Annotated in this window: 42 protein-coding genes and 1 pseudogene; 28 read left to right on the forward strand and 15 right to left on the reverse strand. The window is 39.0% G+C overall.

What is annotated here, in order from left to right:
* The 7 genes and pseudogenes from F3G70_RS11980 to mfnA form a co-directional block, all read left to right on the forward strand.
* Window positions 1-207: pseudogene (locus F3G70_RS11980) on the forward strand (Ig-like domain repeat protein); the annotation flags it as partial.
* A 238-nt stretch (window positions 208-445) separates the two neighbouring features.
* Window positions 446-4282 (forward strand): Ig-like domain repeat protein, encoded by a 3837-nt coding sequence (locus F3G70_RS02255; RefSeq protein WP_149731100.1) that lies wholly within the window; start codon window positions 446-448, stop codon window positions 4280-4282.
* Between the two features lie 226 nt (window positions 4283-4508).
* A complete protein-coding gene (locus F3G70_RS02260) occupies window positions 4509-4715 on the forward strand; it encodes a hypothetical protein (RefSeq protein WP_149731101.1) in 207 nt (68 codons plus the stop codon).
* A 26-nt stretch (window positions 4716-4741) separates the two neighbouring features.
* A complete protein-coding gene (locus tag F3G70_RS02265; protein WP_149731102.1) occupies window positions 4742-5008 on the forward strand; it encodes an ArsR family transcriptional regulator in 267 nt (88 codons plus the stop codon).
* A 24-nt stretch (window positions 5009-5032) separates the two neighbouring features.
* Window positions 5033-5389: a DUF2283 domain-containing protein gene (locus F3G70_RS02270; RefSeq protein WP_149731103.1), complete on the forward strand. Its 357-nt coding sequence runs from the start codon at window positions 5033-5035 to the stop codon at window positions 5387-5389.
* A 261-nt stretch (window positions 5390-5650) separates the two neighbouring features.
* The gene (gene ppsA, locus F3G70_RS02275) at window positions 5651-7927 is read left to right on the forward strand and encodes a phosphoenolpyruvate synthase (protein ID WP_149731104.1); all 2277 of its coding nucleotides are present in this window, start codon (window positions 5651-5653) and stop codon (window positions 7925-7927) included.
* A gap of 52 nt (window positions 7928-7979) precedes the next feature.
* Window positions 7980-9140 carry a tyrosine decarboxylase MfnA gene (gene mfnA / locus F3G70_RS02280; protein WP_149731105.1) on the forward strand — a complete coding sequence of 387 codons (1161 nt, stop codon included), beginning with the start codon at window positions 7980-7982 and terminating at the stop codon, window positions 9138-9140.
* Here the strand turns inward: mfnA and F3G70_RS02285 are convergent.
* From F3G70_RS02285 to F3G70_RS02295, 3 genes are read right to left on the reverse strand one after another with little or no spacing between them, the layout of a single operon-like run.
* A complete protein-coding gene (locus F3G70_RS02285; protein WP_149731106.1) occupies window positions 9137-9490 on the reverse strand; it encodes a dihydroneopterin aldolase family protein in 354 nt (117 codons plus the stop codon). The genes mfnA and F3G70_RS02285 overlap by 4 nt on opposite strands.
* 1 nt (window position 9491) lies before the next feature.
* Entirely contained in the window at window positions 9492-10214 is a 723-nt protein-coding gene (locus F3G70_RS02290) for a class E sortase (protein WP_149731107.1), read from the reverse strand.
* Between the two features lie 33 nt (window positions 10215-10247).
* Entirely contained in the window at window positions 10248-11408 is a 1161-nt protein-coding gene (locus F3G70_RS02295; RefSeq protein WP_149731108.1) for a DUF515 domain-containing protein, read from the reverse strand.
* 424 nt (window positions 11409-11832) lie between these two features.
* Here F3G70_RS02295 and F3G70_RS02300 point away from each other — a divergent pair, with 424 nt between their 5' ends.
* The 11 genes from F3G70_RS02300 (at window position 11833) to atwA (ending at window position 21126) form a co-directional block, all read left to right on the forward strand.
* Window positions 11833-12471: a hypothetical protein gene (locus tag F3G70_RS02300; protein WP_149731109.1), complete on the forward strand. Its 639-nt coding sequence runs from the start codon at window positions 11833-11835 to the stop codon at window positions 12469-12471.
* 2 nt (window positions 12472-12473) lie between these two features.
* Window positions 12474-13547 (forward strand): rod shape-determining protein, encoded by a 1074-nt coding sequence (locus F3G70_RS02305; protein ID WP_149731110.1) that lies wholly within the window; start codon window positions 12474-12476, stop codon window positions 13545-13547.
* Between the two features lie 38 nt (window positions 13548-13585).
* Window positions 13586-14221 (forward strand): ribonuclease HII, encoded by a 636-nt coding sequence (gene rnhB, locus F3G70_RS02310; RefSeq protein WP_149731111.1) that lies wholly within the window; start codon window positions 13586-13588, stop codon window positions 14219-14221.
* A 106-nt stretch (window positions 14222-14327) separates the two neighbouring features.
* Window positions 14328-15167 carry a MotA/TolQ/ExbB proton channel family protein gene (locus F3G70_RS02315; protein WP_149731112.1) on the forward strand — a complete coding sequence of 280 codons (840 nt, stop codon included), beginning with the start codon at window positions 14328-14330 and terminating at the stop codon, window positions 15165-15167.
* A gap of 9 nt (window positions 15168-15176) precedes the next feature.
* Window positions 15177-15587 carry an ExbD/TolR family protein gene (locus tag F3G70_RS02320; protein ID WP_149731113.1) on the forward strand — a complete coding sequence of 137 codons (411 nt, stop codon included), beginning with the start codon at window positions 15177-15179 and terminating at the stop codon, window positions 15585-15587.
* A gap of 17 nt (window positions 15588-15604) precedes the next feature.
* Window positions 15605-16231: an IMP cyclohydrolase gene (locus tag F3G70_RS02325; protein ID WP_149731114.1), complete on the forward strand. Its 627-nt coding sequence runs from the start codon at window positions 15605-15607 to the stop codon at window positions 16229-16231.
* A 16-nt stretch (window positions 16232-16247) separates the two neighbouring features.
* Entirely contained in the window at window positions 16248-17021 is a 774-nt protein-coding gene (locus F3G70_RS02330) for a coenzyme F420-0:L-glutamate ligase (RefSeq protein WP_149731115.1), read from the forward strand.
* 10 nt (window positions 17022-17031) lie between these two features.
* Complete coding sequence (cofD, locus tag F3G70_RS02335; RefSeq protein ID WP_149731116.1) at window positions 17032-17937, forward strand: 2-phospho-L-lactate transferase; 906 nt, start codon at window positions 17032-17034, stop codon at window positions 17935-17937.
* 16 nt (window positions 17938-17953) lie between these two features.
* Window positions 17954-18718, forward strand: a complete 765-nt coding sequence (locus F3G70_RS02340; RefSeq protein WP_149731117.1) for a GTP cyclohydrolase III — start codon at window positions 17954-17956, stop codon at window positions 18716-18718.
* Window positions 18719-18749: 31 nt separating this feature from the next.
* A complete protein-coding gene (locus F3G70_RS02345; protein ID WP_149731118.1) occupies window positions 18750-19451 on the forward strand; it encodes an MJ0144 family RNA dihydrouridine synthase-like protein in 702 nt (233 codons plus the stop codon).
* A 70-nt stretch (window positions 19452-19521) separates the two neighbouring features.
* The gene (gene atwA / locus F3G70_RS02350) at window positions 19522-21126 is read left to right on the forward strand and encodes a methyl coenzyme M reductase system, component A2 (protein ID WP_149731119.1); all 1605 of its coding nucleotides are present in this window, start codon (window positions 19522-19524) and stop codon (window positions 21124-21126) included.
* 7 nt (window positions 21127-21133) lie between these two features.
* Here the strand turns inward: atwA and F3G70_RS02355 are convergent, their stop codons facing one another.
* The 3 genes from F3G70_RS02355 to F3G70_RS02365 all read right to left on the reverse strand — a co-directional run bounded on the left by F3G70_RS02355 (window position 21134) and on the right by F3G70_RS02365 (window position 22970).
* Window positions 21134-21799, reverse strand: a complete 666-nt coding sequence (locus F3G70_RS02355; protein ID WP_149731120.1) for a M48 family metallopeptidase — start codon at window positions 21797-21799, stop codon at window positions 21134-21136.
* A gap of 41 nt (window positions 21800-21840) precedes the next feature.
* Window positions 21841-22038, reverse strand: coding sequence for a hypothetical protein (locus tag F3G70_RS02360; RefSeq protein WP_149731121.1), 198 nt, complete (start codon window positions 22036-22038; stop codon window positions 21841-21843).
* Between the two features lie 80 nt (window positions 22039-22118).
* Window positions 22119-22970, reverse strand: a complete 852-nt coding sequence (locus tag F3G70_RS02365; RefSeq protein WP_149731122.1) for a hypothetical protein — start codon at window positions 22968-22970, stop codon at window positions 22119-22121.
* 325 nt (window positions 22971-23295) lie between these two features.
* On the opposite strand from F3G70_RS02365, the gene F3G70_RS02370 reads away from it, so the two are divergent.
* The 6 genes from F3G70_RS02370 (at window position 23296) to hemA (ending at window position 46802) form a co-directional block, all read left to right on the forward strand.
* Window positions 23296-28965: a right-handed parallel beta-helix repeat-containing protein gene (locus F3G70_RS02370; protein ID WP_149731123.1), complete on the forward strand. Its 5670-nt coding sequence runs from the start codon at window positions 23296-23298 to the stop codon at window positions 28963-28965.
* Window positions 28966-29022: 57 nt separating this feature from the next.
* The gene (locus F3G70_RS02375) at window positions 29023-35964 is read left to right on the forward strand and encodes an Ig-like domain-containing protein (protein WP_149731124.1); all 6942 of its coding nucleotides are present in this window, start codon (window positions 29023-29025) and stop codon (window positions 35962-35964) included.
* 158 nt (window positions 35965-36122) lie between these two features.
* On the forward strand, window positions 36123-44306 hold the full coding sequence (locus F3G70_RS02380; RefSeq protein WP_149731125.1) for a beta strand repeat-containing protein: 8184 nt from the start codon (window positions 36123-36125) through the stop codon (window positions 44304-44306).
* A gap of 193 nt (window positions 44307-44499) precedes the next feature.
* Entirely contained in the window at window positions 44500-44982 is a 483-nt protein-coding gene (locus F3G70_RS02385) for a methanogenesis marker 9 domain-containing protein (protein WP_149731126.1), read from the forward strand.
* A 1-nt stretch (window position 44983) separates the two neighbouring features.
* Window positions 44984-45613, forward strand: coding sequence for a precorrin-2 dehydrogenase/sirohydrochlorin ferrochelatase family protein (locus tag F3G70_RS02390; protein WP_149731127.1), 630 nt, complete (start codon window positions 44984-44986; stop codon window positions 45611-45613).
* Window positions 45603-46802, forward strand: coding sequence for a glutamyl-tRNA reductase (gene hemA, locus F3G70_RS02395; protein WP_149731128.1), 1200 nt, complete (start codon window positions 45603-45605; stop codon window positions 46800-46802). The genes F3G70_RS02390 and hemA overlap by 11 nt, the downstream gene beginning before the upstream one ends.
* Window position 46803: 1 nt before the next feature.
* Here hemA and F3G70_RS02400 read toward each other — a convergent pair whose 3' ends face one another.
* Complete coding sequence (locus F3G70_RS02400; protein WP_223165985.1) at window positions 46804-47928, reverse strand: AAA family ATPase; 1125 nt, start codon at window positions 47926-47928, stop codon at window positions 46804-46806.
* Window positions 47929-48002: 74 nt separating this feature from the next.
* On the opposite strand from F3G70_RS02400, the gene F3G70_RS02405 reads away from it, so the two are divergent.
* Window positions 48003-49082 (forward strand): metallophosphoesterase, encoded by a 1080-nt coding sequence (locus tag F3G70_RS02405; protein ID WP_149731129.1) that lies wholly within the window; start codon window positions 48003-48005, stop codon window positions 49080-49082.
* Here F3G70_RS02405 and F3G70_RS02410 read toward each other — a convergent pair.
* The 4 genes from F3G70_RS02410 to F3G70_RS02430 all read right to left on the reverse strand — a co-directional run bounded on the left by F3G70_RS02410 (window position 49062) and on the right by F3G70_RS02430 (window position 52131).
* Complete coding sequence (locus F3G70_RS02410) at window positions 49062-49898, reverse strand: TIM barrel protein (RefSeq protein ID WP_149731130.1); 837 nt, start codon at window positions 49896-49898, stop codon at window positions 49062-49064. The genes F3G70_RS02405 and F3G70_RS02410 overlap by 21 nt on opposite strands.
* Before the next feature lie 346 nt (window positions 49899-50244).
* The gene (locus F3G70_RS02420) at window positions 50245-50493 is read right to left on the reverse strand and encodes a hypothetical protein (protein WP_149731131.1); all 249 of its coding nucleotides are present in this window, start codon (window positions 50491-50493) and stop codon (window positions 50245-50247) included.
* Between the two features lie 9 nt (window positions 50494-50502).
* Window positions 50503-50961 carry a hypothetical protein gene (locus F3G70_RS02425; protein ID WP_149731132.1) on the reverse strand — a complete coding sequence of 153 codons (459 nt, stop codon included), beginning with the start codon at window positions 50959-50961 and terminating at the stop codon, window positions 50503-50505.
* A 153-nt stretch (window positions 50962-51114) separates the two neighbouring features.
* Entirely contained in the window at window positions 51115-52131 is a 1017-nt protein-coding gene (locus F3G70_RS02430; RefSeq protein WP_149731133.1) for a phosphorylating glyceraldehyde-3-phosphate dehydrogenase, read from the reverse strand.
* Between the two features lie 175 nt (window positions 52132-52306).
* Here F3G70_RS02430 and F3G70_RS02435 point away from each other — a divergent pair, with 175 nt between their 5' ends.
* The 3 genes from F3G70_RS02435 to F3G70_RS02445 all read left to right on the forward strand — a co-directional run bounded on the left by F3G70_RS02435 (window position 52307) and on the right by F3G70_RS02445 (window position 54745).
* Window positions 52307-53020 (forward strand): DUF4013 domain-containing protein, encoded by a 714-nt coding sequence (locus tag F3G70_RS02435; RefSeq protein ID WP_149731134.1) that lies wholly within the window; start codon window positions 52307-52309, stop codon window positions 53018-53020.
* 155 nt (window positions 53021-53175) lie between these two features.
* Complete coding sequence (locus tag F3G70_RS02440) at window positions 53176-54387, forward strand: ammonium transporter (RefSeq protein WP_149731135.1); 1212 nt, start codon at window positions 53176-53178, stop codon at window positions 54385-54387.
* A gap of 19 nt (window positions 54388-54406) precedes the next feature.
* Window positions 54407-54745, forward strand: a complete 339-nt coding sequence (locus tag F3G70_RS02445; RefSeq protein WP_149731136.1) for a P-II family nitrogen regulator — start codon at window positions 54407-54409, stop codon at window positions 54743-54745.
* Between the two features lie 32 nt (window positions 54746-54777).
* Here F3G70_RS02445 and F3G70_RS02450 read toward each other — a convergent pair whose 3' ends face one another.
* The 4 genes from F3G70_RS02450 to F3G70_RS02460 are packed head-to-tail and all read right to left on the reverse strand — an operon-like array spanning window position 54778 to window position 57188.
* Entirely contained in the window at window positions 54778-54990 is a 213-nt protein-coding gene (locus F3G70_RS02450; protein WP_149731137.1) for a heavy-metal-associated domain-containing protein, read from the reverse strand.
* Window positions 54981-55607: an HAD-IC family P-type ATPase gene (locus tag F3G70_RS12380; protein WP_262492206.1), complete on the reverse strand. Its 627-nt coding sequence runs from the start codon at window positions 55605-55607 to the stop codon at window positions 54981-54983. Before F3G70_RS12380 ends, F3G70_RS02450 begins: the two co-directional genes overlap by 10 nt.
* Before the next feature lie 13 nt (window positions 55608-55620).
* Window positions 55621-56856, reverse strand: coding sequence for a heavy metal translocating P-type ATPase (locus F3G70_RS12385; protein WP_262492207.1), 1236 nt, complete (start codon window positions 56854-56856; stop codon window positions 55621-55623).
* Window positions 56857-56915: 59 nt separating this feature from the next.
* Complete coding sequence (locus F3G70_RS02460; protein WP_149731138.1) at window positions 56916-57188, reverse strand: metal-sensing transcriptional repressor; 273 nt, start codon at window positions 57186-57188, stop codon at window positions 56916-56918.
* Window positions 57189-57671 lie beyond the last annotated feature (483 nt).

The following is a 57671-nucleotide window of genomic DNA, read 5'->3' on the forward strand; positions in this document are numbered from 1 at the left end:
AAGTTCGAAGCCAAGATTCTTGACGGTCAGGGTAAAGCATATCCTGGTCAGAAAGTAACCTTCAACATCAACGGAGTCTTCTATGAAAGAATTACTGGTGATGACGGTATTGCCAGGTTGAACATTAACCTGATGGCTGGCGAATACATTATTACTTCCAGCTACAACGGAATGAACGCCGCAAACAAAGTTACCATTTCAAGTTAGGGAAATCAACTTTCCTTAACCTTTTTTTTATTTTTTTGAATAATATTCAGTGTTTTTTTTATTTGTAGTGTTAAATAGCTTATTTTTACTCTAATTTTTCGAAAACGCTTTTATTTTCTTTAAAATCGATATATATTTATATATCTTTTGATAAAACTTTAAGTATCATTTAAGCATTTATTCTATAAAGGAAGTTAAATGCTTTATTTGGTAATTCAAATATTTTGGAGTAAAAATTATGAAAAAGAAATTTTTAATTTTTATTTGTCTGATTTTATTCATTGTCTCAATAGCTGGCGTATCGGCGGCAGATGATGTAAATCAGGTAGTTGATGATACCTTAAGCGTATCTCAAGAAAACAATGAAGTTTTAAACGATAATCCTGGTACTTATTCACAACTGATTGGTGAAGCGGGTTCTGGGGGAAATATTACATTAACCAAGAGTATTTATACCTATGATTCCGGCGGCACCATTAATATTACTCAACCTGGAGTTATAGATGGTAAGGGCGCTATAATTGACATGACGGGTTCATATCTTGATAGGGTTTTCAGCATCGAATCCGATGGCGTGACTCTTAAAAACATGGTTTTCAAAAATCTTGATTATGCTGATTCCTATGATTCAGGTGATGATTATAATCCTGATGATGACGGTTCAGGCGATGGACATGAATTGGGCTATAATGATGATGGCGGCGTAATTTATATCGGTTCATTTAAAAATCTGGAAATTATTAACTGTACTTTCTCTGACAATGGTTTAAGCTCTGAATCTCTAGGAGGTTCTGCCATTTTCATTGATGAGCAAAGCCGTGATATTAAAATCACCGACTGTTCCTTTGAAAATAATGAAGGCCCTTCCATGGAGGGCGGCGGCGCAATTCGTATTGAAAGCGCTGAAAATATAGAAATCGATAATTGCCGATTCAATGAAAATTCAGCATATAACAATGGTGGTGCCGTTTATATCCGTTCCTCCAATTATGTTTCCATCAGCAATAGTGATTTTAAAAACAACCGTGCAATAAAAGGCGGTGCGGTTTTAAGCGCCTATTCAAGCAATATTACTATGGATAATAATGATTTTACAGATAACCATGCCGTATTTGAAGGAGGTGCTGTCAGTATTTCTTATGGACATGATGTCTATATAAGCAATTCTTCATTTAAAAATAATGCTTTATCATCAGAAGAAGCAAATTATGGTGGTGCAATTTCCATTTCAGTACGTTCTGACGTTTTTATCTATGATTCATCCTTTGAAAACAACAAGGCATCTTCAGATGAGGTAAGTTATGGTGGCGCTATTGCAACCGTAAGCAATATGGCACCAGAATATAATTTCAGAGCTTTTCTTTTAGTAGATAACTGTAATTTCACATCTAATGTTGTAGATAGTGAATTTGAACATGGTGGAGGAGCCATATACAACGGTCATGGTGATAACAGTATTTTAAGCAATTGTAACTTTATTAATAATGTTGCTAAAGGTTATGGTGATGAATATATTAGTGGGGGTGCCGTTTACTGGGAAGGTGAAAACGGTACTGTAAGCAACTGTAATTTTGTTGAAAATTCTGCAAGCACAGGCGGAGCCCTTTATTGGGATGCAGAGGAGGGTCTTTTGAAGGATTCCAATTTCAACAATAACAGCGCCATTTTGAATGGAGGTGCAGTCTCTGCAAATAAATTAAACGTAAACAATTGTAATTTCACGGATTGTTCCTCACTTTATCAAGGAGGTGCTCTTAATGTTTTTGGCACAGTTAACGTGACTAAGAGTAATTTTGACAATAACTCAGCCACTTATTATGGAGGAGCATTGTTCTTTACTTCAGGAAATATTGAAAATTCCAATTTCACCAATAACTGGGCTTTCGGCATCTTTGAAGACGGATATGAATTCGGCAGCGGCGGAGCTGTATGGCTTCAGGGATCTGCTAATCTAACTAATTGTAACTTCATCAACAACACTGCAACTTCAGGTGGAGCATTGGAAGTTTATGACATCGGAGGCTATGACTATAGTAGGATCTCATCCCTCGTGAGTGTTTCAAATTGCCAATTTGTAAATAACAATGCAACTCTGGGAGGCAGTGCTATCGGGTCATGTTCCAATATAACCATTGAAAAGTCCTCATTTATTGAAAATAAAGGTGATAACGGGGCACTCTATTTTAACAATGAACTCAGTTATAAACATCCTAATATGACAATCTCCTTGACGGATATAGAGTTTAAGGACAACACTCCCGGTGATTATGGTGGAGGAATAACATTCTATGATAATATATTGTCATTATCTGTTTATTCCGATGGATTTGATATGGCTCGTGAATACGCATCCGGTGAAGTGTCAGTTGACATTGCAGGCGAATCATTTAAAAAGGCTTTTGATTCTGAAGGTAAAGTTGATTTTGATTTAAGCAGCGTTTCTTCAGGTACCTGGGATACAATGATTTCATATTCAGAAAATGGCAAATTCTCTTCTTTTAAAGCCAATATTCCATTAACTATTGAATCCGGCGAACCATCAATTAATTTAACCGCATCAGATGTGACTAAGTATTATGGTGGTCCTGAATCTCTAGAAATTACTTTAACCAAAAATGCTCTGCCTGTAAGTGGTGCAAACATTACTGTTAATCTGAATGGTAAAAATGAAAGTGTAACTACTGATAATAAAGGTAAAGCCTACTGTGAACTTGATTTAGATGTTGGCGTTTATGATGCAGTTGCATATTACAAGGATATCACTGCTGATGCAAAGGTTACTGTTAATCAGGCCAGCACCAACACAACCCTCTCATTTTCGGTTAATGGTAAAAACGTTACTTTAACTGCAACCGTCAACTCCACCAATCCGACAGGTGAAGTTGTATTCACTGTAAACGGTGAAAATTATACTGCATCTTTAGCTGATTCTAAAGCGACATATGCCTTGTCTAACTTGACTGCAGGCAATTACACTGCAAAAGCAGCCTATACTGGGGATGTTAATCACAAATCTTCCATATCAAATGATGTTTCATTCAATATCAGCGATTACTATATTGTAATTAATGCTCCAGACTTGATTAAATATTATCATGGTCCTGAACGCTTTACAGCTAATTTGACCGATAATGAAGGAAATCCTGTTACTAATGTTTCAGTTAATTTTACAATTAACGGAAATACGTACGCCAGAGTCACTGATAGCAACGGTATCGCTTCAATGGCAATAAACCTTAACAGTGGTGTTTATCCGATTACGACTCGTTATGATGTTTATGAATTTTCATCAACCGTAACAATCAAGGAAACGGTTTCCGGAGAAAACATTACTAAGATGTTTAGAAACGGAACCCAGTACTATGCAACCTTCTATGATACTGCAGGTAATACATTAGCTAACAACACTGCTGTCGAGTTCAACATCAACGGTGTTTTCTATACTCGTTACACCAACGAGAAAGGTGTTGCACGTATGAACATCAACCTGAACCCTGGCGAGTACGTAATTACGGCTAAAAACCCTAATTCAACCGAACAGTACACGAATATCATTACTGTATTGCCTACAATCGTTGAAAACTACGATCTGACCAAGTATTACAAGAACGCTTCACAGTATTCACTTAGAATACTTGACGAAAAAGGCAATCCTGTAAAGGCAGGTGTAGCTGTAAGGTTAAATATTAATGGAGTCTTTTATACGAGAACATCCAACGATGACGGTTACGTTAAAATGAACATCAACCTTGAACCTGGCGAATATACTATTACGGCCGAGTACAATGGTTTAATGGCATCAAACAAAATCAAGGTCTTATCCGTTATTGAAACCCATGACCTGGTCATGAAATACAAGGACGGATCCAAGTTCGAAGCCAAGATTCTTGACGGTCAGGGTAAAGCATATCCTGGTCAGAAAGTAACCTTCAACATCAACGGAGTCTTCTATGAAAGAATTACCGGTGATGACGGTATTGCAAGGTTGAACATTAACCTGATGGCCGGCGAATACATTATTACTTCCAGCTATAACGGAATGAACGCCGCAAACAAAGTTACCATTTCAAGTTAGGGAAATTAATTTTCCTTAACACTTTTTTTATTTTTTAATTCACCAAAACAGGAAATTTTTAAATCTCTGAAAATTCCAACGCTCCGGATTTTATTCATTTTTTCAAAGAGTATATAAGTAACGTCCCACATAATAATCTTTAAAGATGTTTTTTTCTTAAGACATAATCTTGTCTTAGCTTAAAACACCACATACTTGATATTAACCATCTAAAGGAGGAAAAATAATGTCTATTAATCATATTTCACCAAATGTTAAACAGAATAATCCAATCCCAAACAAGGTTTTAAACCCAAAAAAGATTCTGGATTCACTTAATCATGATAAACCCGAAGGAAATAATGTCCTTGAAAACATTACGGGAATTATTGATGTTGAATCTGAATTAAATGCTGTTGAATTAAAAAAATTATCTCAGATAAGAGGATTTTAATATTATCAGAATTTCAGGTGATTTTTATGATATTGGATGAATTTTTGGGCGAAAATGATAGAATTAAAATACTCGAAGAACTATTAGGCTACACAGATTATTTTTTGACTGTTGAAGAAATATCTCGAATGGCTGATGTTTCACAGAAAAGAGTTCAAAATCATTTGAAGCAATTAAAAGACATTGGCATTTTGGAAGTTGAAAACAAAAGGTTTAAACTAAACAAAAACGATAAAAGGGTTTTGGCATTGGGATTAATCGAAACCCATGAATTTCAAAGAAGATTAGATTAATGAGATTCTTATTGGTGAAGTAAAATGTCAAACAATCAAGCAGAATATGATTATGACGACAATGGAGATTCCCTGTTCATCTGTCTGATTAATCATTATAAATATAAGCATTCCGTTGAACTGGATAATGACGTAATTTTGGATTTGGATATTAACGATAAGCCCATGGCGGTTGAATTCCTGAATGCTTCAAAACTCTTTAACGCAAACAAATCTTATTTAAATGATTTAAATAAAATAACTCTTAAAATAAAGGTAACAAAAGATTCAATCACTTTAAACTGCATTATCCGAAATAACAACAATTCATTTAAGCTAAACGCCATCACAGACAATTGCGATAACATCCCTAAAGTTGAAACTCAATTACTTTACTCATAGTATGTGTATCAAGCCAAACATTTTTTCTTTTTTCCACATCACAATCAATTAAATTAACTTCACAAACAATTAAACACAAACATTAAACCTAAAGCATTAATTTAATCATACCAAAATCCAATATTTCAATAGCTTTTCCAAGTACAACTCACCAATAAAAAATCCAAAGAAAAACTATTTTAATCATAGAAATTAAAAATAATAGTATTATTGACTAAGTTATTTTTACTTTTTCAATTGTAAAACCAAGAGGTTATTTTCATGTACGTACAGAAATTTGAGGATTTAAATAAATCTGATATTGGGATTGCAGGTGGAAAAGGAGCTAATTTGGGAGAACTGACCCAAGCTGGCATTCCTGTACCGCCTGGCTTTGTAGTAACTGCAGGAACTTATGAAAAATTCATGGAAGACTCTGGAATCAACGATAAAGTTTTAGACATTCTTGATAAAATCGACATCAATGATACCAAGGCTCTTCAGGCTGCAGCCGAAGAAATCAAGTCAATCATCATTGAAACTCCTATTCCGGAAGACATGATAATGTTCATTAAGGAAGCCTACAACCAGCTTTGTCAAAAAGTTGGCGAGGAAGACACTGACGTTGCTATCAGGTCATCCGCAACCGCTGAAGACCTTCCTGAAGCTTCATTTGCAGGCCAGCAGGACACTTTCCTTCATGTAAGCGGAGACGATGAGGTAATCGAATATATCAGAAAATGTTGGGCATCCCTCTTTGAGGCAAGGGCAATTTTCTACAGAGAAGAAAACAACTTTGAACACTCAAAAGTTTTAATAGCTGTTGTAGTTCAAAAGATGGCTGTTGCAGACAAGGCCGGTGTAATGTTTACCGTAAACCCATCCACCGGTGAAGACATCGCATTAATCGAAGGATCATGGGGTCTCGGTGAGGCTGTAGTGTCCGGTGACGTAACTCCAGACAACTATCAGGTTGCCAAGGCCAACAATGAAATTTTAAACGTAACGATATCCGATAAGAAGGTAATGTATACCAACGACGAAAGCGGAACAAGTGTAAAGGTTGACGTTCCGGAAGAATTAAGAAAAGAAAGAGTATTATCCGACGAAGAGCTCATAGAATTAACCGAAATGGGTAAAAGGGTACAGGCACACTACGGCGAGCCAATGGATACCGAATGGGCATTCGAAAGGGACAATTTATTCTTATTACAGGCAAGGCCTATCACAACCTTAGGCGACGTTGAAGAAACGACAGTTGAAGACGCAGGCGTTGAAGGAGACGTTCTCGTAAGAGGTTTAGGCGCAAGCCCTGGTATTGCAACAGGTATGGTTAAAATCGTTTTAGACATCGACGAACTTGACAAAATCGAAGAAGGCGACGTCATGGTTACCACAATGACCACTCCTGACATGGTGCCTGCAATGAGAAGGGCAAGCGGTATCGTAACCGACGAAGGAGGAGTAACCTGTCACGCTTCAATCATTTCACGTGAACTCGGTATTCCTTGTGTTGTAGGAACCGGAGACGCCACTCAAACCTTAAAGGAAAATACAGGCGTTACCTTAGACGGTAAGAAAGGTCTCGTATTTGAAGGAATCACTGAAGTCAAGGAAGAAGCAGCTGCTCAGACTGTTGTAGCCGCTGAAGCTCCAATTCTAACAGTAACTGAAGTCAAGGCAAACGTAAGTATGCCCGAAGCTGCCGAAAGGGCTGCCGCTACCGGTGCAGACGGTGTAGGACTTTTAAGAACCGAACACCTTATGTTAACCGCCGGAGTCCACCCTGGAAAATTCATCGCAGACGGAAGGGAAGACGAGCTAATCGACACAATTGCAGACAACGTTCAGATTGTTGCAGACGCATTCTATCCAAAACCTGTATGGTACAGGACCCTGGACGCTCCTACAGATGAATTCATCACCCTTGAAGGCGGTGAAAACGAACCTCGCGAACATAACCCAATGCTCGGTTGGAGAGGTATCAGAAGGGAGCTTGACCAGCCTGAAATCCTTAAATGCGAATTCAAGGCCATTAAGAAACTGCACGAAAAGGGATACACAAACATAGGCATCATGATTCCATTATCACAGTCTCCTGCTGAATTGGTTAAGGCTAAGGAACTGTGTGCTGAAGTCGGATTCATTCCTCACAAGGACGTAGACTTCGGTATGATGGTTGAAATCCCTGCAGCCGCAATTATAATCGACGAATACTTAAAAATCGGCGTTGACTTTGTAAGTCTTGGAACCAACGACTTAACCCAGTACACTCTTGCGGTTGACAGAAACAACGAGTTCGTTGCAAAGCACTATACTGAAGAGCACCCTGCAGTAATGAAACTGATTGAAAGGACAATCAGGAAATGCGCTGAAGCCGGTGTAACATGCAGTATCTGTGGTCAGGCAGGAAGCGTACCTCATATCGTTGAAAAACTCGTTAAATTTGGAATTACGTCCGTAAGTTCAAATGCAGACGCTATAGCTGAAGTCAGAAAGACCGTAGCTAGAGCCGAACAAAAAATTATTCTGGAAGCTGCCCGTAAGCGTCTCGAATAATTTTTAAACTTTTTTCTTTTTTTTAATATTTTTAGCAAAAACAGATGATTGTATGAACGATTTACCAATAACTAAGGATGAAATACTGAAAGAACTGGATTCAATCCAGGCTGAAGACTTAAAGTACAGTGACGGAAGGATTTTAGGCTCAATGTGCACCGAAGCCCACCCATTTGCCAAGGAAGTCTACATGAGATTTCTTGACAGCAACCTGGGAGATCCTGGATTGTTTAAGGGAACGAAATCCATTGAGGATGAAACCGTCAAAATCATTGGTAGATTGCTTCATCTGGATAACGCCTACGGAAATATCGTAACCGGAGGAACCGAAGCAAACATCATGGCCATGCGCGCCGCAAGAAACCATGCAAGAAAATACAAGGGAATTAAAAACGGAGAAATAATAATTCCCAAATCAGCTCACTTTTCATTTAAAAAGGCCGCTGACATGATGAACCTTAAAATCGTCGAGGTCGACATCGACAAGAACTATAAAATAGACATTGCTTCATTAAGAGAAAAAATTACCGACAATACGGTTGCAATCGTTGCAATTGCCGGAACCACGGAACTGGGCTTAATCGACCCGATAGAAGAAATATCCGAAATCGCCTGTGAAAACAACATCTATTTCCATGTTGATGCAGCTTTCGGAGGATTTTCAATACCATTCTTAAGAAACGCCGGATATGAGTTTCCAGAATTCGATTTCACTTTAAAGGGAGTCTCATCAATAACTGTCGACCCGCATAAGATGGGTTTGGCTCCGATACCTGCCGGAGGAATAATCTTTCGCAAAAAAGAGTATCTTGAAGTGATGGCTGTCGACTCACCATACTTGACAGTTAAAACCCAGTCAACTGTTGTTGGAACGCGCGGAGGAGCATCAAGCGCTGCAACCTACGCGTTATTGAAATATTTTGGTAAAAAGGGATACTCTGAATTAGCCTTAAATTTAATGGATAACACTCACTTTTTAAAGGAATCTCTAGAAGAAATAGGTTATGAACTGGTTGTTGAACCTGAACTCAACATTATAGCTTTCAATCATCCAACTAAGTCAGCGGATGAATTGTCTAAAGAACTTGAAGAAATAAATGGGTGGAAAGTTTCAGTTGCACAATGTCCGAAGGCAATAAGGATTGTCCTCATGAACCATGTAACCAAAACCCACTTAAAGGAATTAATGAAAGATTTAAAAGAGCTGTTTTAAATCTCCTCAACGTACATCAGAGGATAGTTCAGCTCTTCAATGTATTCTATTCTTATCACTGCTTTTACGTCATCAACGACGGTGTGTATTCTAACGTCAAGCATGTCGCCGGAAAGGGAAATGTAGTCAAAGCCGGTATTGTCATTCAAATTGATTTTAACCTCAACGTCCTCGATTGCAGGCTGCAATTTAAATGACTCCTCGATTGTGCGCTCAAGATTTTCTTTGGTAGCTTCGCTTACGGGAGTTCCGACGAACTGGTGAAACAGGGCGCCCATGCTGATTCCACCTTCGAAAATCGCACGCTCTCTTTTAGTAATATTTGAGAAATACTTTTCATTAACATCCATTTTAAAGGCCTCCGTTTAAGAATATAATCTTATCGTAAATCACCTGTGACGAAATCGGATTGAAGCAGAAATAGAACAGAATGGCGGAAATGATAAGAACCGTAGCGAGAATGTAAATCCTAGTATCTTTCGGATAGATAAATGCCACTATCAGTCCGATAACCAAAAAGAGTCCGCTTATTATATATGCATAGGACTCATGAGGATTGCTTTCGATAATCTTTTCATCGATTCCGCTGACGTTGGTCATCTGACCGTCAATAATCAGCCTGTTTTCCGTTGAGCCAATCGGATCACACGTTATCAAAAGAACATGGTCTTTCGTTTCGCTTTCGTGCAGCTGGTATGTTGCAGGCACTATAGTCTGATTTACAACCTTGTATGTGACTTCGCCGATATCAGGCCATTCAAGGATAATCGTATCTCCGGGCACGACCTCATTGAGCCTTAGGAAAGGTGAGCCCTGAAGCGTCCTGTGGCCGAATAGGTAAACGTCCCCCTTGGTCGGAATGGATGAGCCCATATCGGTCATTACCCCCAAATCAAGGGATTCGTTGTTGATTTTCTCTTCGATTCCAACCTTGTCGACAATGACAACCGGAGATGTGATGTTTTTCTCGATAACGTTTTTGTGAGCAAAATAATTGACTTCTCCGGCAGCATAAAGCCCCAGTATCAGAATACAAACAATCACGATAATCGTTGTAATATTCGGTTTATTCATAATAATCATTTTAGGCCCTATAATTAATATAGCTTATCCATTCTGGTATGTTGAAGTGAGCTGGCCCTCCATCCATGAAGGTGCGTTTGCAGTTGGTATGGTCAATACGATGCTGTCCATGTTGTTTATTATGAAATTCACCTTCTCGTGTGGCACTTCCAAAAGAACCATGTACTCGGCGTCCAGATCGCCCAGATTGATTTGCCTTTCATAGCTTGAAAGCTTGACGCCGTAATCGCGAAGCATTTCAAGTGTGGTTTCCTCATCATAGCCCTTAGCGATTGCACCTTTAAGCATCTCAAGGACGTTTGATGAAAAGGCCTGGGTGTCCTCCGTCGGATTTGTAGTGTTTCCGGATACTTTAGTGTCTGATTTGGAGTATTGGGCGTCAATTTCGCCGCTGTCGTCATATCTCATTATTGACAGGACCGTGCAGCCGCTCACGTCAGCATCGGTATTGTTCAATGAAGTCTCGTTGAAGTCACTGCTTTCGTTTTTATAGATGTCGACGATGCTTCCCACACTAATGAGTCCAGCTCCCGCCTGCAGTCTACTGATTAATATAGGAACGGATACCGTATCCGGCTTTTTGAATATCATTTCGGATAATTTTAAAGCATCGTTGCTGTTTACGATATTTACGGCCTCATCGGCGCTCATGACAACGCTTTTTGAGGAATTCTCCCAGACGGCCATCGTGCGATTGAACTTGTCAGTATTGGTTCTGATTGACTGCAGGTGAAACTTCTTCCAGTCCGAAGTTGCAAGCTTTAAAACGTCAATGGATTCGACCTCATGGGCATTATTCGCTTCATTAATTTTATCTTCAATCGCAAATACGTTTCCTGCGCTTGCCAAAGGACCTTTGTAAAGCTCATGAAGCTCATTGAGCTTGGAAGTTCTTGCAGCATCAAGCTCCTCCTGTGCCGGCTCGTAAATGAGAAAGTAATATGCGGACAGTATCAGCGTCAAAATGATTAGCGTCGTTATTATTATCCCGATTTTTCTTTTCTTTTCGTCACCGACATCAAAGGCCTTATTGAAGTTAAATATTTTGCCTAATTTCTCGTTGAAGGCCTCAATGGCTGTCGGCTTTTCCACTTTTTTATGTCTTGGTCTTGGAATTTCTTTCTTTTTTAAATCTTCCATTTCATTTAATCCATTTGGAAACAGTGGATTATCTTTCTTTTCCATAAGAAAACCTCACCTTATTTTTTTAAACTAAATATTTGAAATCCTTCAAATGATTTAGAAGTTTTTAAAAAAATTTTTTTATCAAAAATTCATAAAAACCTTAATATTAGTTTAAAACTCGTTATTATTAAGTTTAACTTATGAATAAGCTTTTAAATACTGTTTAATGTTATTTTAAAAGTGATGGAGTAATATTTCTTGAATCAGAAGAATTATAATCAGAGCTAAGAATTGTCCTCACCCATAAAAAATAAATTCAAAGATAAAATATATATAAGAATTTAAAGTAATTTAATATTGTTAGACCTTAATTAAAAATGCCTTAATTCAGCGATTTTTATCAAGCTAAAATAAGGTTTTTAATTGATTTAACGATTGATTAAATGTATTTAGAACTTAATTTAATATAATTGTGAGTAGTTAGATGATAGAAGATAATATACGCATTCTTAGACAGGCGGCGAGAGTAAAATCAGATGATGAAGTCGTAGATGACAAAATCTGGTGCATTATTGCAGGAAACGTCGATTTAATCGATGATGTTGCATACAGAGCCATTGCATCTAAAAACAGCGTAAAGATTCTATTTCGCGAACACGTTGTATTGAAGGAAGGAAATCTGGACAAGAAATATGATTTCATCATGCTTTACGGAAACTCCCGTAAAATCGATGAGTTCAACAGGGTTTCCATTTCAAGGCGGGGAGCGGCCATCAAAATCTCCCATTACTACATCAATGAGGAGTCAAACCTGATGGTTCTGGTCGCACCTGACGATACGATACGTGACGCCGTGTCAATCATCGAAAAGTCAAGGATTCCATTTGCAATCCTGCAGGAATCACAGACCACGGGATTCATTGACGTGGGCATAAGCGATGACGTCAAGCTACCTGGATTTGTTAAATCTGCTTTAAAACCATTCTACAAAGCAAATGAGGTTGTTTTATCTACAATACTTATTTCAGTCGAAAAAGATAAGGACGTTGAAAGGGTTCAAAGTATTGCTACATCTAAAAAGATATTTGTTATCGATTTTAAAGATATTATAACGGAGGATTAGTCATGAATATTTTCGGAAACGATGAGGAAGAAGTCGAAGTTACTGATACAAGAGTTATCAGCAACAGCTTAGGGATAGATTTGGGAACTTTAAACACTGTAATCGCCAAACCGTCTGGCGACAAATTCGATTTGTACCAGATTCCGTCTGTGGTTGCAGTCAAAAAGGATGATCCTAGTGAAGTTTTAGCTGTCGGAGAAGAAGCTAAAAAAATGCTTGGAAGAACTCCTGAAGATATTCTTGCAGTAAGGCCGCTTAAAAAAGGCGTAATTGAAAATGTCGTACAGGCACAGGCTTTGTTAATTAAAGCTATGCAGATAGGCATTAATGAAGGAGAAAGCGTTGGAAGAATAGTTATCGGTATCCCTGGTGACGCATCCGAAGTGGAAAAGAACGCAGCCGAAGAAATCGGAAGAAAGGCAGGCGCTCAAAATATCTTAGTAATCAGCGAAGGTCTCGCAGCAGCAATTGGTGCAGGACTTCCTATCGCAGAGCCAAACGGTACAATGGTCGTGGATATCGGAGCAGGTTCCACTGATATTGTAATCATCTCCTTAGGTGGTATCAACGATATCGAAACCGTAAGATGCGGTGGAGACGATATCGACAACAAAATAGTCGAGCTTGTAGCCGAAAGATACGATGTAGCAATAGGTATTCATGATGCAGAATCCGCAAAAATCGAAGTTGGTATGGTCCACTGTTCCGAACAGCTCGAAAACTTGAGCGTTGAAATCATCGGAAAATCCCTCGAAACCAACAGACCTAAGAAAGTCGTAATCGATTCAATGCTCGTAGCTGACGCAGTCGAACCGTTCATGAAACAGATCGTTGACGGTTTAAACGTCATTCTTGAAAGGCTCTCCCCTGAACTGATGATGGGCGTTTACAACAACTCCGTTGCTGTCGGAGGAAGTTCCAGGCTCAGAGGAATCAAGGAAAGAATCTTCGATGAAATAGCTATTCCAATCGAAATCTCAGACGATCCTATGACCGTCGTTGCAAAAGGTACTGCAATTGTCGCAGCAGAACCTCTCGCACTGGAACCAGAAGTTCGTTTAAGAGCAATGAAATAATTTTAACAATTATTTCACTTTACTTTTTTTTTGATAAAATGGATATTTTAGGCATTGATGAGGCCGGACGAGGTTCCGTTTTAGGCCCTCTAGTCATAGCCGGCGTTGTAATTCCCGACAAAAAAGAAAATATTCTAGATAACATGGGCGTTAAGGACTCTAAAAAATTAACTCCCGAACGCCGTGAAATTCTCTCCCGCAAACTTAAAAAGATGTTTGAATGGGACACAGTAATTTATTCCGCCTCAGACATTGACAGTTTAAGGGCAAAAGGCGTTAACCTAAATGAAATCGAGCGCAAGGGAATGCAGGAACTCATTTTGAAGTTAAAATCAGACATGGTAATCGTCGATGCCGTTGACGTAAAGCCCGAAAGGTTTCAGGACAAACTGGAAAGGGCAACGAAGGCCAACGTAAAGGCCGAACACAAGGCAGATGACACCTATATCGAAGTTGGGGCGGCATCAATCATTGCAAAGCATACAAGGGATGTGGCAATAGCTGAAATCAACAGGGATTTTGCCGATATGGGGGGCATTGGATCAGGATACCCTTCAGATCCCACAACTAAGAAATTCCTTTCAAACTACACATATAATGAAATGCCTGATTTTGTCAGAAAGTCATGGTCTACCGTGGCAAAGCTAAAGGATGTGCAGACTACACTGATTTGATTTTTTTTCAAGTATGAATCTTTCTTTTTTCATTCAAAAAATAGCTATTTTTAAGTATATGAACAAATATATTATTGTTATAAAATGTATTTTTTAGAGGATAATTATGATTATGGAATATATTACACCTATCTTTGAGGGAATAATGGACATTTTCACCCAAGGGGGAATTATCACATACATAATTCTTTTCATTGGAATTTACGGTCTCATTATTGCTCTTAGAAAAATCGCATATCTTCGCAAAATTAGTAAGGTGGATACCACAGAGATTTTCGGTGTTGTAACCGCTTCAATGGAAAGGGGAGGAGCTGTTGAGGCATTAAAGCAAATCAACAGGTTCAAAAATCCCGTAAGCCGTATCATTTCCGAAACCCTTAAAATCGGTTATAAGAACAAGACTGAGGTTGAGGAAAGTATGGAGCAGATTTTCATTGTGGAAGTTGCAAAGATGACCAAAGGGATGAGCACAATCAAGACGATTACGGAGCTTGCTCCATTTATCGGACTGATCGGTACCGTTATCGGTATCTGGATGACCTTCAAATCTTTAGGAGTCAATCCGAACACAGCGGCAATGGCTGAAGGTATCTACGTGGCACTCACAACCACTATCATGGGTCTTCTTGTTGTTATCATTCTATTGCCGATTTATTCATACATCCAGGGCCTTATCGAAGTGGAAATGGATAAGATTGAGCTTGCCACAAAGATGACTAATTGGGGATTTGCAGTTGTTAAGGTTAGAGTTGAAGCCAATGTGGAATGTGCCGTTAAGGCATTGCAGGAAGCTGAGGGTGTTGTCAATACGAGACTGATCTCAGACCCTTACGCTAACATCAAGGTTTCATTCAAGCCGAGTATGTTGGATAAAAGTATTTCTAATATTATTTTAGAAAAGTGTAATGTTAATGCAGAGATTACTGAAAGTAAACTGAGACAATAAGTGGTTAATATGGCTATTGACATCAAATCATACAAGAAGAGGTTTTTGGACGATCAAAAGCCTAACATCAATCTGGTTCCATTTATTGATATTTTATTTACAATTATGATTTTTCTGGTTGTTACCAGTAACTTTTCAGCCGTGGACGTCTCAACAACGGACGTTACCGATGGCGGAACGGGCAAGCCTAACGTGACCGACGTTTCTGGTGACGCAGATTATTATATTGTGCCTGTTGCCAACCTTCAGAAGGTTACCGTCAACGGCGTTGACAGGTCAGATGCCATTTCAGGAAGCGCCGTAGGGGTTATGGCTCGGGTAATGGATGAAGGACAGATATCGATCAAGCCCGGAGAGATTGTCATTACTACTCCTGGTGGCGTTTCCCCTCAGGAAGCTGTTCAACGTCCAAACGTTTAAATTTAGAGGAGATTTCTATGTATACTGGGAGGATATTATCAATTGGGATGAATAGTGAAGGAAAGCCTTTTGCTGCCTACAGGGTATCAAGCAGGTCATTTCCGAACAGGCAATGCCTCAAGTTCGACGAAAGGGCATCAGTCGTTCCTGTGGAAGGATTTGAAAAGGATGTCTTTAAAAGCATCTACATTGCCTACAATTGCCTTCATATTGTCGGTGATATGGCAATAATTTCAAACGGATCCCAAACGGATGTAATTGCAGACAAGATTGCTTTAGGAATGAACATTAAGGACGCACTTGCATATTCCTTGCTTACTATGGATTATGAAAAGGACGACTACAACACTCCAAGAATTGCGGGTGTTGTAAATTCCGCTGAAAGCGAGGATGAATATGAGTGCTATATCGGAATCGTAAACGACAGCAAGATTTTAGTTGAAAAGGTGCCTTACGGCAAGGCCGCTTTCATATCAACCTATGGAAGCCAGGTTCCCGACCCTGTGGATTTCACGGCCAAAACAGCCACAGAATCCGCCAAGTTTATTTTTGATGAGGGCACTTTTGCTGAATATGAAAAGCCGGTAACCTCATGTGCGGCTGTTTTTGATGGAGAATGGACTATAGACGTCTATAATCCATAATTTTTTATTTTTTTAGATGATTACTATGGAAATTAAGTTAATAGGCTTAGAAGGTATTCCCTTAGTTAAATCAGGAGATGACATTTCTCAAATAATCGGGGATGCCGTTAAGGCTCAGGATTATGATTTAAAAGACGGTGACATCATATTAATCGCCGAAACGTTAATATCAAAGGCCGAAGGAAACATCATTGATTTAAATGATATAACTCCAAGCGAAAGGGCAATTGAGGTTGCAGAAATCTGCAAAAAAGACCCTAAATTGGTCGAGGCGATTCTTCAAAACTCAAATGAGGTAGTTGAAATAGGTCCTAATTTTATTATAACAGAAACCAGACACGGATTTGTCTGCGCCAACTCAGCTATTGATGAGTCAAACGTTGATGACGGCCTTGCAACTCCAGTTCCCGAAAACCCGGATAAATCCGCAAGGGAAATCAGGGAATTTCTTGAAGCCCAATTCGGCAAAAAACTGGCTGTAATAATTACCGACACTCAGGGAAGGGCATTCAGGGTAGGAGCCATAGGAACCGCAATAGGATGTAGCGGAATCAATCCTTTATGGGTTAGAATCGGCGAAAAGGATTTATATGGTCGTGAGCTTGAAACCACAGAAATCGCAACTGCAGACGAGCTTGCAAGTGCAGCTTCACTCATTATGGGACAGGCTAATGAAGGCCTTCCGGCAGTTATTGTTTCAGGATTTCCGGCATTCGATCATCTGAGAGATGAAAATTCAGATATCAAACCTTTGCTTCGGCCAAAGGAATTTGACGTATTTAGAAAATAAGTGATGAGTTATGATTACTGTTTTATCCGGAGGCACAGGCACTCCAAAATTATTGCAGGGAATTAAGGAATTAATTCCTCATGAAGACATCTCAATCATCGTAAATACTTTAGAAAACGATTACTTTGCAGGCGTTTACGTATCCGCCGATATCGACACGGTACTCTATACGATGGCTGACATGATAAACGATGAGACATGGTACGGTGTTAAAGGCGATACCTTCACAACCCACGAAAGGCTGGAAGAGCTTAACTGCCCGGAACTTCTAAGGATAGGCGACATCGACAGAGCAACGAAAATCCAGAAGACCCTTTTGATGAAAACCCATACTTTGGAAGAGGCTGTTGAAATCCAGGCCAAAAACATGGGAATCAAATCAAAAGTAATACCGATGAGTAATGAAAACTCAGAAATCAAAATCGTAACCGACATCGGCGAGCTTGAATTCCATGATTTCCTGATTAAGCACCAGTCAGAGCCTGAAGTATTGGACGTGGTTTTCTCTGAAGTGAAACCTGCTGAAAAGGTAATAGAAACTATCGAAAACTCCGATGCAGTAATAATCGGGCCTTCAAATCCGATAACATCAATCCTTCCAATATTGTCTTTGGATGGGGTAAAGGATGCATTAAAGGATAAATACGTTGTTGCAGTCTCTCCAATCATCGGAAATGACTCAGTTTCAGGTCCTGCATCCAAATTCATGAAGGCCTTGGACATTGAAGTCTCATCCGTTGGAGTTGCTGAGTTATACAGCGATTTTCTGGATGCAATAGTAATCGACAATAAGGATGAAAATTTAAAATTTAGTTTAGGCAAAATTATTAATAAAGTAATAATTACAAATACTATTATGAATAGTTCAGATGCCAAAATCAATTTAGCCAAAAATGTTTTGGACGGCATCGTATAATAAAGGCGGTAATGCAATGATACAAATGACTTTGATACAAATTGACAATTATGGGCCATGGACAGTAACTCCAAGGCCACGTACTGAATCTGATTTACAAATGCTACAGGCAAGCTTATTTGCAGATTTAAACAACCATTTTGGAAACAAAAAGGGTTTGGTTTTCTTTACAAGATTCGACAATCTGCTTGCAATCTCAAACGGTTTAAACGAAGAGGACCATTTGAGGATACAAAGATCAATCAGAAACAGATATCCAATTACAATAAGTATGGGCGTAGGAGCGGCTGAAACTCCTCACGAAGCTCAAAGACTGGCTACAATAGCTCTTCAAAAGGAAGGCGGAGCACAGTCATCACAAAGAAAAGAGATTTTAGCTATCGACAGCCTTGTCTCAGAGGAAGACAGCTTCGTTCAGGCAGCCCACATTGACATCAACAGCGTAACCGAAACATTAACCGACATAGAATCAGCATTTGACACAAGCTTCATGGTCAATAAGGCTCAGCATTATTTAATGACCAAATTAATTAAAAAAGGAGCGTTATTGTTTTTCATAGGCGGAGACAACTTCATGTCACCGTGCAACGGATTAAGCGAAGAGGAAATCAAAGATATTTTAGTTGAAATCGATGACGAAATCGGAATCGGCCTCAAGGCAGGAATCGGAAGAGGCAAGAACGCAGAAGACGCAGCCTACATGGCAGACATTGGTCTTGAGGAAATCCGTGACCGCAACAACGAGCCTTGGACATGGGTAGTGGAAAAGGAATACGAATAAGGGGGATTTTAAAATAAAGGTAGTTGCACCAATGGCGGGAATAACTGATTCACAGTTTTTAATCAGGGTTATTCCATGCGGATTTGATGTGGTTACTTTAGGCGGATACAGCCTTGACGAAAAGACTGTTGAAGCTTCCTTAAAGATTTTAAAAAGGGGAAGAAAGGAATTCCACTATGAACTTGACGAAATAATTCCCCACATTGAAAATGAAGCCAAAGCAATAAAGAAAGCTTATCCCGATGTTCGCGTAAGCGCAAACGTGCGTTCAGTAAGTCCCGAACCGATAATAGAAGCTTCCAAAATTAAAGAACTTGATATAATAGAAATAAACTGTCATTGCCGTCAGGAAGAAATAACAGCTATCGGTTGCGGCCAGGAGATGCTTAAAAGACCTGACCTATTCGATTACATCTCACAAATCACTGAAAACGCAGAAAGTGAAGTCTCAGTAAAGATACGCGCTAACGTTGAGGGAATAGACACCTTAAAAACCGTCAAATTAATAGAAAGAGCCGGAGCAGACTATCTACACATTGATGCGATGGATCCGACCTGCATGGACGCCGACTGGGACTGTCTTAAAAGCATTTGCGCAAATACGGGCATTAAGGTTATCGGCAACAATTCCATCAATTCAGAAGAAAAGGTAAGGAAAATGTATGAATGCGGTGTTTTCGGCTTTTCAATAGCCCGTGCAGTCATTTCCGGAACTCTGGATTTCAATATTTAACAGTGTTAATACAAACTTATATTAACATTCAAGATTAAACTTATAAATAATTATATTAATGGGTGATTTCATGAATTTTATAACTCTTAAAAACATTTCAAAATCCTTCAATGGAGTTGATGTTTTAAAGGATATTAACTTGGAGATAGGCGAAGGGGAAACATTAGGTATTTTGGGACGCAGTGGAAGCGGAAAATCAGTTTTAATCAACATGCTTAGAGGAACGCTTGACTACAAGCCGGATTCAGGAAGCATATTGCTTAACATTGCCGTATGTCCTGACTGTCTCACCGTTGAGCCTCCATCATTTGAAGGCAAAAAATGCGCTTGCGGCCATGAACTGCAGGTTCAGGAAGTTGATTTCTTTAACTGCGACAGAAAGTTATTCGCAGCTATTAAAAGAAGAATTTCAATTATGCTCCAGCGTAACTTCGCATTATACGACGAAGAAACCGTAATCGAAAACGTAATGAGAGCAATCGGGGACAGACTTCCATATGAAGAAGGACTTTACAGGTCTCTCGAATTGCTGGAAATGGTTCAGATGAACCACCGTATCACTCACATTGCACGTGACTTGAGTGGGGGAGAAAAGCAGAGGGTAGTTCTTGCAAGACAGCTTGCTAAGGGGCCAATGACATTTTTAGCAGACGAACCGACTGGTACTCTTGACCCTCAGACCGCCGTAAAGCTTCACAATACCTTGAAAGAAGGTGTTAAGGACGAAGGAATCACCATGTTAATCACTTCCCACTGGCCTGAAGTAATGACAGAATTGGCAGATAAGGTAATCTGGCTTGAAGACGGCCAAATCAAAGAGGAAGGCGAACCTCAAACCGTAGTTGACAATTTCATGGCTACCGTACCTGTTCCTAAAAAGCCGGAAATCCCTGAATTCGGTGAACCTGAAATTGTTCTCGAAGACGTTAAAAAGCACTATTATTCAATCGAAAGGGGAGTCATCAAGGCCGTTGACGGTGTTACATTAACTATTAATAATGAAGAAATCTTCGGTATTGTCGGTTTAAGCGGATCCGGTAAAACCACAACTTCAAGAATGATTTTCGGTCTCACCGAGCCAAGCAGCGGTAAAATCGAAATAAGGCTTGGTGAAGATGAATGGATTGACATGACCAAGGTCGGTCCTCTTAATCGTGGTCGTATCATGCCGTATTTAGGCTTGCTGCACCAGGAATATTCACTTTATCCTCACAGAACCATTTTAGGTAACCTGACCGATGCAATCAGTCTGGACTTGCCTGCAGAATTCGGTAAAATCAAGGCAATTCACGCACTGACCACTGTAGGATTCAGTGAGGAACTTGCAGCATCAATTCTTGAAAAACATCCTGACGAACTGAGTGTAGGTGAAAAGCATAGGGTTGCACTTGCGCAGGTATTAATCAAGGAACCTAAAATTATTCTTTTAGACGAGCCAACGGGAACTATGGATCCTATTACCCGTGTAGTCGTAACCGATTCAATCCTTAAGGCACGTGCCGAACTGGAACAGACTTTCATTATCATTTCACACGATATGGACTTCGTACTGGACGTTTGTGACAGGGCAGCATTAATGAGAGGAGGAAAACTGCTGGATATCGGTACTCCTGAAGATATCGTTAATCAGCTGACTCCGGACGAAAAAGAAGACATGCTTAAAAGGGATGAATAATTCTCTTTTAACCATTTAATATTTTTTTTATTTCCGCCCAGTTAGGGCAATTCTTATCCATTAATTTTTTAAAGTTTTTAGAGTGATTGAACTCGATTAAATGGCACAGTTCATGAATGAATACGTATTCCAGACATATTTTTGGCTTTTTGGCTAAATTCAGGTTAAGGGTAATCACCCCGTTTTTCCTGCAGTTGCCCCAGTTTTTCATCTTTCTTATTTTCACTTCGTTTGGCGATTTTCCCACTTTTTTTATGCATTTATTGTAGATTTGTGGAATCTCTTTTTTAAGTTCATTTCGGTAAAAGTCTTCCAAGGTTTTTTGGCGGCTTTTGATTTTGCTTCTTTTTGAAACCGGCAGATAAATGGTTTTGTCTTTAGCGAAGGCATTTTTAACATTGTTTTCAATCAGCTGCAGGGTGTACTCTTCGCCCCAGAGATAATGCTTTTCGCCGTTGACGTACTTTAACTTGGGGACATAATCAGTATTGGCTATTTCTTCACGCTTTTTTAATATCCAGTCCATTTTAGATTCGATGAAATTAATGATTTCCTCATCGCTTACATATTCTGGAGCGGAAACCTTAACCTCACCGTCTGGAGCGGTGACTCTGAGATAAAGGTTTTTGATGTTTTTTCTTTTTACATTGATTTCAATGCCGTTAACTATCATTAATCATGCCTCTTATTCATGACAAATTATAATAAATGAAATTAATCATTTATAGAGTTTCTATAATCTTTTGCAACATCTTCGGGAGCATATTTGAGCAGAATTTCATTTACTTGGCGCATATGATCCAATTCTTCTTTCAGATTGGCTATTTTTTCATCTTTGCTTTTGATGATTTTTCTATATCTTTCTTGCTCTATATATTCCCACATTTCTTTAAAGCCGATTTTTCCGGTCATTTCTAATCTTTCCTAAATTTCATTAATTTTTCACATTATTTAATGAATATTCGAAAATAGGAAAAACTAAATGAAGATAATCATTTAGAGTTCCTATAATCTTTTTTAACATCATCTGGAGCATATTGAAGCAAGTCTTCAATAATTTGACTCATTTCAGATATTTCTTCATCTTTGCTTTTGATGATTTTTCTAAATCTTTCTTGCTCTATATATTCCCACATTTCTTTAAAACCAACTTTTCCCATCATTTTTAATTCCCTCACAATTTCATTAATTTTTTCACCATCATCTAATAAATATGTTGTCCAGACAGCTACGCAAGTCGTTAAAATATTTAATAATGATGGTTTTGTTTTGCATTTTCGAGTAATGTCTAAAATAATGTCTACTACTTCTTCATTGCTTTTCCCGTGATTTATCACTGGAAATGAACAGACATCTAAAACATCATACGCATTTAAATGAGTATTATTTCCTATTTTGAAGTAAATATTATTTAATATTTTTGTTGATTCGATTCTTCTTGATTGAATTATATGGGTTTTCACGAAGATATCCTGATTTGAGTAGTATCCTGTAATATCGTTCTTTCCTGTGTATACTACCCATTGTTCAACGTTATAACCTTTTTCAATTAATTCAAGAAGGTATCGGGTATTTCTCAGTATTTTGAAATTGTTGTATTGTGATTGATGTTCCAGATTAATCATAATTCCATTTTCTCTGGAGTATAGTGAATCCAGTTCTGACCTTTTCAACAAATCATCAATTAAATCATTCGGTTCTCTTTTTCCAATATCATCGTAACCGGTTATATATCTTGGAAACTCTTCAACGTTATTGGAAAGAAAATGGAATACCCAATCTTGAGTGTTTCGTCTATCGTAGACATTTATTGCTTCGTCACTATTAGTATTATTGTTTTTCATAGTAATCACTCAAAAAATTCCTGTATTTTACTATTATTTTAATCATATTTAAATATTTTTAAAAATAAAGTACTATATAAGCTTTATTGTAAAAAATACATTCATTCTGAAATATTCTAATGAAAAGGTAAAATTATAATCACTTATAAGAATTATAATCACTTGTAAGAATTCTAATCAGAAATACATGATATTTAAACTTTCCCAAATTAATTCAATTTGTAAATTTATAAATATCACTTTATATCATATATATTACATTAACATCTAATGATTGTGAAGGGGTGAAAGGATTAAAAAAAGATATCTGCTCGTTGCACTGCTTATGGTTTACCTGTCATTAAGCGCGGTTTCAGCCGTTGATGATACTGATGTTTCAGTTTTGGCAAATCCGATAATTGATGATTCGGGAATAGTTTTCGATGATTCCTTAAGCATCAGAGATTCCAGAACCATTGAAATCACTCAGGACAACTATAATGACTATTTCAACCAGTATACTGGGGAAATCAAAGCCGGTGCAGACATAAAAAGCGGAGACACGCTGAAGATAGGTAACGTTTCCAATCATGCCTTTGTCATTGACCGCCAGCTTACGATAATGCCGATATCTCCAAATGATGAGATATCAAATGGTGTCATTCATTTGGCTAAAGGCAGTGACTATTCTACAGTGGCTAATCTCACAATCAACAACACCAAAGGAATCCTAAGCATTAATTCTCAGGAAGTCGCATTATTGCACGGTATCTGGCTATCTGATACGAATTACAATAACATTACAGGAAACATTATAAGAATAGCCAACAGCGGAGGCGTTTACGCAATGCCGATGCACAACTCCAATTATAACAATATCATCGCAAATGACATGAAAACGTGGGTTACCTGCGATATCATCATGGCAGACTCCAATTACAATCTTATTTCTAAAAATACAATTGAAGTCTTGAGCTATTCCGATATGTCGGTTACAAATTTGATTTATTTTTCACCATTCGCCTTTGCAGGCCGTCTGGGCTCCTCATTGTGTCTTGGAAACACGATTACCTACAACAATTTAATAGGCTTTTCAACGCTGCCGATGTCAATTGTCATACAGGCAATCTATGAAAACAACGTAAATACGACCATTGCGCATAATAGGATTTACAAGGGTTCATACGGCATTAACCTGTATGCGGATAACGCCTTTGTATATAACAATACCGTAAATAACAGCGCCGTTGGAATAATGACTCGAGGCTCAAACATTTCAGTCATTAACAACAGCGTATCAGGACTGAGACAAAAAACGGGAATAATGATTTTCGGCGAAAAGGGTTCAAATGACGTGGCCTATGGTAACAACATAACATTTAAAGACGTTTCACAGGCATTGGTTGTCGGGGATTATGCCGAAGCCCATGACAACATAATTAACGTGGCGGATTACGGTGTGGGAATCAGCGTCACGGGAGATGAACCTTATGTTCATGACAACAAGGTTAAAGTCTCATATGACGATGCGATTCAGTTCCTGTCAAATAATGCCGTTATTGCAGATAATATATTGATAACCAATGCCCGAGGAATCTCAATTACGACAGCAAATCTCGACAGGTATTACAACAACACCATTTCCGGAAATAAGATTACAAGCGACAGCTACGGAATCTATCTTAAAGGTCTGGTGTATAACACGACCATTTCAGCCAATGTTATCGAAACGAACGCCACTGAAGGAATATACAAGGACATTACCGATGAGCTGTCAGATTCAAACTACGACAACATGATTAATGGAGTCATATACGACGCTACTGCATTAATTATTGACGACAGCAATTTCTATGAGTATTTCGATGAAAACGGCTATCTAAACTACACTTTCGCTAAGGGCAGATCCAATTCAATCATATTGACTTTCCTTTCAAACAAAAACATTTTCATCGACAGAAAAATCAACGTAATAAGCAACAAAATGGATAATCTTTTATTCAACGTCTCAGTAACGTTTTTAAGTGATTCAAGCGGATCATTAATAAGGGATTTGAACTTCATGAATTACAATAAAAATGCTGTAATTTTAAATGATGCGGATAACGTTAATGTAATGTCCAATAACATCACATTAATGCTTTCTAAAGGCTCCAAGGACAGTGCTGCCATTTTTATCATTGGCGTTGGCGACAATAACATCATTTCAGGAAATAACATCTACGTTAACTCAAAAATCGATTATGCTTATGCAATAAGCGCTTCAGCATTCAATCCATACACATTAACCTATAACAGGGAGTTTTCAAAGGGCTTTAAGATTTCAAACAACAATATCATAATGATTTCAAAGGGGATGGCCGAAGCGATATTTTCAGACGCAATCGTTGAAGCTGAGATTACCGGAAACAATATAAATATAATAGCTGATGAAAACGGCTACGGAATAGCGGGCGTCAACATTATAGGAAGGCTTCATGACTGGAACGTTTCAGGAAACGAAATAATAATTCACTCAAAGAAAATGGCATACCTCATTGAAGTTCACATGTTTGACAACATGACAATTGAAGATAATTACCTCTACAGCCAAAGCAGCGGCGCTTACGCAGTCGCCACATACATGTCAGACATGATAAACGTTACAAAAAACGAAATCATAATTAATGCGGGGGATTTATCCAACATAAAAGATAACATGGACGTTATTCAGCCGGGAAACGCTGCAGTTTACATTTGCGGATTAAACAATAACGTAAGCGTAACTGCTAACGTCATCGATACCAACGCTTCAAATCCTATAATCGTCGATGATATTGACTCAACCGTTGAAATAACAGATAACGGCCATGTATTAAGCGACTATAACTATGACGTTTACTTTGATGAAAATCATGTCATTAATGATGTCATTTATGAAGGAAACGCATTATTATTGGGCAATCTGACCAATCATCAGACATTAATCATTAACAAGACGATTTCAATATTGCCTTTCAGGAACTTCATCCCTTCCGTTAATTTAATCATTAATGCTGCTTTAAGCGTTGCAAACATGTCCTTTTACAATTCAACGATTTATTTAAATAATGTCTCAGAGGTTAACGTTATCAATAACACCTTCAACGATTCAATAATATTTATAAATGGAGGATTTGACAATCACATAGTTAACAACAGCTTCATTAATGCCTCCGCAATTAACTTAAGCAATACTTATGGGGATGTCATTAATTCAAATGATTTCTCCTTTAACGGCTCTCAAATGATTTCTATTTTAGATTCTGGCGAAATTCAAATATTAAACAATGCAGTCAATGCCAAAGGCGATGATTTAAGGGTAATATCCCTTTACAACTCAAACGATAACATTATTGAGTCAAACAGTATCAGTGCGGAATTTTTAAGAGGCGCTGGTATTTATTTAGTTAATTCAGACTATAATGCCCTCAAATCAAATGACATTCTCATTAATGGAAAATCAGATATCACCAACCAGACGGGAATTCTGCTTAAGGACTCTTCAAACAACGTGATTTTAACCAATTTCATAATCTCCACATCAGTTAACGGCGGGGATTATGCCATAATGCTTATTGAAGATAAGGATCTCTCAAATACTGTTAATTTAAATTACTTAATCAGTGACAACGGCAACAGGCGTGCAAACGAGGCTGTCTACAGCATTTATGAAGTCATTGAAGGAAACACTCCTTATCTGATTTATGTAAGCGATGAGGGAAGCGACATTGCAGGTGACGGAAGCGAATCCAATCCGTACTCCACGATAACTTTCGCATTAAGCAAATCATTCAATCACGCAGTCATTAACGTGATTAAGGGAACGTTCATTGAATCCAATTTAATCATTGACAAAAACATCACGATTTCAGCCGTCAATCCGGGAAACGTCGTAATTAACGCCAATAACAAGCAGCTATTTACGATAGCTTCAAACGGAACTCTCACAGTTAACGGAATTACTTTCAAAAACGGCTTTGACGTGGATGGCGGATCATTATTTAAAAACAACGGAAGCTTATTCATTAACAATTCTGTCATTTCAAACTCATCTTCATATTATGACAATTCAAATCCTGTATTTGACCATATCGTCGATGAAACATCATCAACAACAATCAACTGCACCAGAATGGGAATGGGAGGAGCCATCTTAAACTATGGTACTTTACTTATCAACGCTACGTTAATCAATAACAATTTCGCCCATATAGGAGGCGCAATAGCTGATTTCGGCAAAACCAGAATCAATTCATCAAGATTTATCTTCAACAAGGCGGTTCACGGCGGTGCCATCTATACGGATTCTCCGGATACCTTGGAAATTGACAATTCATTATTCGAGGATAATCAGGCAATAATCTCTTTGGATTATTGTATGATTCGCAAAGCCCAGTCATCATGGTCAATTGATACGGGATACGGTTATACTTACTCTTCACTGTGCGATAATCCGCTGGCCTCAGGAGGCGCAATATTTACCCGCACAACCGATTTGGATATTTCAAATACTGAATTCAGTAAAAACAACGCATGGAAAGGAGGAGCAATTGCCACCAATTTCGTTTCATCAAGCTCCAAAACCAAACTGCCGGTATCAATAACGTTAAACGACTGTTTATTCGAAGACAACAGGGCAACCAACGCCGTGCACGTCAATGAAAATCTTGCAGGCAATTATCCATACAACAGCGATTATAACGGCGGTGCAATTTACGGAGCGTTCGAAAGCTTCCACGCATACGGCACCGACTTTTTGTCAAATCAGGCAGGCATTGATGACGGTTTCAGCGGTGACGGCGGTGCATTAAAGGTTCAGTCACGTGATGGAGTCATTGACCTGTGCAAATTCATTAATAACAGGGCAGGACTGACCGGCGGAGCCCTGGACCTCTCAAACAACTTCATTATCACAAGAACGATCATTTCCAACAATTCCGCAATGTACGGCGGTGCCATCAATTATCAGTCCTACTCATATTACGGACACGTTCAGGACAATTTGAACATTTATAATTCCACAATAACCAATAACATGGCCTTGAACTCAGGAGGAGCCTTCAGGGTAGGCCAGTCCAACGTAACGGTTCATTACTCAAACATTTATGACAATTTCGCTCCTGAGGGAACTACCATGTCCGCTTCATATATCGGAGCGGGTCCGGACAAGGTTTCAGCCGACATGAGGTACAATTATTGGGGAACTAACGAATTCGGCAAGGTAATGGCTGCAGACAACTCTGTATACAACTTCCCGAACGTTATCACCGGAAGAAAATCAAATACAATAATCAACTGGGTTGTAGTTGACGAAAAATCAGATGACGATAATCCTTCACCTCCAATCGATTCAGGTGATTCAGACGATAATCCTGGAAGAATTGTTGTAAATCCGGGCTCCACAAAGCCGGGTACGGGTACGAATACGGAAATAGGTAATAAAGGAAATGGAAACGGGGGAAGCGGAGATGTTTCATCCAAAGGAAACAGGCCAGGTTCCGGAAGCAATATGGGCAATGGCGACGGCGGAAAATGGGGTGACGGCGAATCACAGTCATCATCAAACAGGAACGGTTCAAATACAATATCAAACGTTGATTCATCAGACGTATTCTCCTCTTCCTCAAACAGGTCTACTTCAAGTTCCGAATCCAGTAAACAATCTTCTTCTGAACCAACAAGTGAATCAGGAGATTCCTCAATTCCGGATACATTCAAAGGAAATGACGAAATGGTTAACGTGAACAATACTGATATGGGTGAATCATCATCCTCAGCATCAAGCGACTCATCTCCTGCAGGAGAAACGTCAAGTTCTGGGGGAAGTTCAGCTTCACAGGCTTCTTCATCATCCAAATCATATGAACTCAATGAAAAGACCGTTAAGGAACTGGATAACAATGTGGACATATTTATTGTCTTTGGGGTTTTGATTCTGATTTTCATTTTATTCATTATCGGCTATAAACGAAAGGAAAACGATGAGGACTATTAACTGGGGGTTTTTAACATTAAAAGATTATCATTAATCATATTAATCATGCTGATATTCATGTCAATTTCGGCTGTAAGCGCTGAAGTTAATCTCACATCCGAAAACACAGACATTTACGTATCTAATAACGACAATCCTCTGCCGGATAACGCCACCATAGTCTTTTCAAGCATCAAAGATGCTGTTGAAAGCGCAAGCGACAATTCAACAATCATTATCTGTGACGGCACTTACGGGGGTGTTTACAACACCGGGCTGACGATTAACAAGAACCTGACAATCTGCTCATATTCAAACAATACGGTAATTGACGGCGAGGGCAAATACCAGTTTTTCAACGTCAAGTCATCCTCCTCATTGGTTTTAAAGGATTTGAAATTCATTAACGGTTTTTCCAATTTGAATTCAAATCAGGCAGGAATTCTTGAAAATTATGGTCATCTGACAATTGACAATGTTGATTTTTCTAAAATGAATGCATTTATGGGAGTCATTTTCAATAATGGAGAATTATATGTTTCAGACTCCAAATTTTCCTCATGCAAGGCATCAACCCTGGGTCAGGCAATTGTCAATATGGGAAAGTGTTCCATTTTTGATTCAATTATATCAAAGGAAGCTGACAGTAAAATAGATGTTTCCGTTTACAATGGTGGAATCCTTATAGTTAACTCTTCAAATATTAATTCAATCAATTCCAATTATGATTATGGTGACGATACATATACGTTGTCCGTTGAAATTTATGATTCTCGTATTCAAACTTGTGAATTTGAAAACACAACATCAGTTTTTGAAAACATTTATGTTTCAAGCAATTTCGTTTTAAAAAATTCTGTGGCTTACATTAACAATGTAACGACAGCGATTCCTCGATATTCATATACCTATTCATTTTCAGCTTTCAATTCAAACGTCACGGTAATATCTTCAGTTTTTACCAACGGCATTAATGCTCCAAATACTATTCTAAACATTACCTACTCAGTGATTCTTGGAGGAATCACCGGAACCGGAATGGGAAGCAAAATCTATGCTCCTTACAACTGGTGGGGAGACAACAGGGGACCGAACACTGAACATGTCAAGCCTGATGCTGAAAATTGGGTTGTAATGCTATTTGAAGCTTCCCAGGAACCGATTGAAGTCGCTACGAATGCAACATTCACGGTTTCAATGAATAAAATCTCTTCAAACGGGCGCATTTACGACCTGCCGAATTCGGAACTGCTTCCTAAAAGATACGTTCATATGGAATCGGAAAGTGGATACTTCTTCCCGAGTGAAGGCTACGTTGACGGTGAGTTCAGGACTAGATTAATTAACAACACCGAAGATTCGCTTGTTTATGCAAACGTCGATTCACAGAAATCCAGACTCATAATCGGAAACGGTTCAACAGATTACGCATTATACGTTTCAGATAGTCTTGGAAACAACGCCTATGGGGACGGAAGTTATGAAAACCCGTACAAGACTCTTGACTTTGCAATTTCAAAAGCGTTGAACGGCAATACGATATACCTTCTTGACGGCATCTACACATACGCTTACAACTCCGAACTGAGCATTACAAAGAATCTTACAATCATAGGCTTGGGTGATGTCGTTTTAAAAAGGGATGACAACAGAAACATCTTTTCCATTAGTAAAACCGGAAATCTCCTAATCAGAAACGTTAATTTCACAGTCTTATCAGATTCCTATGACAATTCACTATTCATAGTTAACGGAGGCAATTTAACTATTGAAAACTCCCGATTTTATGACATTGACTCAACGTCAGTCATTGACTGCGAATCCAATTCATTAATCAGAATCGACAACTCAAGCTTTAAAAATAGCAGGGGTTCAGTCTGCGACGGTTACGCATCAGTGTTAATTAACAATTCACTTTTCGAAAACATAATCGCTCATTACTGGAACTCCATTTATCACGATTACAATTATCTCTTTACCGCATCACGATATATTGAAGTGTACAACTCAGAATTTAGAAAAAACACCATGGGCATCATTAACATGCATCCGATTATCCAGTATTCATCAGGCCTTCTCCAGCTCAGCATGGAGGAGTATTCCTACAACAGCTATGCTCTGTTTAAAAATTCCACTTTTGAAGGCAACGAATTCAAGGATCTTGTTTACCCTTATGTCGCATTCAAGATGTATGAATCCTACGGAAGCTTTTCCGGATTCGTTGACAGCTGCACATTCATTAAAAACAAAGGCCTTAAAATGGATTTAAACGTTATCGACTCATCAGTATTCACGGACAATTCCCAGATGCTTATAAATGCCCTTACGGTTAACAGTTCAATTTTTGAAAGGAATTCCAATCTTGTCCAGTCAGGTTCCGCCTATTCGGGAAACGGAATTGTCAACGCTCCAACGGTCATTAATTCAACATTCGTTTCAAACAGCGCAGCCTACGGCGGTGCTTTGTACAATCCTAAAAGCGTTCATTACTCAGTATTCATTAACAACACGGCCAGATATGAGGGAAATGACATTTTCTCATATTCCGGTGACGTCGACTATTCCGGGAACTGGTGGGGCGACAACCAAAAGCCGGATTCATCCAAGGTCTATCTCTTTTTGGGAACTTTGAAAATGGACAGCTGGATAATAATGACTCTTGAAAGCACAAATAAAACGGTTAAAGCCAGCTTAAACACATTAACCGATGAAAGCGGCAAATTAACTCCTCTAAATTATATAATCAATCAGAGGATGGCATATTTCTCAACAGAGGAAGGCACAATCACTCCAAACTCAACAAGGCTTCACGATAACGAGGCAACGGCAGTTATGTCATATGATGGTCCGGGAAACTTTAAAATCTATGCAAAAATCGACAATCAGCTATTGGACATATTTGTAAAAAACAATTCCACAAGGATATTGATGGATGACGCCTCATTCTACGGCAAATACAACATGTACGATATCACTTTAGTCAACATTAATGGCCAGAAGATTTCAAACCAGACATTAACTGCTGAAATAATCGATGAAAACGGCAAAAAGGAAATCATTTCACTTTTAACTGATGAAAATGGTTTGGCCTACATTAATTTCCATTATCCGGTCGGAAACTATACCATTAACGCATTCTATGAAGGAAACGGATATTTTGAAAAGTCAAACGCCACCGCAAAAGTCAGTGTATTAATGGCCGATACCATATTGACATCATATAATCACACTTATTACGGCAAAAACAACGTATTCTATGCATTCTTAACCGACGGAAATAAAAAAGCCCTTGAAAACAGGACAATTTCATTTAAAATCATCAATTCAAAAGGCCAGTCAAAAGTCTTCAACTCCACAACCGACGGTTACGGCCGTGCGGAAATCCACTTAACCCTGGATGAGGGAAGATACACCATCGAATCAAGCTTTGAATCCGACGGATGGTATTCCGGATCCAATTCAACAGCATATATTCATATATACTCTGTCAATTCAACGATTTACGTACCGAACGTCACATTATACGGTATCGGAAACCTCTACAACATCACTTTGAAAAACCAGTACGGCAGTTTAATAAGCGGTGAAAACGTCTATGTGGTAATATCACAGGGTGATTTATCCGATGAATTCGTACTGACCACTAACGAGAACGGAGTGGCCCAGCTGGCTATCAATTACCTTCCGGGAAGCTATAACGTCACTGCAGAATACAGGGGAGATTACATTTACGGCCCTTCAAGTGGCAGAGGCGTCATTAATGTCGAGAAGGTACTGACAAGAGTTTCAGGATTCTATCACGTTGAAATACCATTGAACGGAGTTTACGCAGTTGTATTAACCGATATGTATGGACGTTACCTTTCAAACGAAACGATAACCCTTAACATGTATAAGGGCTCATTAATCAGGACTTATGAGGCTAAAACGACCGGTACTGGTGAAGCCATATTCAGAATAGACCTTAATGAAGGCAAATACCTCGCCACTTTTGATTATGGCGGAAGCATCTGGTATGAAGCGTCAACAGGCGCCGCAACGATTATCGTAAACAATCAGACTGTTTTTCAGGACGTCGAATTAAACGCAAGCGACCTGATACAGTATTTCGGCGAGGACAAGTACTTCGTCATTTCATTCAAGGATCCGAACGCTTTCAGCCAATACGGAAAGACAATTGACGTCACGATATCTTCAGATACCATATCACAGTCATATAAGCTGCTGACGGATGCATTCGGCCAGGCAAGAATGCAAATCAGGCTGAATCCTGGAATATACAACATCAGCTATTCATATTCAAACAGCTATTACAACATCTACGGAGAGTCCTCCAATATGATTTATGTCTACAAGATGCCTTCAACAATCAGGGCTTCAGACGTTATCCTCAAGAAAGGCGAAGACAAGGCCTTGGAAATATCATTAAGGGATGTCAACAACAATCCTATCAGAAACATGCAGGTAAACGTTGAATTGGCAGGAAAGAAATACACTCTCACAACCAACGATGAGGGCATTGCGCGACTGTTAATCGATTTGGATTTGGGAGAATATGGTGCCGAATTCTCCTTTGCCAATGAAAACTATTTATCCTCATCCGGAAGCGCAAGGATACTCGTTACCGATTCCGATAAGACTTCAACCTATCTGAAAGGAAGCGACATTAATGCCAAAGAAAATGAGCCGCTAAACTATTCTCTCACTTTATCCGATGAGCTGGCAAACCCAATCAGCGGCTTTAATGTTAATTTAAACATTTTTGACACTGACGGCAATTTCATGGCCAATTATTCAAACGATACTGATTTTAACGGTATCGCCCAATTCAATTTTGCTTTGCCTTATGGAAATTACCTTTTATCCGCTGTTTTCTCAGGTTCAAGCAGATATCTTGAAAGCAGCACGCTCAATTATCTCAATGTATATGTGGGCGATAATCTGACTAAAACGATTCTTTCAGGTAAACTGGGCTATAAAAACTCATACAATATCATTCTAATCGATGAACATGCAGAAAAGCTTCAAAACCGTGAACTTAAAGTAAGCGTTAATAACAATACATTCTATTTATTGACCGATGACAACGGTGAAGCCTCCTTTGATTTGGGATTTGAAGCAGGACATTATGACATTTCCGTTAACTTTAATGGAGATGAAACCCATCTTAAATCATCTTTCAGCGACCATATAGTACTATCAGGCAATTCAAGCTATCTTTTTGCAGATGATTTAGTCAAGTATTACAGAAACGGAACCCAGTTCTACGTTCAGCTTCTGGATTCTGTTGGAATGGTGTTAATGGGAAAAGACATTCTCTTCAGCGTTAACGGAACTAATTTAACCAACATAACCGATGAAAACGGATGGGCTACGTTAGTCATCGATTATCTTCCAGGAGAATATGACGTTACCTGTTCATATGAAAACACCTCCGCAAAGGCTAAAATAACCGTATTGTCAACGATTATTGCAAGTGATTTGATTAAAGAGTTCAAAAACGCAACGGGTTTTGATGCAAGGGTCATTGACGGTAGCGGAGCTGCAATAGTAGATACCAACGTTACAATGCTTTTTGACGGAAAATTCTACGTTCGTTCAACTGACTCTGAAGGTTTTGTTCATCTGGATATTGATTCAAATCCGGGAAACTACACGATTACCGTTCAAAATCCTTACGATGGCCTTAAGAACGCCTATAATATTATCGTGCTTCCTTCAGCCAAATTAATAAGCACTGAGATAATCGGAAATCTTACATCTGAAGGCTATGTATTGATGTTAATTGATGCAAATAACAAGTCATTGGCCAATGCAAGGCTCTCAATTAAAATTAACAACAACGATTATTCAGTAATAACTGACAATCACGGCCAGATATTAATTGAAATCACAAAAAACGGAATCTATAACATCAAGGCCTATTTTGCCGGAGACGGATTATACGAAGCTTCCTCATTTGAATATGCATTAATCGTTTCAGCAAACAGGACGCAATTGATTGCATCTGACGTAATCAAGTACTATAAGAATGGAACCCAGTTCTACGCACAGCTATTGGACGAATCAGGTTCTCCAATGGCAAATGAAAATATTACCTTGGCCATTAACGGAATGAACTATACTCGCCAGACCAACGCTTCAGGATGGATCAGATTTAATATCAACCTGAATCCTGGTGTTTACGATTTATACTGCGCCTATTGGGGTTCAAATCCTGATGAGGACGCATTCGCTTTAGCAAATATTACAGTTTTATCAACGATAATGGCTGAAAACCTTGTCAAGTACTATAAGAACGCTTCACAGTTCTACGTTAAAGTCCTTGACGGTGAAGGTAATCCGTTAATTAACACAAACGTCACCATGAACATCAATGGCGTTTTCTACACGAGACTTACCAACGGTGAGGGCGTTGCAAGGTTAAACATAAATCTAAACCCTGGCGAATACATTCTATCCGTGACAAATCCCAACGACGGCTTGATGAGGTCATTTAATGTCACCGTTCTCTCAACAATAATCTCAGAGGATTTGGTAAAGTACTATAGGAACGCTTCACAGTTCTGCGTTAAAATCCTTGACTGTGAAGGAAATCCGTTAGTTAACTCAAATGTCACCATGAACATCAACGGCGTTTTCTACACAAGAACCACCGATGAATGGGGAATTGCACGCTTAAACATCAATTTAAATCCTGGTGAATACACGATAACGACAACGGACGAATCCGGCCTTTCGGTTTCAAACAAAATTACTGTCCTTTCAACCTTAATCGCAAAGGATCTTCACATGAAATACCTGGACGGCTCCAAATTCGAAGTCAATGTCCTCAACGGAAAGGGAAATCCATATCCTAACCAGGAAGTCACTTTCAACATCAACGGTGTATTCTACACCAGAACAAGTGATGAAAACGGCATCGCAAGGCTGAACATTAATCTGATGCCGGGCAAATACATAATATCCTCCACTTATGATACCTTGACAATCTCTAATTATGTTGTGGTCTATCAATGATTTTTGAATTTCTGTAATGTATTTCGGATAATTTTATATACTTTCACTATATAATATTATATTATGTCTATTAGATAGACATTACTTTTTATCAATTACAATTGATTTATTTTTTCTTCATGTTTTTGATAATTATATAAAATATTTTTGGTGAAAATTTGAAAATCAATAAAATACTAATGGTTAGCATAATACTGCTGGCCATATTATCAATAGGTGCTGTAAGTGCTGTGGATGACGAATCTTCAGTTCTTGCGGCAGATGACACTGCAGATGTTATTTCTGCAGATTCTTATGATAAAAGTATATATGTTGATACTGCTGGTAGCGATTCAAATACCGGTAGTTCATCAAGTCCCTTCGCCACATTAAATAAGGCCATATCAGAAGTCAACGCTTCTCAAAATACGGCAATTTATTTAAAGGCAGGCGAATATGCGGGCGAGAACAACACCAATTTAGTTATTAATTTAGCCCATTTAAACTATAACGGGACCTTAACCATAATTGGTGATGAAAATGGTGGAACTATTCTTGATGGGGGTGATGAAGCTTCCATTATTAACTCAATAAGTGCGGACTCTATTGTAACCCTTAAAAACATCGCTTTTATGAACGGTAAAAGGGATATGGGTTCTGCAATAAGATCTTCTGGTGACCTGACTATTGATTCATGTATTTTCGAATCAAACGAGGCAACAAACCTTGCAGCTGTCTATCAGGATAAGGCAAATAACTTAACCATTATTAATTCCAAGTTCTTAGACAACAAGGCAAGCCAGTACGCTGACTTGTACTTCTCCCAAAACGCTTTAATAACTCTTATTAATAATGTGTTTGACGGAGCTGTATCAACCAGTTCCTACGCCTACGCTCCTGGAGTTTCAATTCAAACAGGTAAATCCATAATCAAAGGAAATACCTTTAAGAACATGAAAAATTCATATTATGCGATTTTACACGTTACATATAACAATGGAGAAAACACTGCAAACATAACAGACAACGTATTCATGAACTGTACATACACAGGCTCAAACGGTGCATTATTATTTGCTCAAAACGCATATCTCAAAAACAACACTTTCATTAACTGCAGCTCAAGCACTGCAGCCGTATATGCAAACACTGACATTAATGCAAAAGTTGTATTTGATGACGTTAACGTAACCGGCACCAAGTTTGACTTAACCGCAACAGTCACTGACGTTGACGGAAACCTTGTTAAAAACGCAAATGTTATCTTTACTATTGACGGCAAACAGGTAGGTCAGGCCAAATCCGGAAATGATGGTGTTGCAAAATTGACCGTTAGCAAATTACTTGAAAACGGCAAATACACCATTTCAGGTACTCAGTCCTATTCCACAAGCTCTACAAATCCTTTTGAAGTAAGTGTTACGGACGCTACTGCTACTGTCAATTTCGACCATTCCCCAGTTGAATACTGGGTATCCACAACCGGTAACGACACTTCCGGTGACGGTAGCAAAAACAATCCTTTCTTAACTTTAAAACATGCTTTGGACGTTGGAACTGCAGCTACTGTTGATTTGACTGTTCATGTGATGGACGGCATATACAACGGTACAGGCAACTACGCTTTATCCTACTCAAACGTTGGTAAAATCACAATCGCCGGTGAATCATACGCAAATGTAATAATCGACGCTGAACATGCTAAATCAGGATGGAGCGGAGCTCAAATTTTCCAATTCGGACAATATATTGAAGCTAAATTCGTTAACTTGACATTCGTCAACTGTGACTCAAATTCAGTTAACGCATACACATATACCATGAAGGACTGTGTCGTTGTCAATTCATCCGGAATTCGTGCTCAAAGCGGAAATGACGGCGTAGTAATCGAAGGTTCAACTTTCTTCAACGTTAAAGGTCAAGTCAATTTATATAATGCTGAAATTTACAATTCCTATTTCATTAACTGTGATGCAGGTACAAGCACAGGCTTGTTATGGCTTGCTACAAACAATGATCACGTAATACGCTTGGAAAACAACACTTTCTTTAACAACACTGTCGCAGGTTTTTCCGGCGGTGCTGCTTACTATGTCCAGGGAAACCTTGTAAGTATCAACAATACATTCGATTCAAATACTGTAACCGGAACCAGTGCCAATTACATTGCTTATGCAAGTGCAAACAAGATTACCTCAATTGATGACAAGTTCGTTAACAACAACGTAACCAGTTATGTCATCCAATTCAGAAGTACTGGCGTTGATCCGGAAATTCTTGTAGATAACATTACTGTCGTAAACAACTATGCTTCCGGAAACGGTGCAGGCTTATCAACCACCGGAGCTAAAATCAAAAACGGCAGATTCATCAACAACACCGCTTCAGGAAACGGTGGTGCAATATATCTCTTGAACCATGGAAAGACTGCAGAAGTTTGCAACATGAGCATTGAAGATACTGTCTTTGAAGACAACACTGCTAAAATGGGTAATGACATATTCATCGCTCCAGGTGAAGGTAATAACGTATTTACAGAATTGGGCGATTTAACAATCACTGCAAACGACTTGAACGTAACTGAATTGTCAGGAACCTTAGTCGTAAGCGTAACCCATCCGTCCGGTGCTATCATCGGCGGAGGTCAGGTACAATTCTACCTTGACGGCAATCTTGTCGGAAAAGCAGACTTAATCAATCAGAACGCAACATTCGAATACATCGGATTTGAAAACAACACTGTCTACAATTTCACAGCAGTTTATGAATACGCATCCGAAAACGACACTTACGTAGCAGGTACCGTATCCACAAACATTTCAAGCGCACTGGACAGCGTTGAACTCTACGTATCAGACTTAAAAGGTGACGACAACAACAACGGTAGCAAGGACTCTCCATTCAAGACCATTTCCAAAGCATTAAGTGCAGGTTACAAGCTATCCACAAACGTAACCGTCCACGTACTTGAAGGAAACTACTCCGGAGAGCTCAACACCAAACTTAACGTCCCTACAACAATTTACTTAACCATTGTCGGTGAAGGAAGAGACAAGACTGTCATCACAGACAGTGAAGCAGATTACTTCCTGACCGTCCAGGCAGGTACCAAACTATTCACATTGGCTGACATGACCTTAAAGAGAGCAGCCCGTGACACCCAATCCGCAATTTACGTTGAAGAAGGCGCTAATGCTGAAATCAACAACGTTGCATTCCTTGAAGGACAGGGTAATTACGGTGGTGCAATCAACACAGCAGGTATTTTATTCATCGGCAATTCCTATTTCTTCGATAACGGATACTTTGACATTGCCAAAAGGGCTAACGCATACAGCGGCGGTGCAATTTACAACGACGGTGTTTTAACCATTGATAACACTACTTTCGAAGGAAACCACGCAGGAAGATTGTCAACCATATCAACTCAGGGCGAACTGTACATGTACAACTCACTTGTAATCGATAACATCAACGCTTATTCAATGAATATGGATTTAGTAGCTATCGGTGCATATGGGGGTCAAAAAGGTAACATGACTATCGAAAATACAATATTTAAAGTAACAAACAGAACCATTGATGAAATCAATGACGGTCACGTTTACGATAAGGCAAGATCATTAACCTGTTTGGCTATAGGTTCCTGTGAAAGCGTATACATTTACGATTCAACTTTCGTTAATGAAGGTGCAGTATTTGCTCCTTACGTATTCAGCGGAATCAACTCCTGGAACTTAGCCGGCGGAGGTTACACCTTAGTTACCGGTGACGTTCACGCATACAACACAACCTTCAGCAACGTTCAGGCCGTAAGCCTATTCTATTCAAGAATCGATGGTGCATCCTATCACTCATACAGGTTCTTTGAAGGATGTTTATTTGACAACGTCGAATATCTGATTGCAGCCATGAATAATGGTAACTTCTCAGTTTCCATAACCGATTCAGTTATTATCGGAGACAACCTTGCTAAAGTAGGTATTGCAAGCGGCAAAAACCTTGACATGTACATTTCAGACAACTGGTGGGGAACAAACAACGCAACATATGCAAACGTTACTGTCGGAACCACCAATTACATCAGTAATTCAGTCATGAAACTCAGAGAAATCAGTTCCGAAATTGTTGCTCCTGAAAGCTATCTGATTTTAACTTTAGACGCTACAAACAATACTGGTTTGATTCAGGATGTAACTTTAGCATTCAAATCATTCGACGGTGAAAACGCAACAGATTACGAAGGAACATTATATCCTAGCGAATTCACAATCTCAGCAACAAACGGTACTTTGGCTCAGGAAAATGGAACCATTGACTCAGCAGTCATCATTCCATTTGAAGGAACCGAAAACGAAGGATACTATGTTGAAGCTACCGTGGACAACCAGACCGTCAACTTAACTGTTGAAGACAAACTGTTCCTCGGAAACGCAACCATATTGGCTGAAGACGTTATTTTATACTTCAATGAAACCCAATTCAACGTAACCGTTTTAGACGGAGATAAAAAAGCAAACGTCGGAAAACTCACCTTAAGATTAGTCAACGGAATCTATGAAGCAGACATCATTGACGGTATCGCTACATTCAGCATTGATGCATTGGCTCAAGGAACCTATGATCTTGATTATTCAATCGGCGGAGACAAGATTTTCAACCCTGCAACCAACTCATCAACATTATATGTCGTTTACGTCGTAACCAATGAAACATTCTATGACTTCTTTACTGAAAACGGAACTTTAAAAGATGAAATTGCTGCTGAAGAATTAATATTTGCTGGTGAATTCTCTGATCTGGTTGATACAATAATCATTGAAAAAGCAATCTCATTAGTCGGTAATAATGCAACTTTAAATAACATTGCCATGGCTATTGCTGGTGATAACGTTACTGTTAACGGATTCAACTTTGTAAGTGATAATCTAACTAATGCACTCGCTATTATTGAATCAGATGATGTTGTAGTTTTAAACAGCAAGTTCAACATGTCTGGTGTGGAAAATGCTGATAATGCTGTTATAGCTGTTATCGGATCAAATGATGCATGCATCTTCAATAACGAAATCACTTTCGTCGCTTCAACAAACGGCACTTATGAAAACGCAGCTATCTCTGCTAGTGATGCTAACGGTTTAGTTGTTTCAAAGAATACTATAGATGCTACTATTCCTTCCCGTTCTATTGACTGGGGTACAGGAACAGTTTATTCCGAAGGTGTAGCTATAAGCGGTGACAATGCAGTATTCTCAGATAATACAGTCATTGTCAAATCAAACGATAAGATGAGTACTTACGACACCATTTATGCAGTTTCAATTACCGGTGCCAACGCATCAGTAATCGACAACGAAATTAGTGTTTCAGACGCTCCATATGGATACGCTCTTGTAGTTACCGGTCAAGACTTCGTTATCGATGGTAATACTCTCGAAGCGGGTGAAAATGAATCATACGCATGTGGTATTGACATTGAAAGTAACTCAAAAGGTACTATTGAAAACAATAATATTAATGTTAAAGGCGACTCCGTTTACGGTATTTACACCGCTAACTGGGCCGGTGACGTAAAAGCAAACATTACAAACAACACAATTGTAGCAAAAGGTATTACAGCATTCGCAATGTCTCTAAGCGGTAGCGAAGCAAACGTTGAAAATAACGGTATTTTGATGTACGGTAACTTCACAACAGGTATCGCTTCAAAATTCGACATGATTTTCATTACAAACAACAATATTGCGGCTTTAGGAACAAATGAAGGCACTCCTGCAGGTTACGACTCAATGGGTCCTGAAACAACTGGTGTACACATCGTAACTGGTGACGCACTGGTAAAAGATAACACCATTACATCCAACAGCAAATATGCAGTTGATATGGACTCAACAGGTGCCGTAACCGACAACGAACTGGTCACTCCATTATTGACCGGTGATTTTGCAGTCGATTACACTCAAGGCTCTGGAGTTCTTGTTGCAAACAACACTCCTGCAATGGAACTGAACAATACGTTAACTAACGATACATTCTACGTCTACTTCGATGAAGAAGGAAAAATCAGGGAACAAATCGATGCTGACAACTTAACGTTCATCGGCAACTTCTCCGATTTAGTAGGCTGCATTATCATTGACAGGCCAGTTGTTTTATTAAGCGATAACGCAACATTAAATGACATTGCAATGTTTATCGAAGCTGACAACGTAACTGTAGATGGATTCACATTCGAAGCAGAAAACCTGATTAATGTAATCGCAGTATGTGAAGCAGACAACGTTGCAATCGCAAACAGTGAATTCTACGTAACTGGTGTCGCTGATGTGGACAACATCGTAATCGGCATCGTAGATTCTGTAAACGCATCAGTTCTTAACAACGAAATCTATTTCGATGCAGATACCAACGGAACTCACTTGAATACAGTCATTCGTGCTGTTGATTCAGATGATGTAGCTATTTCATTCAACGAAATCTACGCTACCCTGCCTTCACGTTCCATTAACTGGACCAGCGGAGAAGTCTATTCAGTAGGTGTCGACGTTGATGGCTGTGACGACGCTGTTATTCAAAACAACATCATCGGCATCAAATCCAGTGACAAGATTGCCACTTACGATACTATCTATGCAGTATCCGTTAAAGGTGACAACGCTTCAGTTATCGACAACGAAATCGGTGTCTTTGAATCCCCATACGGATATGCTGTTGTTCTTTCAGGTGAAGAATTCGTCATCGACGGAAACGAACTCACTGTAGGCGAAAACGAAACCTATGCATGCGGCATTGAAGTTGACGGCAAATCTAACGGTTTAATTAACGACAATGAAATTAATGTTAAAGGCGAATCCGTTTACGGTATCTACACCGCTAACTGGGCCGGTGACGTAAAAGCAAACATTACAAACAACTACATTGAAACCGACGGTGTAACTTCATTCGGTATGTCATTAAGCGCAAGCGAAGCATTGGTTGAAAACAACACAATCTCTTCAAACGGTAACTTCACAACCGGAATCGCTTCAAAAGTTGCTAATATTACTATCAACAACAACACAATCACTGACAACGCATCAGATGAAGGAACTCCTGCAGGTTACGACTCAATGGGTATTGAAACTACCGGTATCCACATTGTAAGCGGAAACGCAACCGTAACCAACAACGACGTTAAAACCAACGGTGAATTTGCAGTTGACGCCAAAGGAACAGGCTCCGTTACCGATAATTCATTATTCTCAAAAGAATACACCGGTGACGCAGCTGTAGACTGCGATCCTGAAAACACAGTTGTTGCAAACAACACTCCTGAAATGACCAGAGTTGTCATTAACGCTGAAGACGTTGTAATGTATTACAAGAACGGTACCAGATACGTTATCATCTTATCCGACCAGTTCGGAAACCCAATAGCTAACAAGACAGTTACATTAACAATCAACGGCGCATCATACAACAGAACCACCGATGCAAACGGTACTGCTTCCTTAGCCATTAACTTAGGCAGCGGAAACTACACTGCATTCGCATTGTTCATTGGCGTTGACGGTTTATCCGATGCAAGAGTTGAAAACAACATAACTGTCCTGTCTACAGTTTACGGTGATGACATCGTTAAGGTATTCAAGAACGCAACTCAGTACTACGCCACATTCCTTGACGGTCAAGGAAACCCATTGGCAAACGGCACTGAAGTGACCTTCAACATCAACGGTGTAATGTACAAACGTTACGTTAACGGAACTGAAGGTAAAGCAAGACTCAACATCAACCTCCCACAAGGAGAATACGTCATTACTGCAATCAACCCTGAAAACGGTGAAATGCACGCAAATAACATTACTGTCTTGCCTTCAATCGTCAACAACAACGATCTTGTAAAATACTACAAAAACGATTCACAGTACTACGTAACCATTATCGGCGATGACGGAAACCCTGTCGGTGAAAACGTAACCGTTAAATTCAACATTAACGGTGTATTCTACGAAAGGAAAACCAACGCATCAGGCGTAGCAAGGTTAAACATTAACTTAGAACCTGGCAACTACATTATCACCGCCGAATACAACGACTGCAGAGTATCAAACAACATTACCGTATTGCCTGTGTTAAACGCAACTGATTTAACCAAGAAATACGGCACTCCAAATCCTTTCGTTGCAACATTGGTTGACGGTACCGGCGCTCCATACGCAGGTCAAAACGTAACCTTCAACATCAACGGTGTCTTCTATCAGAGAACCACTGATGCTTCAGGTAACGCCAAGTTAAACATTAACTTGATGGCCGGCGAATACATTATAACCTCAAGTTATAACGGAGCAAACATCGCAAACAAGGTTACCGTAACGGCTTAAAAAACAGATATTCAATAAATATGGTAATTATTAATTAATTATCATATTTTCTCTTATTTTTTTTAGTGTTTAAACGCTTCAATCATTTTTCACGCTCTTTTTTATAGATTCTTTTCTTGAGCCATGACATTTTACAAAAGTATTATATATTTTGTTTTAGAAAAATTAAAACATTATATTATGGTGAATTATTATGAGTTGGGAAGATGCACCATCCCATATATGTAGGGGTGGAGATGTAAGGGGCCTTGCTTTTTGTTGCCCTCCAATTAAACCATGTCCGGTTTTAAACGCTTTGGAGGAAGTTAATCTAACTCCTCAGGAGTATATTGAAATCAAAGTGCAGTTCGGCAGAGAAACAAGACTGGGAGAAGGAGCTGGTACATGTTTCGGTTCATTAATCTGGTGCTGCAAGCCGTCAAAGCCATGTCCGTTAAGGGACATGACCTTAAGGAATATGGGCATGAGCTATGAAGAGTATGAGGATTTAAAAAAGGAACTCTCAGAGAGATTGGTCGGCGTTCAAAAGCCTGCACCTGATGCAAAGGCAGAAGCGCTAGCCGAAACCTTCAACATTTCAAAGCTTGAAGCAATGAACGTTTTAACCGATTGCAACAACGACCTGAGAAAAGCCGTAAGCGTTTTAAAGGCAAGATCACTGGAAGATTCTGATTAAAATGGACTGGACTGCTCTTTATTTGAAAACTTCTGGACTTAAAGTCTTCATTTTAGGCACCGGCGAAGTTGCAACGAGAAGAGCAAATAGATTTTTAGACCATGGGGCTATCGTAAGGATGGCCGGTTCATCAATGGATGATGATTTAAAAGGAAAAGGGGCTTTTTTGCATTCGACTGATGAAGCGGATGAACTGGTCAAATGGGCGGATTTGGTTGTGGTGGCAAGCGGCGATAAGGAGCTGTGCGATCACGTTTCAAGGATATCTGAAGATAAACTGGTTAACAGGGCAGACCTGCCATACGATGGTGACATTATCGTTCCCACAAGCTTTTCAATAGGAGACGTTGAAATTTCTATTTTTACGGGCGGAAAAAGCCCATTAATGGCAAGGCAACTGAGAAAGAAAATCCAGGCCATAATAACTGAAGAAGACATTGCAGAAATCGAGCTTCAGGACTATTCACGCTCACTTTTAAAGGAAAAACTGCCTGATCAAAAGGACAGGCGGGATTATTTATATAAGATTTTTGAGGATGAAGACATTAAGGAATTGATTAAATCCGGAGAAATCGACAGGGCAAAGGCTGTTATTTACGAATCAATTGAGAGGGATTTTGATGATACTTAACTTAAGGGTAGACCATAAGATTGCAGACATTCAATCAATGGAGAACATTTCAAAGGATATCGACGACATTTTCTGGAAACTGCAGGAAAAGTATTCAATAAACGAATACATCGAAATATCCACCTGTAACCGTAAGGAATACTATATCCACAACGACAGCATCGCTTTTGAAGACGAGCTTTTATCCCATGAAAATCAAAGCATAATCATCGAATACGGCGAGGCATCAGTAATTCACCTGCTTCGTATGACCTCAGGTCTTGAATCAATGATTGTCGGCGAAGACCAGATTTTAGGCCAGGTCAAGGACGCAAAGGCCAAGGCAGTGAAAAACCACCACTGCGGAAAGGTTCTCGATACAGTCTTTACAAAGGCCATTCATGTAGGACAGGTTGTAAGAAACAAGACCAACATCAACAAGGGCTCCGTTTCCATAGGCTCCGCTGCAGTCGATTTGGCCGAATCCCATTTAGGACAATTGAACGGCAAATCAGTTCTTGTAATCGGCGCCGGAAAGATGGGTCGATTGGTGGCAAAGGCACTGGCTGAAAAGAACCTGAGCGCCATTGTTGTTGCAAACAGGACTTATTATGTGGCTGTCGAGCTTGCAAAGGATTTGGACGGAACAGCCATTTTATTCTCAGAGCTTGAAGACTATTTGAAAACAGCCGATCTGGTGATAAGCGCAACAAGTGCACCCCACACCATCATAGATAAGGAAAGGCTTGAGCGCATCGGCATTGAAAATGAGGAGCTGTTCATGGTCGACATCGCAAATCCACGTGACATTTCAGAAGACGTTACCGATTTGGGAGTCAAATTATGCAACATTGACGATTTGCGTGAAATTGCAGACATCAATACCAAGCTTCGTGAGAAGGAATTCGATGAGGCAGAAATCATCATCCAGGAAGAGTATGATTTGCTTAAAGAATCCTTTAAAATAATGGAAGTTGAAGATTTGCTGTCCACTTTAAGGACATCTATGGAAGAGATAAGACAACGTGAAATGAAAAAAGCATCTTCAAAGTTGTCTGATGTAGATGGAAGCAGTAAAATAATGGAAAATTTAACGAATTCAATTGTCAACAAGATATTTTTCGACATTTCACAAAACCTGAAGGATGCCGCAAAAGAGGATAAAAAAGAAGTGATTGAGTCTGCAGAATATATCTTTGACTTCAAATAATTTATTCAAACATTCCCTTGACATCGCTTATTTTAACTTTGCCGGATTTAAGGGCATAGTCAATGTCTGACATGTCCACAACTGTCTTATCATTAGCTATTGCGTTGTGAAGGGCTGTTTTAAGTATTTTCTCTTTTATATCTCTTCCGGACATGTTTTTTGACACCTTAACGAGCTTATTAATGTCCAAATCATATTCTAAAGGCAATGTTTCCAGATTGTTTTCAAATATTTGGCGCCTTTCTTCATCGTCTGGAAGCTTGAACTCGATTTCCTCTTCAAAACGGCTTCTCACGGCGCTGTCAAGTGATGAGGAATTGTTTGTGGCGCATATGGTAATTACCGCCTCGTTTTCATTAATTCCATCCATTTCCGTGAGAAGGGCATTAACTATTTCTGAAACGTCACCCCTCAAAGACTGAAATGACCTGTGAAGCGCAATGGCATCTATTTCATCAATGAAAATTATTGAAGGTGAGTTCTTGGAGGCCTTTTCAAACAGATCATGTATCTTGGATGCGGCGTCACCGACATGGTCGCCGATTAATGAGGTTGCCTTGATTAGATAAAGCGGAACCTCAACCTCGTTTGCAAGTCCCTTGACAAGCATGGTTTTCCCGGTACCCGGATGGCCGTAAAAGAGAATGTTTTTAGGAGCCCAGGAGCCGAATACTTCCGGTTCTCTTAGATACTTTTCAATGACCTTGATTTTATTCTTGGCATTAACCTGTCCGACGATATCTGAAAGCTTAATGCTGCTTTTGATGCTTTTAACGTTTTTAAGCTTGTCGGTTTCATCAAGGATAATCTTGATTTTGGTAGTTTCTGAAATGATTGAGTTTTCAGGCTTTACGCTGATTACCTTAAACGCAAAATCAGGTATGATTTTTTGATCAAACAAATAGGATTCGTTGTTGATTTCCATTCCCAGCCACTGGTCACGAGCGTACTGTTCAAACAAACCAGTATCGGTTATTTCAAGGCTGCTTTCCATCATCTCAAAGTCAAAGGGATAGCCTGCGGCCTTGAGGACCACGCATTCTGCATTGCGTTTGTTGTCCGTTTCGAAAACGGCTGACTTTTGGGTCTGACTTTTAAGCTCGCTTTTTTTGGAATTGTTTTTCAAAAAATCACCACAACTTTATATTTGAATACATAATATATAATCTTAACAATATTTAATTTTTTGGTGTAAAAATTATGAGTTTTAGGAAAAGACGTGTGCTGATGATGACTCCTTTATATATAATATTCGAGTTTTTTCTGCTTAAATATCTATTTTTGCTATTTTATCCTCTGGATGATTTGACGATTGCTTTAATGGCATTAATCCTGGGACTCATGAATGTGGGTTCCATGCTTTTAGAACTTAAAAAATCAAGGTTTATCACGCGTCTGTTAACGGAAATATTCGCAATATGGATATGGGCATCGATGATGTATCTCATTGAACTTGTAATCATTTATTCTGTCTCCATCTTTTTCCAACTGGATTATACGTTAGTATTAATTATATTGGCTCTTGTTCCTATAATCGGAGTTTACGCATACTGGAAGGCTCATAATTTAGTTGTAAACGAAAGAACTATCGAACTGGACAATTTAACAAAAGAAGTAAATGTGGTTCATTTATCGGACGTTCATTTCGGCGCCGTCAGATATAAAAAGATAATAAGGCAGCTTGCCGATACGTTAAAAACCTTGGAAGATTCCTGTGAAGTGGCCATAATTTCAGGCGATATGGCGGACGGCTCATCGGTGGTTTTGGAAGACGATTTCATGCCTTTAAGTGAAGTCAACATGCCGATAATATTCACGCCGGGCAACCATGACTATTATATTGGCCTTGAAAACGTCAAAAAGGCCTGCAGAAAAGCGGGAATTATTGTTTTAGACAATGAGTCAACGCAAATCGGAGACTTGAACATCTATGGCTTGGCATACAGTTTCGACGATATTAACGCTCCAGGTATTGATGAGCTTAAAGGTGAAATAAAAAACGATAAGACAAACATCATGATTTACCATGTTCCTTACCTCTGGGAGGAGCACTCAAAAGCCGGTTTTGACATCCAGCTTTCCGGACACACGCACGGAGGCCAGTTCCATCCCGCAACCTGGTTCTGCCGTTTGCTTTACGGATACAACAGGGGACTATTCAAGGATGAAAGAGGCCATTACATGCACGTAACGACTGGAGTGGGCTCAATGGACCAGCCAATGAGGTGGGGAACCGACTCCGAAGTGGTGATACTAAGATTAAAGCATGCTCTCGTATAGCTCTTTCATTTTCAAAGAATCAATGTCCCTTAATGGCGTTTCACAGATGATGTTGGCTTTCCAGTCGTTGTCAATGAGATTGGCCAGCAAATCCTCGATTTGGGGTCCGTACTCATCGCTTTCATCCAAAGTGTGATGCTTTACCTCTCCGGCTCTGCTGTACTCGATGGTGGTGAAATGGCAGTGCAGGAGGTCAATGTCCAGCTTGTTTTCAATTGTTGAGAAAATGCAGTTGTAATCGTCCTTTTTGGTTAGGTATCCTCTTCCACGGGCATGGATATGGGCAAAGTCAATCGTAGGCTCAAAATGCTCAAAGCTTGCGCATAATTCAACGATTTCCTCAATGTTTCCCTGCTGAGTCCTTTTTCCGGTTGTTTCAGGAGCAAAGGTAAACTCCTCAATCCCTTCGGCTTCAAGCTCTTCAAAGAGGCGATTGATAGTCTGTTTGGAAATCTCCATTGCCTTTTCAGGCTTCCGGTTAGTGTAAAATCCAGGATGGAAAACCAGACGGTAGGCACCCATCCATTCGCCGGCACGGGCGGTGGCTATGAGGTGGCCGATGCTTTTGTCAATCTTTTCGGATTCCTTTGCGCACAGATTAATATAGTAGGGTCCGTGCATGGATATCAGTATTTCAAACTTCTCGGATTCCTCTTTCAATATTCTGGCGGATTCCTCTCCAATCCTGACTCCGTAAGGGGACTGGTATTCGTATGAGTCAAGCCCGATTCGCTGTATGTATTTGGGGGCCTTGTAGGCAGCTCCCTTGTAGTTGACAGGACTTCCAGCAGGTCCAAAAAATACTTTGTTTTTCATATCTTTACTATGATTTTGATGGTAATTATATTTTTTTTAAAAAATATTGTGAAAGATTAGATGGAATAATATTCTCCTAATCTTTCCGCAATAATTTTTTGGATTTCATCTTTCATCCGATGGTTCAAAAAAACATCAAGTCCATGATTTGTTTTTTTGTATCCCATTATCTTTTCGGCATGTAGTTTTTTAATTTCCTTGTGTATTTATTTACATGGGATTTCGGATAATTTGTTACATAGGTTGGTGATGGGTGTATGCTTTTTGTTAAAGTAATGCTTTTTCCACATGAAAAATAAGATTTTTACTCTGATTTCATCAGAATTCCTATTTTTCGCCATTTTAATCAAATATATTTATCTAATAGTTTTTTTAATTCAGTTGCAGTTTTTTTATTTAAAATAATTTGCATATCTGACTCATATATTATTTCTAAATCGCCTTGTTCATTGTTTTTTAATTTTTTGTTTACTGGTATTATCATAATTTCATCATCACTTCCGCCAACTCCTACATGGGAGATATTAACTACTTTGGAATTTGAGCTAATTCTTATCCCTTCTTTAGTAGGTACATTAAATTCTTGCTCATTCATATTTTCACCTTATTTTTCATCCATTAACATGAATTCAAAATTAATTAGTTTATTTGTATTGATAGAAGAAAACGTATAATTTTCCTTAATGTTTATTTCTTGTTCGAGAGCATCCAAATTTACATTGGGAGCAGATTCACTTAAATATAATTCTTCTTCTTCAATTGTAAGTTCATCAGATATTTCATCAGGCAATTTAATTTGTTTTTGATATTCTATTTCAACAAATTCTTCACTAATTGCCATTAATCCTTTAACAATGTTGGATTTAGAATTTAAACTAAATTTTGAATTTTTACATGTTATAATTTCAATATCAACTAATTCATCTATGAAATTATTCAATGTTGACCTAGAAATCTCAGCACCTACGGCTATTTGTTGCTTTGTATGCTGAGAAAATGGCGTTGATATCATATAGTCAATTACTTTGACCTGTGGACAATTTCCAAAAATTTCTTTAAACATAGCAACACCTCATGTATAAAAATTGGACGTTATCATAAATAAATTTTTTCATCGTACAAATTTTAGACATTAATTTGAAGTGTAAATTCAATTCATGTCAGAGTTTTGAAATTAATCTGTGGTGTTAATTTAAAAAAATAAATAATGGGGGAATTATAAAATTCCCATTGCTTTGTTTGTTTTAGCTATTGATTTTTCGTTGTCGCTTTCCATTTCAAGAAGAGCGCGAATAGCATCGATGTTTTCCGGAACAACGTCGGATTCCTGGTGCACGGCCTGCATGTAGAATAATTCGTTTCCGACGACATTGATGGATTCTCTCCATACCGGAATTTCGTACAGGTCATTCCTGTTTCTGCCTAATTCCTTGGCGTATTCCATAAGCTCCGCTGTTGAACCGAGACCTGCTTCGGCGTCAACGACGATTACCCTTGAACGTTTTTCGAGTGCTTCAATGATTTCTTCGGTTTCCACGTCGTTGTTGATTTCAACCATGATGTTGTGCTGGTGCATGAGGGTTGTAGGCACGAGCAAAGCCATTGTTGTAACGTCAATTCCTTTCATTACGGTCTGCACGTCCGGACCGTGGTGGGATGGCACCGTCGGAGGGTTAGGCACGATTGCGTTGATTGGACCTTTCTTGATTTCGGAAGGGTCTGATCCTCTTCTTACCATGACCGCCCTGACCTTTTTGATGTCTGCAATAGGGTCGATTGTGCTTAAGGTACGTGTAAGTCCGGTCGTGTTACAGGAAACGACTCTGGTGTAGTCTGCTCCGTATGAGTCGTCATAGTTTGCAATCGCGTTGAATGAAAGTCCTGTGAGGTCGTGGTCTTCTCCGCCCTGATAGATGGCCTTTACGCCTGCCTTTTTATACATTTCAAGGTTTTGAGGTCCGATGTTTCCAGGAGTACAGTCAACCACAACGTCAGCTTCCTGAATCATTTCTTCAACGGTTCCTGCTATTTCGATTCCGGCTTCCTTAAACAGTCCTTCCCTTTCAGGAATTCCGATGTATAAAGGATAGTCCTTTTCTTCAACGGCAGTCCTTGCTTCGTAGTTTGGTCTGGTCTTACTCACACCAATTATTTTCATATCGTCTTGAGCTGAAACAGCATCAGCAACTCTTTTTCCTATAGTTCCATATCCATTAATTGCAACAGATTTCATTTTAATCCCTTAAAAATTATCTATGCTTAAAGTTTTATTTTTTAACTTATATAAAATTTGATATTTGAGTTTATATTAAAAAAAATTAATTTTTAAATAGTATAATTTATATAATCTATATCAATAAACTCAAACATTCGAGTTTTTTTTAAAAAAAATTTAAGGTGAACATATTATGGAAATAGTTGATATTTTAAAGGATGCAATGGTTTATCCGGCACACAACATTACCTCTTTAATACTTTATATCGCTTTGGGTATTATTGCAGGTATCGTTGGCGGAGGAACCATTGTGGGTATGGCCATGGGTTATGCCGACAAAAACGTATTTATGCTTTTAGGATCAGGACTTATAGGTATTCTCATCTTTCTTGTAGTGGCTTTCGCAATTTCAGGTTATGAACTGGATATCATTAAATACGGTATCATCAGAAGCGACGAAGGACCTAGAATCGACTTTTTAAGACAATTCATTAACGGTGCAAGGTTATTCCTGGTACGTATTGTCTACTACCTCATTCCGGTTATAATTTCTTCAATTTTAAGCATTATCTTCCAGCACTGGGTAACTACAATAATAAGCATTATCCTATTGGTTATTTTTGCCCTTGCCGAATTCATGGCGGAGTGCAGATTAGCTAAAACCGAAGATCTGGTCTATGCCTTATCAATTAAAGATGCAATTGAAGACATTACAAGAGTCGGTATCATAAATCTCTTGTTATTCATCATTATTGTTGCAATCATCGCTGTCGTATTGCTTTTAATTCTTGCATTCGTCATGAAATGGAATTCATACATCGGCGGATTACTGATGGGTATTGTTGGTGTATACTTGGTATTCTTCATTGGTAGAGCAAGCGGTTTATTATACTCAAATGTGGAATAAATAAACCACAATTTTTTCTTTTTTTTAATTATTTTAATATTTTAACCGAATTTGCCAATAGCATATTAAACATTTATTTATCATGTAGTCAAATATTATGTATGTCGGTAGACATTTGCTACCTATAATTATTTTTTTTTAATTTTTGTCGTGATATTATGGTTTTAAGTACAGGAAATACTGCTTGGATGCTCGTTGCAACCATTATGGTTTTATTGATGAGCGTTCCGGGCATTGCATTTTTTTACGGAGGATTATCGAAAAAGAAAAACGTTTTAAACTCAATGTTTCTCTCATTGATAGCTTTTGCAATAGCCAGTCTTATATGGATTTTCTACGGCTATCAGATGTCCTTTTCACCTGATTCATTTTTCGGATTCGTTGGAATACCACAAAGCCTTTTCATGGAAGGAATTGGCGTTGATTCACTTACAGACACCATTCCGACATTCGTATTTGCGGGCTTTGAGCTGACCTTTGCGGCATTGACAGCGGCAATCGTTTCAGGTTCCATTGTCGGAAGGATGAAAACGAAAGCGTGGGTTGTCTTTACTATTTTATGGGTCAGCCTGATTTACATTCCCGTCTGCCACTGGATTTGGGGCGGAGGATGGATGATGAGTCTGGGTGCAATCGACTTTGCCGGAGGAATCGCAGTTGAGGTCAACTCAGGTTTTTCAGCCCTTGCGCTGGCACTTATTCTGGGAAAGAGAAGGGACACTTCACTGCTCCCGCATAACCTGGGATATTCCATTTTGGGCGCAGGATTTCTGTGGTTCGGATGGATGGGATTCAACGGAGGATCAGCACTGGCAGCAAACGGCCTTGCAGGTTCAGCAATCCTGGTTTCAAATACCGCAGCAGCGGCCGCAATGATAGTGTGGGTAATTCTGGATATGATTAACATAGGAAAGCCGACTGTATTGGGCGCAATCACCGGTGCGGTTGCAGGACTTGTTGCCATTACTCCGGCATCAGGATACGTTCAGCTTTCAGGCTCACTGGTAATAGGAATTGTCGCATCACTGATTTCCTATTTTGCGGTTTACAATCTCAAAAGCAAATTCGGATACGATGACGCTTTGGATGTATTCGGTGTCCACGGACTTTCAGGAGTCTGGGGACTGATAGCTACGGGGCTTTTCGCATCGCCTGCAATAAACGGCGTGGCAGGATTGTTCTACGGCAATCCGCATCAGCTGACGGTTCAGATTATTGCCGTTGTTGCAACAATGATTTACACTTTCGGTGCAAGCCTGATAATAGCAAAGGCGCTTGACATGACTATGGGACTTAGAGTAGATGACAGAGAGGAAATTGCTGGTCTGGATACGGCATTGCACAAGGAATCCGGTTACAGATTATAATTAATGTGGAGGTATTGATATGAAAAGAATTATAGCGGTTATTCGAGAGGAAATGTTTGAAAACGTAAAGACAGCCCTTCTGGCAGCAGGCTGTGAAGGAATGAACGTTTCAACGGTTAACGGAAGAGGAAGACAAACGGGCGTTAAGGAATCCTACAGGGGATCCAGCTATTGCATCGATTTGATTCCTAAAACAAGGGTTGAACTGATTGTCAATGAAGAGGACCTGGATGACGTCATTGACATTATCATAGAAAGCGCCAGAACCGGTGATGTCGGGGACGGAAAGATATTCGTTTCAGATGTTGAGGAAGTAATTAGAATAAGAACTGGCGAGAGAGGTTCCAAGGCGGTTTAAATTAATAAAAAAAAGATAGAAATAGGATTTAATTATTCCACATTAAATCCTGCTTCTTCAACTGCTTCTTTGATTTCTTCATCACTTACCTTATCGGCATCCAATGTGATTGTAGTGATTCCAGAATCTAAATCAGCTTTTGCGTCTTCAATACCATCAACGTCGGTCAATGATAATTGTACGGCATTTACGCAGGAAGGACAGTGCATTCCTACAACTTTGATTTCTTTTTCTTCTAAAGCCATTTTGCGCCTCCATGTGTTTTGATGTTCATATCTTTGAATGATTTTTTATTTATATTTTTAGTTATGCCTAATCTTTTGTAGTTAACCATCAGTCCTGAATATATTATTACAACGACGGAGCCGATATTATGGATTAATGCACCTGAAATTGGGTCAATAACGCCTAATACGGCCAGAATCATTGCGGTAATGTTCAATACAAGTGAAAAGGCAATGTTTATGTTAATCGTTTTAATGGTCTGTCTTGAAATAGCTATCAGATGAGGCAGATCGCCGATATTGTCGTTAATAAGAGTGATGTTTGCCGCTTCAATGGATACGTCGCTTCCGATGCTTGCCATAGCTATTCCGACATTGGCCTTTTTAAGGGATGGCGCATCGTTGATTCCGTCGCCAATCATTGCCACCTTGTTTTCATCAAGCTGCCTTTGGCCGATGTATTCGCTTTTGTCTTCGGGAAGGCAGTTGAACATGAAATTGGATAAATTCAGTTCCCTACATACATGGCCTGCACTGTTTTCATTGTCTCCGGTTAGAAGTGTGCTTTTAATGCCAAGGCCCTTTAATATTTCGACAGTTTCTCTTGACTCGGGTCTTAATACGTCGGCAAGTATCACGTTTCCTATGACTTCACGGTTCTTGACGACGAAGATTTCGCTTTTCCCCGTTTGAGAGATTTAAGTTTTTACTCAGATTAATGTTTTCATCCTTTAAAAGTTCCGGCTTTCCGGCCATTATTTCATGGCCGTCCACCGTGCCTTTCACTCCCTTTCCCATTATCATTTTGAAGTTTTCAACTTCTCCAAGCTCCTTTTCGCCGTAATGATTCATTATAGCCTTTGCCAGGGGATGCTCCGATTTGGATTCAAGGGATGCAAGCAGATACATCATCTCGTCATCTCCATTGACTGAAACCACTTTCGGCGTTCCGTAGGTCAGGGTGCCGGTCTTGTCGAATATTATTTCGTTAACGTGAGCCAGCTCCTCTATTGACTGGCCGTCCTTGACCAGAATGCCGTATTTCGTCAGGTTGCCGATGCATGCCATTATCGCCGTCGGCGTTGCAAGCACCAGTGCGCACGGACAGAATACGACCAGAACGGTAACGGCCCTTATTATTTCGCCCGTAAATAGGTATGTCAATACTGCAGCTGAAAATGCGATTAAAACAATCCATGTTGCCCATCTGTCTGCCGTCCTGACGATTTTTGCGTTTTCAGGCTTTGATGACTCAACCAGTTCAATCAGCTTTTGAAGTGAACTGTCCTGGCTTTCCTTGGTTGCCGTCATCATAAATGATCCGTAAAGGTTCATCGTTCCGCTTGAGACTTCATCCCCTTTCGTTTTATCGACAGGCATTGATTCGCCCGTTAATGTGGCCTCATCAATTGAGGTTTCTCCTTCAGTGATTATTCCGTCACACGCTAATGTTTCGCCCGGAAGCACCTTTAAAGTGTCTCCAACGTTAATTTCGTTAGCATTGATTTTTTCCTTTTTCCCGTTCCTTACTCTCGTTGCTGTTGTGGGGGTTAATCTTATGAGTTCTTCTATTTTTCCCTGAGTCTTGGATACGGTGTATTCTTCCAGAAATCCTCCTATAGCCATTATCACAGCGATTTCTCCTGCAGCAAAGACCTCGCCGATTGCTATTGATGCGATGATTGCAATTGTCACAAGAAGATCTGCTGTTATGTCAGCTTTCGTTAAACCAATAATGCATTCCTTGAATATTGGTACTGCACATAATGCGACAGCTATCCATGACAAATAGCTCAATGAGTCCATAAGACTCAACAGCAGACTTGTCACGGACACGACTATCAGCATTATGTCAATCTTTTTGCCTTTGTCGAATTTGAGATTCATTTAAAACAGCCCCTAGGTATAGGTATACCCCATAGGGTATAAGGTTACTTTAAAAAAAATTAAAGTCTGGAGTAGTATTCCAAAATGGTTGAGATATCGCCTAAAGCGTCATCTGCATCGCCGTCATCGATTGCTTCCTTTACGCAGTTTTCCAAATGTCCCTCTACAATAATGTGCCCAACCTTATGCAGAGCGGATTTGGATGCGTTGACCTGCATGAGTATCTGTTCGCAGGGAATGTCCTCGTCAATCATGCGGTCTATTGCATTGATTTGGCCGATGATTTTTTTAAGCCTTCTGTGTAAGTTTTCACTGTCCATACATTTTTTCATAGTAACCACCTATACCTACAGGGGTATATGAACCTTATATTATATAAATCTTGTTATGGAAATCATTAATAGTTAATACTTTTAATATAATTTTTATTATTTATATATTATTAATTTTTAAAAAAGTATTACATATTTTTATTTAATTCAAATCAGTCATTTTTCCATTTCAGCAATTCAAATCAGCTGTTTTCATTAATCAATCAACATTATTTCATTCAATTCCCTTTTGCTAGTGATTAATCGATTATCTTTTTTTAACCATTATTGTGGCTAAATTTTAAAAATCATTAATTTAATACTTTTCTTTTTTAATTAAACCATAGTCAATATTTTCCAATTTTAAAGTTCAATGTCAGTTTTTTCAATTTAATTTCACTTAAAAATCACTTAAATCCAAATCAAACCTTTTTAAAATGATTTATTTTTAAGTAACCTTTATATGTTTATTACTCCTTATATAAAGATTTGATTATTTATTAA

The sequence above is a fragment of the Methanobrevibacter millerae genome (genome assembly GCF_900103415.1).
Taxonomy (GTDB): Archaea; Methanobacteriota; Methanobacteria; order Methanobacteriales; family Methanobacteriaceae; genus Methanocatella; species Methanocatella millerae.

Coding starts and splice junctions, on each gene's coding strand:
- F3G70_RS02270 (WP_149731103.1), top strand. CDS start 5,033: ATGTCAAACAATCAAGCAGAATATGATTATGACGACAATGGAGATTCC.
- F3G70_RS02390 (WP_149731127.1), top strand. CDS start 44,984: ATGGACTGGACTGCTCTTTATTTGAAAACTTCTGGACTTAAAGTCTTC.
- F3G70_RS02365 (WP_149731122.1), bottom strand. CDS start 22,970: ATGAAAAACAATAATACTAATAGTGACGAAGCAATAAATGTCTACGAT.
- F3G70_RS02325 (WP_149731114.1), top strand. CDS start 15,605: ATGTATACTGGGAGGATATTATCAATTGGGATGAATAGTGAAGGAAAG.
- F3G70_RS02355 (WP_149731120.1), bottom strand. CDS start 21,799: ATGATAGTTAACGGCATTGAAATCAATGTAAAAAGAAAAAACATCAAA.
- F3G70_RS02330 (WP_149731115.1), top strand. CDS start 16,248: ATGATTACTATGGAAATTAAGTTAATAGGCTTAGAAGGTATTCCCTTA.
- F3G70_RS02305 (WP_149731110.1), top strand. CDS start 12,474: ATGAATATTTTCGGAAACGATGAGGAAGAAGTCGAAGTTACTGATACA.
- F3G70_RS02405 (WP_149731129.1), top strand. CDS start 48,003: ATGAGTTTTAGGAAAAGACGTGTGCTGATGATGACTCCTTTATATATA.
- F3G70_RS02340 (WP_149731117.1), top strand. CDS start 17,954: ATGATACAAATGACTTTGATACAAATTGACAATTATGGGCCATGGACA.
- F3G70_RS02300 (WP_149731109.1), top strand. CDS start 11,833: ATGATAGAAGATAATATACGCATTCTTAGACAGGCGGCGAGAGTAAAA.
- F3G70_RS02260 (WP_149731101.1), top strand. CDS start 4,509: ATGTCTATTAATCATATTTCACCAAATGTTAAACAGAATAATCCAATC.
- F3G70_RS02375 (WP_149731124.1), top strand. CDS start 29,023: ATGTCAATTTCGGCTGTAAGCGCTGAAGTTAATCTCACATCCGAAAAC.
- F3G70_RS02385 (WP_149731126.1), top strand. CDS start 44,500: ATGAGTTGGGAAGATGCACCATCCCATATATGTAGGGGTGGAGATGTA.
- F3G70_RS02425 (WP_149731132.1), bottom strand. CDS start 50,961: ATGTTTAAAGAAATTTTTGGAAATTGTCCACAGGTCAAAGTAATTGAC.
- F3G70_RS02450 (WP_149731137.1), bottom strand. CDS start 54,990: ATGGCTTTAGAAGAAAAAGAAATCAAAGTTGTAGGAATGCACTGTCCT.
- mfnA (WP_149731105.1), top strand. CDS start 7,980: ATGAACGATTTACCAATAACTAAGGATGAAATACTGAAAGAACTGGAT.
- ppsA (WP_149731104.1), top strand. CDS start 5,651: ATGTACGTACAGAAATTTGAGGATTTAAATAAATCTGATATTGGGATT.
- F3G70_RS02445 (WP_149731136.1), top strand. CDS start 54,407: ATGAAAAGAATTATAGCGGTTATTCGAGAGGAAATGTTTGAAAACGTA.
- F3G70_RS02435 (WP_149731134.1), top strand. CDS start 52,307: ATGGAAATAGTTGATATTTTAAAGGATGCAATGGTTTATCCGGCACAC.
- F3G70_RS02315 (WP_149731112.1), top strand. CDS start 14,328: ATGATTATGGAATATATTACACCTATCTTTGAGGGAATAATGGACATT.
- F3G70_RS02265 (WP_149731102.1), top strand. CDS start 4,742: ATGATATTGGATGAATTTTTGGGCGAAAATGATAGAATTAAAATACTC.
- F3G70_RS02370 (WP_149731123.1), top strand. CDS start 23,296: ATGGTTTACCTGTCATTAAGCGCGGTTTCAGCCGTTGATGATACTGAT.
- F3G70_RS02255 (WP_149731100.1), top strand. CDS start 446: ATGAAAAAGAAATTTTTAATTTTTATTTGTCTGATTTTATTCATTGTC.
- F3G70_RS02410 (WP_149731130.1), bottom strand. CDS start 49,898: ATGAAAAACAAAGTATTTTTTGGACCTGCTGGAAGTCCTGTCAACTAC.
- F3G70_RS02295 (WP_149731108.1), bottom strand. CDS start 11,408: ATGGAAAAGAAAGATAATCCACTGTTTCCAAATGGATTAAATGAAATG.
- F3G70_RS02345 (WP_149731118.1), top strand. CDS start 18,750: ATGGCGGGAATAACTGATTCACAGTTTTTAATCAGGGTTATTCCATGC.
- F3G70_RS02430 (WP_149731133.1), bottom strand. CDS start 52,131: ATGAAATCTGTTGCAATTAATGGATATGGAACTATAGGAAAAAGAGTT.
- F3G70_RS02360 (WP_149731121.1), bottom strand. CDS start 22,038: ATGACCGGAAAAATCGGCTTTAAAGAAATGTGGGAATATATAGAGCAA.
- atwA (WP_149731119.1), top strand. CDS start 19,522: ATGAATTTTATAACTCTTAAAAACATTTCAAAATCCTTCAATGGAGTT.
- cofD (WP_149731116.1), top strand. CDS start 17,032: ATGATTACTGTTTTATCCGGAGGCACAGGCACTCCAAAATTATTGCAG.
- F3G70_RS12385 (WP_262492207.1), bottom strand. CDS start 56,856: ATGAATCTCAAATTCGACAAAGGCAAAAAGATTGACATAATGCTGATA.
- F3G70_RS02420 (WP_149731131.1), bottom strand. CDS start 50,493: ATGAATGAGCAAGAATTTAATGTACCTACTAAAGAAGGGATAAGAATT.
- F3G70_RS02290 (WP_149731107.1), bottom strand. CDS start 10,214: ATGAATAAACCGAATATTACAACGATTATCGTGATTGTTTGTATTCTG.
- F3G70_RS02460 (WP_149731138.1), bottom strand. CDS start 57,188: ATGAAAAAATGTATGGACAGTGAAAACTTACACAGAAGGCTTAAAAAA.
- hemA (WP_149731128.1), top strand. CDS start 45,603: ATGATACTTAACTTAAGGGTAGACCATAAGATTGCAGACATTCAATCA.
- F3G70_RS02285 (WP_149731106.1), bottom strand. CDS start 9,490: ATGGATGTTAATGAAAAGTATTTCTCAAATATTACTAAAAGAGAGCGT.
- F3G70_RS02320 (WP_149731113.1), top strand. CDS start 15,177: ATGGCTATTGACATCAAATCATACAAGAAGAGGTTTTTGGACGATCAA.
- rnhB (WP_149731111.1), top strand. CDS start 13,586: ATGGATATTTTAGGCATTGATGAGGCCGGACGAGGTTCCGTTTTAGGC.